Genomic DNA, 42,209 nt, shown 5'->3' with positions numbered 1-42,209 from the left:
CAGCTTCACCAACTGGGGGACACTGTTCGGTGACCAGGTGCTGGCCTCTGCCTTGCTCGACCGGCTCCTACACCACGCCACCACCATCAACATCCGCGGCAACAGCTACCGGATGAAGGACAAGCTGCGCGCCGGGGTGACACATGCACTGAAGGAGGAGGTGACCGCGTAGACCGAACATATGTCTGGGGAATGATGCGCGATGATTTTGGGGAAATGAATCCGCTGTTTGTGGGGAATCGAGCGCGATTTTTTTGGGGAGTTTTAATCCGCTATTGACAACTTCAATCCACTTACGATGAATCAACTGGCGTTAACTTGATGAGCCAACTCTACTCTGAAATGGGCACTTCTAGTTGGGGTACAACGATTTACAATTGGCACTCAGGGATGGAGATTCACGCCAGAAATTATGGAGGGTATCACTTCCAATCTAACGAAATCACTGGTGACTATTGGACGGGACTAACAAACGAAATTAATGCAGGCCGTCCCTTGGGAATGTATTTTGGTTTGAGTGGCTCTCCCTATACCTACCATTTTGTAGCGGTGCGTGGATGGTTAACGTGAATACATGGGGAACCGATTCTTGGATCGATTGGTCCAGTTCATCCGGATACACCTTATTATACGTACACCCAGGCTACTAAAAAAGCCTGGGTCGTCAGATGTTCCATGCCAAAGGGAGCGTGATCGTCTTGCAGTATTCGCGAATCGCGGCCGCCGTTTGTCTGTACCTGCTTTGCCTCGTGGATCTGGCCGGTGCGAACGGTCTTCCCGTCTCGCTGGAATCTTCCCCGTCCGCCATGCTGGTACCAGATGCCAATTCAAAAATAGAAGTTGTCGCAGAAGAGCTGACGTTCGATTTTCGCCCGCCCGCCGCTCCTTCCGATGCATCACCGTTGGTCACCGCCAAATATCGACTGAAAAATCCATCGCCGCAAGCGGCACCCCTCAAGGTAGCGTTTCTCTACCTGAAACCGGCAGCCGATATCAAGGCCACCTGGAACGGACAGGATGTCCCGATGCAACCGCCGGGACCGGATATGCCGCAGGGTTGGCAGCCCCCGCAGGGACTGGAATCAATTAACCGAATCGACACGCGCTGGCTTAATCCGTCAACCGGCGAGACCTATGCGAACAAAACGGTGTACGCAAACGGGCTGCACACCGCCTTGTTTCCCCTGACGGTTGCCGGCGGATCGGAAGGGGAGTTGGTCGTGACCTACCATCAGGAAGCCACCGCCTGCGATGCGTGCAACGATTCCCGGAAACGGATGTACCATTTCACATACCTGCTGTCACCCGCCGGCTATTGGAGTTCGTTTCAAAACCTGTCTATCCGAGTGATTGCACCGCCCAATTTGGCGATCGCCACCCAACCACAGCTTGATGTCAGGGAAACCGGGGAAGGCGGCCGGATCCTGAGCGGGTATTTTAGCAGTTTACCGGACAGTGAATTTTTTGTTTCCGTTCACAACCGTTCCATTGCGGGCACTCCGTTTCCCGTCGGATCAACGGTGACGCTCCTGCTTCTAGCGACCGGCACCTGGATGCTGCTGCGCCGGGCCAAAATGTCCAGTCGCCAGTGAAAGGAGAAAAGGGGCAACCTAGCAGGTTGGGCTGCTCGAATCGGATGAGATTTTATACTCCCAACGTCTGCGAGAGTACCGTTCGGAACTTCGTTCGTCACTTGCGTGAGCAGCATGGCATCCCGAAAAGCAAGCCCATGCGCCAGTACGAAGCGATCGAAGATCCACCCATGGGACAGCAGATGCAGGTCGATTTCGGCGAAACGAAAACGCACGATCTTCATCAGCATCCTGTGCGGTTATCGTGCATAACGTTCGTCCTGTCCCATTCCCGGTACAAATACGTGGAATGGCAGGATCGACCGTTCACCACAACGAACGTCATTCGTTGTCATGAAATGCCTTCGAATTTTTCGGCGGCATGACCCGTGAGATCGTCTATGATCAGGATCATTTGCTGCTCGTCAGCGAGAATCATGGTGACCTGATCCTGACAGCCAAATTCGCTGCCTACGTCCGGCAACGCGGATTTCAAGTGCGCATGTGCCGCAAGCAGGATCCGGAAAGCAAAGGGCGGGTGGAAAACGTCGTTGGGTTCGTCAAACGCAACTTTTCCCGTCATGGCGAGCGTGTCGTTATAATCCATGAACAGGCAACTGTGAACAATCCGTCCATCGTCTGGATCTTAATGCCCCGGCGCCAACATGCTCGCTAGGAACAAACAAATCCCTTTAGCTGAGCGTAGATCTTTAAAAATTGCTGGAAGCTACGCTTCTTTGTCATGCCTACTTTTCTGGAAAGCAGCATAAAAAGAGCGAAGAACTAGCAGTTTCCAGCTACAAACACCCTAAACCACTAAACATTCCCCAAACGGCCCAGATCATTTCCGAGCCTCTATTGTAATCAACCGGATCGATCAAATCTTTCGTTTCTGGTATAATTCCATAACACTTGGTCCAGTTTTTTCCACAGGACGTAGCGGATTTGTTCCGGTTTGTTGTATGATACACTTGCAAACATCAATCGGATCGGAGGATGTGCGTGAATCGGTCGGATCGCCCCCTGGCGGGGCAAGTGGCGATCGTGACAGGCGCCTCGCGCGGCATCGGCCGGGCAATCGCCCAGGAGTTGGCCCGGCTCGGCGCTGCCGTGGCGGTCAACTATCTCCATTTAAAAGAATACGCGGAGCAAGTGGCATCGCTGTGTGAGTCTTTCGGGGTACGGGCGATCCCTGTGCAGGCGGATGTGACAAAACCGGAGGATGTCGCCCGGCTGGTGGAAACCGCCTGTTTGTATCTGGGCAAGCCCGACATCCTGGTCAACAACGCCGGGATCGCTAGCCACAGTTTGCTGATCGACACCACCGAGTACGAATGGGACCGGGTGATGGCAGCCAACCTGAAAGCCCCATTTTTGTGCGCAAAATCGGTGTTGCCGCACATGATTCGGAAGCGGTACGGACGAATCATCAACATGTCGTCCATCTGGGGAATTGCGGGAGGTTCGGGGGAAGTGGCCTATTCGGCGGCAAAAGGCGGCCTCATCTCGTTCACGAAAGCGCTCGCGAAAGAGATGGGGGCGTCCGGGATCACCGTTAACGCCGTTGCGCCCGGCGTGGTGGAGACCGATATGCTAAGCATGTTAACCCAGAGCGATCGCGAAAACCTCTCCCAGCAGACGCCGGTCGGACGGCTGGGGACGCCGCAGGACATCGCATCGGTGGTGAGCTTTCTCGCCCTGCCCGCATCCGGCTTTATCACTGGCCAGGTGATTTCTCCCAACGGCGGGTTCCTCACTTAAAAAATGACCAGCTTTTCCCTCGAGTCGAAAAGCTGGTCGTTTGTTTGCAGGTCACTGTTACCATTGCTGATCCGCTTTGATCAGATAAAACGAGCTTCCGCGATGATCCCACGCTTGTTCGGCCATTTGAATCGTCAGGTAACCTCTCGCCGCCTGCCTGTACAGGTCGGCCAGACTGGTCAGCGGCAGCAATGTCCGATTCAGTTTGCCGAGCGTCCATTCACCCGTTTCGTCAACCTTCACCTTTCCCGCATACGCAAGGTTCAACCGCTCCGACAGGTCGTCGCCGATAAACGTTTCGACGACGGCGGCATACTTGTAGGCGGTGTCGACAAACAGCATGCGGCGCGTCTCCTGGCCATCCGCCTTCACCCGGCCCAGAATCTCCAACGCTGCACACATTTTTTCGGCCGCTTCTACCTGTTTGAACTGTTGGTACGCCTCCGTGATGTCGCGTCCTGTGGAATCGAACACCTTCCCGTTTTTCATCGTCAGCGGAAAGAGAAATGGTTTCTCCGACAAGTGAATCCCTCCTACCGGTGAGCCCACACGACCGGTTCCTGCAAGAGTTTTATTATCCATTATCCCTTTTTTAGCGCCCCATAAACTTCCGTATCATATTTTTCCGCCAATTTCGGATCGTACGTTTTCACGTACTTCGGTTCTGCCGACAGCTTCGCCCCATAGAACATCACGTCGCGAACCTCGTCCACTTCGATGTCCACCTTGATCATGTTGAGGGCGACACCTTCCAGACGCTTCGTATCTGCCTTGGCCACACCGCTGATCGAGTAGCAGGAATCGGGTCCCGGCACCGCCACGGAAACCCGTCCGTCTTTGTTGATATTCGCGACGACGCGGGAACGCGGGTCGATCGCGAAGCGGATCCGTTTCGGATTGATCGCAAGCAGCCAAGAAATCGCCGCGACGTTGGGGGCGCCTGTCTCATGATCGGTCGTGTGGAGAAACACCAATTTTTCCCCTTGCAAAAAATCCACCAGTTCCTGCGACAATTCGGTTGCCACTTTTTCTGCCATAGAGATCCCCTTTCCAATTGGCAAGCAAATTTTTCCCTATTATACCATAACGCATGCGCGTTCTCCGTTCTGTCTTCATCTCATGCATACGCCCGGCCGGGCAGGACATCCTATTGGCAGAACGATCCGGTTGCGGCTTGAGCCGTCGTGGAAGGGAGGTTATCCGATGTCCATTGCAGAACGTCCTACACTACATGACACGTTCGCTGATGATCCGATGCTTGCCAGCATGCGGGAAGCGGACGACCAGATGGAAGCGGAACAGGAGACGGCAAAGCAAGAGATTCCGTTCGATTCACCGTTGAATCCTTATATGGACTGACAAAACAAATGGAGTGTCAACGTTTGCCGTTTGCACTCCATTTTTTGAGCAAGCATCACGCGATCGCTTACCTCAAGCGCGGAAACGAAATCCAGCCGAGCAAGTTGATCCGGTGCTGCTTGCCTTTTTCCCGCACATACCCAAAAAAGTCTCCGAGAAACATCTCCCATTTCTTTCCGATCTCCTTTTTCAGCGCCTGGTCGTTCATAACCGCCGCCACGCTTTGATTCAGAGCGGTTTCCAGATGGGCTAGCGCCTGCCGCAGATGGTGATCGATCGTTTGTTCTTCCGTCATACGCCTCACTCCTCGCTTGCAACCTTATTCGAGAGCAATCTCTCGGTCCAACTGTTTTTTCATTCGTTCAAACTGGGCTTCCGCGATGATATCTTCCATTTCTTCGCGCGTGATCTGAACCGCGTATTTTGCCCGGTTGACCAGCTCTTCCGCTCCCCGGATACCGATAACGGCCAGGGGACGCAGGACATTCTTGGCAATCGGCAGCACCACCGGAGCAGCTAGTGCAAGCGCGATGCCGGTGACGATTTTTTCAAGGTTACCTTGCATTCTCCCATTTCCTCCTTCGGAATCGTTTTAGACCGCCGAATCAACCGTTTCCACGGCGGCGGCCACCTCTACCCGGGGCAAATTATGACGCTCTCCGATAGCCCGTTCAACCGGTACTTCGAGCTGGCTGACGCGCGTCGCCCGGACCAGGAGGAGCAAGAATACGGCGTCCGCCAGCACATTGATGGAAAATGAACTGAACCCGAACGGGATCGCCAGCAGGCAACCGACCACATTCCAAAGCTTCGCGACCACCAGATGCTGCCGGACCATCTGATCGATCCGGCGGGCGTACTCTACGGCCGGGACGACATCCTGCAATTGTTCCAGTGAGACAGACGGAATGTTCATCGTGTTGGCCAACTCTTTCGCACCGAAAGCATCCCCACTTACAAGCAGCACATGTTCCCCCTGACGCAGCATCGCGTGGAGATCGTGCGCCGCTCGCCTGCCTTCACAGGCTAACCAGGTAGGTTCGATTCCCTTTCGAAGCAGCGTCTCCCGATCGATCTGCAGGCTGTTGTGCAAAGCGCCGATCTGCCATTTCGAATTGGCAGCCCGGTTGACAAAATCGGCAAATTCGGGCGTAACGCCACCCATTTTGCCGGCCAGCAGCCCGCGGCACAACCGTTGGTTGTGTTCCTGTTTTGCCAAAAATTGGAACAGATAGCCTGCTTTTTTCAACCGTTTCGCTTCCAGATCGTACTCGCTGCAATCCACGCCGTTTTGCCGCATGAATTCCCGGTCGCCGAGCAACACTTCCAACCCGTTGACTTTCCCTTTGATACCATGCTCTGTCACTGACACGTCAAAAGCGGTACGAACGGTGCGACCGCTTGCTTCCGCCTGCCTGAACACCGCCTGTCGCCACGGGTGATCGCTTTTCTTCAGGAGGGATGCCGCGAGACACCAGATTTTTTCTGCCTGATCCCGCTTCGAAACGCAGCGGATGTCCGAATCGTCATCCTGCCTGAAAATCAATGAGGTGTCTTCGAACAAAACGGTTTTCGTGCGGGCCAGTTGCAGCAAGGAACCGCGGTCCGGCACTTGATATCCTCGTTCGCGAGCGATTACCTCCGCCTGCCGCCAGGCATAATCGGACGGCAAGGTGGCCGGCCGCGGGTTGGCCGCCAGCAGCACGGCCAGCCCGGTCAGCGGATTGCGGGTGGCCGCCCATGCGGCGGCAGCGAGAGCGATTCCCCAGATGCCCGCCTGTTCGCTGTACCGCCTGATTTCCGGACAGGACCAGGCGGGCGACGCTTTGCTGTCCTGCTCAAAAGCCGCCTGCTGCCGCTGCCAGTTCAGATACTGGATCAAGCTCAGTCCGCACAGCACGACCAAATTTTCCCGCACCAGCGCCAGCACCAACGCACTCAGAAAAATCGGATCGATCGTCGGTTTGCTGCCGCTCCGCTTGCCGTTGCGCACCGCCTGCTGAACGACCTGGGCGAAAACCGGATAACCCATCACCACCGAGACCAATCCGGACAGGTAAAAAGCGGCCGGATTTCGCGCCAGGGCGGACGGTCCGCCAATCCACAACTGTTTGACGGCAAGCGCCCCCAAACCGCCGACCGACAACGCCAAGCCCAGGGGAACCCGTTCGCCCACATATTCGTTTTTTGCGACTGCGGAAGCGGTCGGAAGCGAAGTCACACCGGCCGGCTGGGCGGCAGGCGCCACTTCCCGCTCCGCCGTCTGCATCTGCACCATTTGCGCTTCAAAAGAGCGGATGTGCTGCAGGATGGCCTGCAAAGTGATCCGCTGTTCGTCGTACACGAACAAGACTCGGCCTGTCAGCGCGCAGGGGGAAACTTTACAAATCCCTTCCAGCCGCCGAAATCGCTGCAAAATCCAGCTTTCCGCCTGTCGATTGTGTCGGAGTCCGTGCACCTCGACGCGGACTCTGCCAGGGAGCGCTCGCACGAGTCTCCCTTTCTCGTGGATTCCGGGCATAACGATTCTCCTTAAAAATCAGGTTGAACTAGGCATATTGTGAACGGTTTGCCAAATTTTATTACTGAACGGGCGCAGAATATTTTTGGCCGGTTCGGGTATGCTTAGCAGCAGTTGGCTGACTTTGGCATTGAATGGAGGGTTCTGGATGGTTCGATTTTTCCGATCGCCGCTTGGTCTGACCCTGACCGCCGCCACCGTCATTCTGGCGCTGTCTCCGGAAGCCAGGCAAGCGGCCCGCAAACTGGCGGTGAAAGGCACGGTCGCCCTGTTGGATTTGATGGACCAGGTTCGCAGCACCGCGACCGGTGCCCGGGAGCAGTTGAGTTCTCTGGTGGAAGAGATGCGTCTCGTGGAGTCCATGGGCGAAGAGTCGCAAAAGCAAACGGAGCCGGTCCAATCTTAACCGTTATTCCCCGCCAGCTACCGGGGATTTTTGAACCGCCTGACAGGCGAACGGGCACAGAAGCGGCCGCGTCCGCTCCCGCTAGTACCGCTCGGCAGCAAAAAGGGGCAGGAACAACCGAAGTTGTTTTCGCCCCTTGTTTCGCGTTACGCAGCTGCCCCCTGATTTGCGGAACGGGATCGCTGGAGCAGCTTGCCGATTCGCTCCAACAGCGGCCAAATGATCTGTTCGCTTGTGGAAGCGACCGGTCCGACCCCACCGGCAATGGCTGCGGCAACCAGCCAATCCTGCAATGCGAGCGGTGTCGTCTGCAACAATTGCGACAGTCCCGGCAGATGGATGCTGAGAGCGAGAATCGCAAGCGAGGCGAACAAAGCGATCGCCAACACCCGGTCTTCCCACAGGTCGCTGAGCTTGGCGAGACGCGACTGTCGGCGCCAGTGAAACGCCTGCCACAATTGCGACAATATCAACGTGGCAAACGCAAACGTAGCGGCAAACAGTGGATCGTCGCTGATCAGCAGCCCGCCCGCATACGCCAGTAACGATATGCTGCCCGATACGATCCCATGCGTCACGATCGGTTTGTGCAAGTGTCCCAGATCGCTGTTTTGGTGTGGCTGTGAAGGATCCATCCCGCGCCGTCCTGCAGCCAACCCGATCGATGCGACGGTGCCGGTCAGCAGGTTGACGATCACCGGTGAAAGCGCATGATGGGCCCCGGCCAAACCGGAAACGATCGAATACACCGCTTCTCCGATGTTGCCGCTGAGGATGAATCCATTGGCATGGCCGATGCGGGAGCGGGCGTGCCGGGTTTCCTCCAGCGTCTCCACGATGTCCTGCAATCCCCGCCGAATTCCCTGTTCGATCGCCATCCAGACCGCTCCGTAATATGCCCGTTCCTGGTCGCAGCACCCGATAAAACACACATCGGAGAATTGCTCACGCAGTTTTCGCAGCACCTGCAGGCGCTCCCGTTCATCGGCGGCGACGATCCACATGTCGGACTGCTGCAATTGCGCTTGTCCATGCTCGAGACCGGCCAGAAATTCGCTCGCCGGAAGGATGCGGACGTTCGCATTCTCAAACACAACCGCTTTCCGGAAGGTCGGATCCTGCAGTACGCATTCATGCACGGTCAGCACAACGGGCAGGCCGAGTTTTGCAAACCGTTGCAACAATTGGGACGAAGCTTGGTACGTTCGCCGAAAAGCCAGAGCGCCAATCCAGATCAGGCCATCAGTCTCCTGTTTCGCAGCCGCCTGTTGCCCGTCCGGTTGCGGAAGCGTGCCAGCTCCGCGAAGGCGGTAAGCAAATCCAACGGTGCACTCGTGGTGCCGCCGGGCGGTTTCCAGCCAATCCTCCAACGACCGGCGAATCCCGTCAGTTTTGGCAACGGTGTTGTCCGGGTTCAGAAGAGCCAGATTTTGCTCCGGTCCCATCACCCGCCGGCAGCTTTCAAACAGCAGTTCCGCCGGCCCGCGAACCACTTCCACAATCGGTCCGCCGGGGACCTGGAAGGCTCGCATTTCAAACAGACCGTGCTCCGGCAAGTCAGTGTGATCGATCCATGGCCAGCCGCTCACATCGAACGCTGTCGGCACCTGAAAATGGCTGTACAGCCGGTTCACCGCCCGGTCATAAGGCCCCCATTCCCCGTCCACGCGGGCAAACAGCCTCGCCGCTTGCACGACGGACAGACATTCGGATGAACCGCTTGGTTGTGTCCGAATGCCGCTTTTGTAAAAAAGCAGCTTCCCCGCATGTTCGTGGTCCTGTACATCAGCTGCCACCGTCCAGTGCGACTGCGGACACCACAACTTGCTGGGATGCATGTCCTGCGTGAGAGCTTGTTCGGAGAGGACCACCAGCTTGGTGTCCTCCAGCCGGTCCACATGGTGCAGACTCGGCAGGTCCTGCCCTCTCCAGCCGGTTCTCTGGACCGCGGTCCAAAACGCCAAGCAAATCGGCAACGAGAAACCGCCTGGAATCACCGACGTAGCAACAGCGCTGGCCGTTTCCACAGCCACCGCCGCAGGCCAGCCGACCGCCAGGACCAAGCCGGCTGCGAGCAGCAGGACCACCCAGCCGATTTTGGTCAGTTGCTTGGAAAACTGATTGTAGCGTGTTTCTGTAAACAAATGTTGATGTTTTGGTTTGCGAAAAATGGACGCATGCCGCGTGGAATTCCCGGTGGCGGTGACGAGGGCTTGCGCCGCGCCGCCGATTACAACCGATCCGGCGACCAGCCTGTTCGCATCCGTTGCGGCATGTAGCCGTACAGGTTGCCCGAATTCAGAATTCGCCGCGCATTTCAACATGACACGAAACGAAGAATCGGCATCCATTTCGCGGACCTGCAGATTCGTGCAGCGCAAGATGACGCAATCGGCCGGCACCACATCGCCTTGCCGCAGGAAAACGATGTCCCCCGGAACCACGCGGGCCGGAGCGACTTGACACAGTTTGCCGTCCCGCAGGACGGTCGCAGTCTTTTGCTGTTCCAACTGGTGTCGGTAGCTTTGCTCGGACCGCAGTTTTAACCGGGTTGCATAAGCGGCCGAGACGGCAAAGACCAGAAACACAATGGCGGCGTCCGCGTATTTGCCGATCGCCAATGCCAACGCGCCGAAGCCCAACAGGCTGAGTGCGGCCACATTTTTAAAATGTTCGCCGAATAGTTGCGCACGGCCGACCTGCGGCCGGTAGTGGTTATACCCGTGTTGCTGCAGGCGGGCGGTTGCCTGCTCCGAGGTCAACCCTTTCTCCCAACCGTCCATCAAATCGCTTTGCTGCAGCTGTCCTTGCACAAGATTCGGCTGCTGGCCGCCCGTCACCAAATTTTGCAGGAAAATCGCAGGAATCCGCGTCAACTGAAGCGCTACCCTGCCCACTCTGTTGATCATCTGGATCATACCGGTTCACCTCGCTGTTCCGGATCTCAAATCCTCCTGCCCCTAGATTCCCCAATCCAGATTCGATTAACCGACTGACAGTTGCGGGCGCAGCTGGTAATTTGCGGACTTCCGTCCGGAAAACCGGTGCAACGAGCCAAGGATGGTTTCGGTCAAGCGCGGGGTCAACCGTACCGCTGCAAAAACGGTCGCCAGAATCAACGCCCAATGATGGAGACCGAGCGGCACGCTGTTGAACGCAAACCGCAATTGCGGCAAGTAGATGGCAGCCCCGAGCCCGGCCAGCGAGACGCCCAAGGTGGCGATCATGATCGAATCGCTCCGCCAATCTCCCGGTTCGCCGCTGCCTTTCCGCCAGTAGGACACTTGCGCCAATTTTCCAATGCACAGAGCGGCCAACGCCATCGTTCCGGCCAACGCAGGATTGCCGGTGAAAGTAGTGGCTCCCAGAAACAGAACGCTGGTCGCCAGCCCGACCAGCGCTCCGCCGGCGATTACCCGGGCGATCTGTCCTTTGTCGAACACTTCGCTGGCTGCGGGCAGCGGTCGTTCGGCAGCCGCCAGCCGGCCACCGGGCCGGCCGAGGATCATCATCATGGTCGGCAGTGAATCGGTCAACAGGTTCATGAACATCATTTGCAGCGGCATCAGAGGCAGCGGCAAACCGACTGCAACAGTCAGCCCCGCGTACAGCACTTCCGCAAAATTGCCGGTAAAAATATACCCGATCGTGCTCCGGATATTGCGCAATACTGACCGCCCTTGGCGAATCGCCTGGACGATAGTGGAAAAACGGTCGTCCATCAAAACCAGCGAAGCGGATTCTTTCGCTACATCGGTGCCCGATCCGAGCGCAATGCCGACGTCCGCCTGCTTCAGTGCCGGTCCGTCGTTCACTCCGTCACCTGTCATGGCGACGATCCGTCCCCGCTTTTGCAGGGCGGACACGATCCGCTGCTTGTCAGTAGGTGACACCCGGCTGTAGATTCGCACAGAGTCGCTGGCGGCCGCCAACTGTTCATCGCTCACGTTTGCCAAATCGGCCCCCGTCAGCACCTGGCCGGGTTCCCACACCAGCCCCAGTTCCCGGCCGATGGCTTCCGCGGTTTGCGGATGGTCGCCGGTGATCATCACAACTTGGATGCCCGCCTTTCGGCACGCCGCGATGCTGTTTCGCACATCCTCGCGCGGCGGGTCAACCATCGCAAACATTCCGCCAAACACCAGATCGGCTTCCAGTTCCTCCGCTGGCAACGAGACCGGTTCCTCCTGCAGCTTTTTGTAGGCAACCGCCAGCACACGCATTGCTTGACCGGCCGCTTCCCGCTCCTGGTCGATGATTTTGGTGCGCAGGCGGGGATCCAGTTCGCAGACGGCACCGCCGATTTTTGTAAACTGGCATCGTTCCAGAACCACATCGACCGACCCTTTCATGAAGACGAACGTATCGCCGCCGCGATTTTGGCAGACAACTGTCATGCGCCGCCGGTTCGAATCGAACGGAATCTCGAACAGCCTGTGCCACCGGTTGCGGCAATCTTCCGGCGAAACGCCCGTTTGCACCGCTGCCGCAAGCAACGCCGCCTCCGTCGGGTCTCCCTCGACCGCCCGCCGGCTGCCCGCCCCGGCGATGTTCCCTCTCCTTGTTGCCGAATCGACCCGCTCATGAAAGAATGAGGCATCGTTGCAGACAGCAGCAATCGTTGCCAACCACGCCAGATCCTCATCGGGTGCACCCTGGCCACGATCCCCGTCACCCGACACGGTCCACGTTCGATCGGGAGAAATGACGGACCGCACGGTCATCTGATTTTTCGTCAGTGTGCCTGTCTTGTCGCAACAGATGACATCGACTTTCGCCAGCGTTTCAAGCGCGGACAGCCGCCGGATTACCGCCTTGTGGCGAACCATCCGGCGCATCCCCGCAACCAGCGACAGCGTGATCATGATCGGCAGCCCTTCCGAAATTGCGGTGGTCGCCACCGAAACTCCGGTCATCAGCGTTTCGGTCAGCGAGAATCCTTGCATAAATCGCGCCGCTACAACCAACCCGGCAATCAACAGTGCCGAGATGACCAATGTTCGCGCCACCACATTCAGCCTTCGCTGCAGCGGTGTTGGCCGATTTTCCACCGTCTGCAGGCCGCTGGCCAGCTTGCCCATCTCCGTTTTTTCACCGGTTGCGACCACCACCGCTTTGGCCCGGCCGCGAGTGATAAATGTACCCATGTGCAGCATGTTTTTGCGCTCGGCCACAGGCAGGTCCGGTCGGCTGACGGCGGCCGCTTTTGCCACCGGCAACGATTCGCCCGTCAGAGCCGACTCGTCGACTTCCAGATCCCAACTGTCCAGCACAACCGCATCGGCCGGAATCCGATCGCCCGCTTCCAGCAGCAAAATGTCACCGGGCACCAATTCGTTCGCCAGAATCTCCGTTTGCTCGCCCGACCGGATGACTTTCGCCTGATGCACCGCCAGTTTCTGCAACGACCGGATGTCATTTTGCGCTTTCTGTTCCTGGTAGGTGCCGATCACCGCATTGACCGCCAGGATCAACAGAACGCCCGCGGTATCGCGGATTCGCCCGAAAAAAATCGGCAGTGCCGAAATGCTGACCATCGCGAGCGTGGTAAAGTTAAACAGTTGTCGGAAGAGCGTCCTGTACCAGGCGGCCGCTTCCGCCTCCGGCAGTTCGTTTGCGCCGAAATACAGACGTCTGCTGGCCGCCTCCGCGGCAGTCAGCCCATTTTGGCTGTCACTTTGCAGATGCTGCAAAATTTCGGACGGCCGCAAGCAGTGCCAGTCGAGTTTCACAGCGAGCGCGCCTTCTGTGGCAAACTGCTCTTTCGCAGCAGCAGCCAATCGGACCGGTTGCGGCAGCAGCCGTTCAAGTTCAAGCAGCCGCTGTTCCAGCTCCGCATGTGTCAGTTTGCTTTCATCAAACAGAACCAGCACACGGCCGGTGACCATCCCGGCTGACGCCATCCTCACGCCGGGGACCTGCAAGCAAAATTCTTCAAATAAACGGCAGCTGCGGGCGTCGTTTTGCAACCCGTATATGTACATTCGCAAGCGCCCCGGCATACGCCGGACAAACCGCACTTCCAACTCCATTCGCCTCTCTCCTGGCAAAAATCGTTTGCAGACGCCGGTCGGCAGGCCGAAAGGGCCTTCCGCACGCTCGACCGGGAAGGCCTTTCTGCCCGCCGTTATTTTACTGGTGCTGGTCAGGGGAATACATGGTTTGCGTTTTGTTCGCGGCTGTGGCAGTGCTGCCGCCGATCCCCTGCATCGTTTGATTGGCTGTTGACACAATGCTCGACCACGTGTTTGACACTGCCTGGCGCACCCGCGGGAATACCGCGTACGCCAACATGCCGGCTACCACCCATTCAAAAGGCTCCATCAGCTATCCCTCCTCTGACCTGTATTGTCACCATCCGGTTCGGAATCATACAGTCGCGTTCAGCTTGTCAGAAACTGTCGCATGTGCCGCGTAACCGGCAAGCGGCTGCAAATGAACGGTGCGCCCGAAGTTCGCGCGCAGCAGATTGCCAATCCTGTCGACCAAGCGAGCCGTCGGCTTGCTGAGCAGCGAAATCGAATAGCCGATTCCCAGCACGATCACCCAATGCGGCAATGCCAACGGCACAGTTTGGAACAGGCGTTGCAACGGCGGCAGATACACGATCGACAACAGTCCGGACCACGAGACGACCAATGTACCGACCATAAACCGGTCCCGCCACAGGCCGCCCGGTTCCGGTTGCGTATCGCCGCTCCGCCACCAATCGACCGCCTGGATCAGTTCGCTGGCGCAAACGGTCATAAAGGCGAGTGTCCGGGCCAGCATCACATTTCCGGTGAACGCCAGCGCTCCGCTGAACACCGCCATCGTGGTCAGGCCGATGATCACGCCGCGGGAGATGATTTCGGAAATCAGGCTGCGGTCGGTCACATCGCACTCGCTGCGCATCGCCAACCGCTGCGGATCCTGCTGCGGATGCCCCATCGCCAGCGCGATCGACGGCAGCGCGTCAGTAAACAGGTTGATCAGCAGGATTTGGATCGGCACCAGTGGCAGCGGCATCCCGGCAAGCACCGCCAGCATCGCATAGATCACTTCCCCCAGGTTGCCGCTTAGCAGATAGCCGAGCGCCTTCCGGATATTGCCGAGCACCGTGCGGCCTTCCTGCACTCCTTTGCAGATGGTGACAAAATTGTCGTCGGTGATGATCATCGAAGACGCCTGTTTGGTCACTTCCACCCCGCTTTTCCCCATCGCGATTCCGACATCCGCCTGCTTCACCGCCGGCGCATCGTTCACCCCGTCGCCCGTCATGACGACAATTTCGCCCCGATTTTTGAAGGCGGATACGATCCGTAGCTTGTGATGGGGGGACACGCGGGCGTACACGTCGATATGCGGAACCAACTCGGTCAGTTGCGATTCGTTCATTTGCTCCAATTCGCTGCCGGTGATCACCCGCCCCTCGTCCTCAAGCAGATTCAGTTCCCGCGCGATCGCGGCCGCGGTTTGCGGATGGTCGCCGGTGATCATCACCACTTTGATGCCCGCTTTTTTACAGCTGGCGATGCTTTCTTTCACCTGTTCCCGCGGCGGGTCAATCATGCCGATCAGTCCGGCAAAAATCAGGTTGCTCTCCGCGACTTGCTCAGTCCGCAGTTCCTGGTCGGCCAGCGGCCGGCAAGCGACCGCCAGAACGCGCAGCGCCCGTGAGGCAAACTGTTCATTTTGCCGCAAAATCGACGTTTGGTGCGAAGGCGAAAGCGGCACAGCCTGGCCATCAATCTGCACTCGGTTGCACAGTTGCAGGACCTCTTCGATCGCGCCTTTGACGATCAGTTGATGCTGGCCGTCCCGATCGCGGCAGACGACCGACATTCGCCGGCGCTCCGATTCGAACGGCGTCTCCTTGATCCGCTGCCACGGTTTTCGGCAATCGTCCGGCCAGATATTCGCTTTTGCCGCCGCGACCAGGATCGCCCCTTCCGTCGGGTCCCCCTGGATCGTCCAGCCGGATTCCGGAACGGCTGCCGGGCACTGCCGCCATTCCGTCACCCAGTCGGCCGTCCCGTTATGCAGCAGTTGGGCATTACTGCACAAGGTGGCGGCTGTCAGGATCCACCGCAAGTCAGTTGCTTGCTGCGGGTCAATCTCCACCCCATTTTCGGTAAAAAAACCGATCGGCGCGTAGCCGTTTCCCGCCACTTCCCAGGTTGTTGTGGCGCTGGCTATGGCCCGCACGGTCATTTCGTTTTTCGTGAGGGTTCCCGTTTTGTCGGAACAGATCACGGTGGCCCGTCCGAGCGTCTCCAATGCGGACAGTTTGCGCACCAGCGCATTTTTGCCAACCATCCGGCGCATGCCCACCGCCAGCGCGATCGTAATCATGATCGGCAGCCCCTCCGGGATGGCGGAAGTGGCCAGGCTGACGCCGGTCATCAACATATCGACGGTCGGAATGCCGCGGAGCAGTCCGACCAGTATCACGAACAAGCCGGCAGCGAGTGAACCGAACACGAGATATTGGCCGAGCGTGTTCAATTTGCGCTGCAAAGGAGTCGATTCATCCGACTGGCTCTGCATCAGCGCAAACAGGCGGCCCAGTTCCGTGTTCATGCCTGTGGCGACAACAACAGCCCGCGCGCGGCCGCGGGTAACATGGGTGCCCATAAACAGCATGTTGGTGCGATCGGCGAGCGGCGCGTCGGATTCGCACAATCCCGCTTTTTTCGCCACCGGCACCGATTCGCCCGTCAACGACGATTCATCCACTTCCAGATTCCAACAATCGATGATGCGAGCATCAGCCGGGATTTGATCACCCGGGTCGAGAATGATCACATCACCCGGCACCAGCGCATCGGCCGGCACTTTCATTTCCTTCCCGCCGCGCAGCACGCGGGCGCTGGGAGCGGTCAGTTTGCGCAGTGCCCGCGCCTCATTGTCCGCCTTCTGTTCCTGAAACGTGCCGATCGCCGCATTGAGCACCAGGACCCCGAGGATGCTAAGCGCATCGAGTGTCCGGCCCAGAAACAGCGCAACGGCAGCCGACGCGATCAAGGTGATCGTCATAAAATTGGCGAACTGCCGGAAAAACAAACGGCCCCAGCCGGCAGGCGGCACTTCTGCCAGCCGGTTTGGCCCGTGCCTGGCCAATCTCTCATTGATCTCCCTCAATAACAGACCGGACGTGTCGGTTCGCAAGCATTCGATCGTCCATTCGATCGATTGTGCGTGCCAGTGCGTGTCAGACGGGACTTGATGCACGATTTCCGCCGCGGAAGCAGCCACTTCCCGACTGGCTCCGCCCCACGCGACGTCTTCGCAGCCACCACCCGTAACCTCCCCGACAATCTGCAGCATTTCACAAAGTTGCTGCGGCTGCACCACCGATTGATCAAACAAAATCAGTACTCTGCCGGTGACGGGACTGGCTTCCACCAGCCGAACGCCGTGCAGCTGGCCGAGGGCCTGTTCGATCTCGCACTTTCGTTTCGGATTCTGACGCAAACCGTTTACTTTGATCCGCAGCCGCCCCGGTACGTCGGTACGGCTTGTCCAATTCCGCAGAAATTCGAACAATCGGATCCCCTCTTCCATCCAAAGCTGTGTTTATTGTTCGGGGGACCATTCGTTTTTATTCCTTACATCGATTGAACCGATGGGCGCTTGTTCCATGAAAAGAGCCGCCCGCACGGGCGGCCTGCAAGCGGCTCCCCGTGACAAGGCGGCTTATGCCTGATTCGCATATTCTTTTTGCTTCTGATAGCGATCCCGCTCATTTTTCTTCAGAAACTTCTTGCGCAGCCGGATCGATTGCGGAGTGATTTCGCAATACTCGTCTTCGTTCAGATACTCGAGCGCCTGTTCCAGCGAGAGGATGCGCGGCGCCTTCAGTTTGGTGGTTTCTTCTTTCGTCGCGGAGCGGATGTTGGTCATCGCTTTCGCTTTCGTAACGTTGACAGTGAGGTCATTGTCACGGTTATGCTCGCCGACGATCATCCCTTCGTACACTTCCGTCCCCGGTGTTATAAACATCACTCCCCGATCTTCCAGACCTTCCAGGCTGTAGGTGGTGGCGGTGCCCGATTCGCTGGCGATCAGCACCCCCTGCCTGCGGCCTTCCATCTCCCCACGGTAGGGCTGATATGAATGAAAACTGTGGTTCATCACGCCATAGCCGCGCGTTTCCGTCAAAAAATCGGTGCGGAAGCCGATCAGTCCGCGCGCCGGGATGAGAAACTCCAGCCGCACGTTGCCCGTCCCGTGGTTGACCATGTTGATCATATCCGCCTTGCGGGTGCCCAACCGCTCCATCACCGCCCCCATGTACTCTTCCGGGACGTCGATCACCAAATGCTCGAACGGCTCCATTTTCACGCCGTTTTCTTCGCGGATGATCACTTGCGGTTTCGACACCTGCAGTTCATAGCCTTCCCGCCGCATCGTTTCAATCAAAATCGACAGGTGCAGCTCTCCCCGCCCAGACACCAGGAACGCATCGGGCGAATCGGTTTCTTCTACCCGCAGCGAGACGTCCGTTTCCAGTTCCGCCAGCAGCCGTTCTTTCAGCTTGCGGGCGGTCACGTGTTTGCCGTCCCGGCCGGCAAACGGAGAATCGTTGACCAGGAACGTCATCTGCAGGGTCGGTTCGTCGATATGCAGGAGCGGCAACGCCTCCGGCTGCTCGGGATCCGCCACCGTCTCCCCGACGTTGATTTCGCCAAGCCCCGCAATTGCAATGATATCTCCCGCTTGGGCGGTCTCAATCTCGACTCGTTTCAATCCGATAAAACCGAACAATTTCGCAACGCGCGCCTTCTGGATTGTACCATCCCGTTTCACAACAGCCACCTGCGAGTTCAACCTGATCTCCCCGCGCTGCACGCGGCCGATGCCGATCCGTCCCAGATAGTCGTTATAATCGAGCAGCGTGACCTGAAACTGCAGCGGCGCCCCGGGATCGCCTTCCGGTGCCGGAATGTGCTGGACGATCGCGTCGAACAGCACCTGCATGTTCGTCGTTTGCTGATCGGGCTCCAGCGACGCGTAGCCATGCAGGGCGGACGCATACACAACCGGAAAATCGAGCTGTTCGTCGTTGGCGCCCAACTCAATAAACAGCTCCAGTACTTCGTCGACCACTTCCTGCGGCCGGGCATTCGGCCGGTCGATCTTGTTCACCACCACGATCGGCGTCAGGTTCTGTTCGAGCGCCTTGCGCAGCACGAATTTCGTCTGCGGCATGCAGCCTTCGAACGCATCCACCACCAGCAGCACCCCGTCCACCATCCGCATGATCCGTTCCACTTCACCGCCGAAGTCGGCGTGGCCGGGTGTGTCCACAATGTTGATCGTATAGCCGTTATATTGAATAGCCGTATTTTTCGCCAAAATCGTAATGCCCCGTTCCCGTTCCAAATCGTTTGAATCGAGAACCCGTTCCGCCACATGTTCGTTTTCCCGGAAAATCCCGGACTGCTGCAGCAATTTGTCGACCAGTGTCGTTTTCCCGTGGTCGACATGCGCGATAATCGCGATATTTCGCAGTTTTTCCTGGTGATTCATGCTGTACCTCCCGCCGCTTGTGTACGAGACAACCTCAAATGCCGAAAAAACGCTCTTCCGAATCCCCAATGCGGGGAGACATCTGATACGTAACCGTCGTGTGTGAGAAAGCTCATGCCTGACAGCCCCTTTTTCTGTCTAACTCCTCTATTATAGCAGAAAAGCCTCCGCCAGGTTGGCAGAGACTCAGATTTCCAAGATTCGCTTCAATCCCGCTGCAAACGCTGCATCGTCCGCCGAAGTCCGCTTGCGGGGTCCTTTCGTGCGGCCGCCAGCTCGCCGGAATTTGGCCGATTGCTCCCGCAGTTCCAGCAGCAGTGCAATCTCCTCCGGTCGGTACTCCTGTCCGCAGATCCCCAGCGCGCGGCACTGTTTGCCGAGCACCATCGCAGCCAAACCGATGTCTTGCGTAATCACTAGATCGCCTGCCTGGCAGCGGTTGAGAATCGCCAGATCGGCCGATTGCGAGGCATCATCCACCACAATGTGCGTGTCACCGGCCAATTCATGGTGAAAATTGGACACCGTCCAACACGGGATGTTCAGCTTTTCCGCGTACTCGCGCGTGATCCGGATGACTCCGCGCGGACACCCGTCTGCGTCGATCCAGATGTTCCTGACCGGTTCTCGCAACCGCCCCTCCCGGATCGACTGTTCAATTACGTCGGGCACCTCCTTGATCGACTTCAGCACATGAAAATGCCCTTTGGCGGGAATGTCCAGCTCGACGCGATCATATTCCCAACCGTACGCGTCCGGAATGTGAATCGCGTGCAGCCCCAATTCCAGAGCGGGACGAATGTCGTTGCGCGCGGAATTGCCCACCATCCACGTGCGGTTCGGGTCAAAACGGTGTTTTTGCATGATTTTTTTTAACATCAACGTATTTTTATGCTCAAAAATAAACCGCCGCTCCTCCGGAAAAATCGCCTCCAGTCCTGCATTGATCACCTTTTGCGTCTGAATCTGGCGATCGCCGCCGGTGTACAGGTACAGCTCGTGTCCCCGTTCGATCAATTTTTCCAGTGTGGACAGCGCGTGCGGATACAATTCCACAGCAAAATCATACACGGAATGCCCCAGCTCGAACAGTTCCTTCTCTTCCTGTTTGCTCGGCTGCTTTCCGTATTTGGCGCACATCAGCCGGTAGGTTTGGACAAGCGATTCAGGAAAGCGGTTTTTGCCCAGTCCCTTTTGTTCCACGCCAGCCACGTCGATTTGCTGCTGGGTGGCGTCGACCAGCTTGCGGTCAAGCGGATAGTCTTTGAACAGTTCCATCATCCGGTTCAGAAATTTTTCGCGCGTCCAGGTAAAATGCCGGTTGCAATGAATCAGGGTATCGTCCAGATCAAGCAAAATATGCTGGGTCGACAAACCGACTCCCCCTCCGCCCAGAGTGTCACGCACTCCCCATTATACGACACGCAGCCGAAAACCATGCTGGCGCAAAGCATGAAAAACCGCTGCCGGTTAGCAGCGGCCGAAGCTGTAAACTTTGGCGGTTCAGTAGAAAGCGATAGCGAATGCGATCCAGAAGCCGACGGCGATCGCCGCCCCGATCAACGCGGCCAGCAGGAATCCCTTGCCGTACCTCCCGAACAGACCGGTCAGAAAGCCCGCGGTCAGCGGGGCTTTCACATCCGGGTAAGCGGCGTGATACTCTTCCTCAATCGGCGTAAACTGCTTGTGCAAACGTTCCTCTTCTTTGCGTTCATTGCGTTCTTCCGAATGCAGATCGGTCATGGGTCGCTGTTACCCCCTGTCACGGTTTTCTGCTAGTGTTTCCCCGCGACAGGGGCATCATGCCGTTAAGCGCTAGCGGAACAGCTGGCAATTGTAAACAGCAGGCAAAATTCGAGACTGCGAATTTCCAACCCGTCGTCCAAAAGATTCACTTCCACATTTTCCGGATCCACGGGCAGAGCGACAGTCGGCGGTTCTTCCCCGTCACGTTGCGGATAAAACAAAAATTCGAGGGCCGTTTCCCGATCCGTCTCATCCGCCGCCACGTCACAGAAATCGATCTGCCCCGCGAACTGGCACAAAACGATCGGGCTCCGCCCGTCCGGCGGCTCCCATTCAAGACGGGCCCAGACGGCTCTATCCAGCAGGAAATCTTCCAGAAAAGAGGCGAGTTCCTCCAGCTCATGCAGCGAATCCATCCAACTGCCTCCTTCCTTCACCGTTTGTCCTTTTGATTGTATGTCAACACGATTAACCGATCCAGCTGCTGGCTCTTTTCAATCACGCCGGGATCGAGCAGGCTGCCATTCTGGCCAAGCAACCGATGAAGTTCCGACCGCAACTGATCAATCTGCTTGAGCAAAGCTTCTTTCTTCATCGAGAGCCTTCAACCCTTCATCGTTTGTAGAATCACACTTTTCCATTATACTGAACAGGGCCGCGAGTGAACAGTTAAGAAAAAACCTGTTTTTTTGACAAAAATCGGGCCGGTTCGCGCTGCATGGACACAAGGCGGGCGAATTGTTGGGCTGGCCTGCAACCATTTCTCTTTTGCCCGGTTCGGTGTATAATGAAAAGGAAAGCCCATCGGGGAGGGAGAGAAGCTCATGACGCAGGTGCAAAAGCTCCTGATCAACTATAAAACGCTCGAAGAATTCAAGAAGTTTCGCGAAAACGGCCTGGAAGAACTGGCCATGCACGAAGAACTGCAGTCCAAATTGATCGAGAACAATAGTGTATCCCCCTTTTACGGGATCTACGAGGACGGGAAGCTGGTCGCCCGCATGAGTTTGTACCGGATCGAAGCAAAATACGACCGCTATTTCACTCCCCCGCAGGATCATTACGAACTGTGGAAACTGGAAGTGCTGCCCGGCTACAAGGGGAAAGGGTACGGCTCCGCACTGGTTCGCTACGCGCAATCGCTGGGGCTGCCCATCAAAACCAACGTCCGGTTGGGCGCCCAGGAATTCTTTCTGAAACTCGGCTTCCGACCTGTCAAATATGACCCTGCCCGCGACCGCGGCGAAAATCCGTATGTCTGGCTGCCGGAACCGGCCAGCCGGGCTGCTGAAGGAGGATCCGCCGGTGCTGCCGAGCGACAAAATCCAACGCATCAATGAACTGGCACGCAAATCGAAAACAGTCGGCTTAACCAGTGAAGAACGGATGGAACAGCAACAGCTCCGCGAGGAATACCTGGAATCGTTCCGCACGGAGTTCCGCAAGCAGTTGGACAGTATCAAGTTTGTCGACGGATCGGACAACGCGAAAACAGTGCACTAGAAATCAGCCCATTTACCATTTACATCCTTTCCAGGTTGCCGTTGGCATCCATCCGGAAGCGGGTCGCGGTTTGCCGCAGGTCGTCCCCGTCGGGGCTGAACAGCGTCAATTTGCGCGCCCGCTCCATGATCTTCACCAACATCATGTAATCCTCTTTCATCCGCTCATGTTCTTGCCTGATTTTTTGCAACTGGTCGGCCAATTGCCGGTTGGCCAGAGTCAGATCCTGCAACTCTTTTTGTTTGCCGCCGAGATCCCGTTCCAGCAGCCGAATCCGGTTGACGAGCACCGCATCTTGCTGTTTCCGCTCTTTCAAAAATCGAAACACGTCGCTCCACGAAATGTCGACTGCTTTCGGCCGGTCGTCCGGCTGCCGGACGAATGTTCTTTTTTGTTCCGCTTTCGCCTGTTTCCGCTGCGCTTTCGCCAGTTCGATGCCCGCCTCGTACCTCTTGCGCACGCAAGCGTTCCATCTGTATCCGCAGGCGGCAGGCGTCCGGCCCAATTTACCCGCACACTCCTCAAACGCCGCCAGTTGCGTGCTGCCTTGCTGGATGTGGCGCAAAACAATCTCCGCCAAGACTCTGTCATCTTCTTCCGTCCAGGCGTCTTGACGCAATGCTCTCATCGAACAACAACCTCCCCGCACAAACACAATCATCGCTTCCATACGGTATTGCCATTTTCGCCGGAAAATAAACAGCCACCCCAGGTGGGTGGCCGCAGCTATGCCAGATTTTTAATCACTTTTCGCAGCAACTTGCGGGAACGGCGTCGTCTCAACACGCTGCCCCTCAGTGCCAGCACCACCGGCACCAGATTGATCAGAAACGCGGCCCATCGGCAATATCTCAACATTCTCACCAAAGTCCGATCACATCCTTTCCGTCAAGGATTTATGGATAGTGTGACCGGTTGCCACCGTTCTATACGGTTGTCTGATTTTCCAGTTCCCTGTAGTAGGTCACCGTCTCCGTTTTGTCCAGCGCTTCCTGTACGAGCTGCTCAATGTCGAGATGGGCCTCGGCCCGCTCCGCTTCTTCGACGCGCGGGCGGGTGCGGGGATTTTTCGGCATAAAAATGGTGCAGCAATCCTCGTACGGGAGAATTGAAATTCCATACGTTCCCAGGTCTTTCGCAATGCGGATGATGTCGACCTTGTCCATCGCAACGAGCGGCCGCAGGATCGGCATATGGGTCACGTGGTTGATCGTGTACATGCTCTCGAGCGTTTGGCTGGCCACCTGCCCCAAACTTTCGCCCGTCACCAACGCCAACAGTTTGTGCCGTTCGGCGAGCCGCTCCGCAATCCGCAACATAAAGCGACGCATCACCGTAATCGACAGTTCCTCCGGGCAATGCTGGCGAATCGCTTTTTGGACGTCCGTGAAGTGCACCACATGCAGCCGCACTCTTCCTCCAAAATGGGCCAGGCGACGGGCCAAATCCTCCACTTTCTTGCGCGCCCGCTCGCTCGTGAACGGAAACGAGTGAAAATGCACCGCTTCAATCTCCACTCCCCGCTTCATCGCCATCCACCCGGCGACCGGCGAATCGATGCCGCCGGACAAAAGCAGCAGCGCTTTGCCCGATGAGCCGACCGGCAAGCCGCCAGGGCCCGGGATGACTTCCACATACAGGTACGCTTCCGTCTCCCGGATCTCGCACGTGAACGTCAACTGCGGATTGTGCACATCCACCTTCAATTGCGGAAAATTGCGCAGGAGATGGCCGCCCAACTCTTTCGCAATTTCGAGCGAAGACAGCGGAAACGTTTTATTCGCCCGGCGGGCTTCTACCTTGAACGTGGTTGGCTGGTGCACCACCTGGCGGAGCAGTTGCACGGCTGCCCGTTTGATATGGCCGATATCCTGTTCCGCTGTAACGACAGGCGACAACGAGACGATTCCCGGTACCCAGCGCAATCGCTCCAACACCGGCTGGTAGTCGGCTCCGTTCAGATGGATCAGAATCCGCCCGCCGCCGCGGGAGATTTTGACGCCGCCGATGTCCTTGACGGCCCGCTGCATGTTTTCCGCCAGTTTTTTCTCAAAGTCGGAGCGGTTTTTCCCTTTGATTGAGATCTCCCCGTAGCGGGCGATCAGCATCGAATACATTCTGTCACCTCCGTGTCAGCAGCCGCAGATCCCCGACGATTCGGCTCAACGCCCCGACCGCAGCGGCAATCTCATCGCCCGTCGTTTCCGGCGATAACGACAACCGGATGGCGCCTTCCAGCTCCGCCTCCGCCAATCCCATCGCTTTCAGCACGTGGCTGTGCTTTTTCTCCTTCGACGAACAGGCAGAGCCGGTTGTGACAAAGATGCCTTCCGTTTCCAATGCGTGAACCAGTACTTCTCCCTTGACTCCCGGAAACGACACATTGACGATATGGGGAGCCGCCATTTCGGGGAGCGTGTTGATTTTCAGGTTGGGAATCGAATGGCGGAGCGACTCGATCAGTTGATCGCGCAGCGTTTGCATCCGCTTGCGGTCCGCTTCGAACGTGGAGAACAGCCGGCGGACAGCCGCCCCAAACCCTACGATCCCTGGCACATTCTCAGTCCCCGATCGTTTCCCGTTCTCCTGGCCGCCGCCGAACACCAGCGGGACCAACTCGACGCCTTCCCGTACGTAGAGAGCTCCGACTCCTTTTGGCCCGTGCACTTTGTGAGCCGAGACGGACAGCAGATCGACCTTGACCTCCTTTACGTTGATCGGAAGCTTCCCATACGCTTGCACCGCATCCACATGAAAAAGCGTCTTCGGCCTGCCCGACAGCAACTGCCCAATTTGCGAAATCGGCTGAATCGCGCCCGTTTCATTGTTCACATACATAATGGAGACCAGAATCGTCTGATCCGTCATTGATTTTTCCACATCTTCAACGCGTACGCGTCCATCCCGGCCAACCGGCAAATACGTCACCCGAAAGCCTTCTCCCTCCAGGTGCTTCATCACGTCCAGCACCGAAGAATGCTCAATCGCACTGGTGATAAGATGGTTACCCCGGTTTTTGTAACGGCGGACCGCCCCCTGTATCGCCAGGTTGTTTGCCTCGGTGCCGCCCGAGGTGAACAGGATTTCGGACGGTTTGGCGCCAAGCGTGCGGGCGATCTCCCGCCGCGCGTCATCCACCCGTTCTTCCGTTTCGATTCCTTTTCTATGTAAGGAGGAAGGGTTCCCGTAATAGCGGGTCATTACTTCCGTCATCGCGTCCAGCACTTCCGGAAAAGGACGTGTCGTCGCACTGTTGTCCAGATAAATTTCCCGACTCACGCCTGATCCCCCTTTCGTGGTGCTCGTTTTTTCGATGGATCATAGTATCCCCTTATCCGTTCCTCCATTATAGCCCTGCCGCCTGGCGGGCACAAGACCCCGAATGGCCGAGCCCCACGCAAAAAAGGCGTGCCGACAAACCGGCAGGAATCGTGATCCCTGCCCGTCTTGCCACACGCCCCCTCGAATATCGACTGATAGTTGTCTATTGGGTTCCGTGTTCGCCGTTCTGGCTGCCGATTCAGTTGCTGAGTACCGCCTGTTTTTCCTGCAGTTTGCTGCCGACCAGACGAGCCAGATCGACTACCCGGCAGGAATAGCCCCATTCGTTGTCATACCAGGCCAGCACCTTGACGGTGTGATCCCCTACCACCATCGTCGACAGCCCGTCGACGATCGAAGACGCCGAATGACCGACAAAATCGATCGACACCAACGGTTCTTCCGTATATTCGAGAATCCCCTTGAGCGGTCCTTGCGCCGCCTGTTTGAGCGCTTCGTTCACCTCTTCCGCCGTCACTTCTTTTTGCAATGTGGCGACAAAATCGACCACCGACACGTTCGGGGTCGGTACCCGCAGCGCGAGTCCGTTCAGTTTGCCTTGCAGTTCCGGCAACACGAGGGCCACCGCTTTCGCCGCCCCTGTGGACGTCGGGATGATCGACGTGGCGCACGCGCGGGCGCGGCGCAAATCTTTGTGCGGGTTATCGAGATTGCGCTGGTCATTCGTGTAGGAATGAACGGTTGTCATCAGTCCCTGCTCGACGCCAAACGCTTGATGCAGCACTTTCACCACCGGCGCCAGGCAGTTGGTGGTGCAGGATGCGTTCGAGATGACCGAGTGCTTTTCCGGATCGTACAGATGCTCGTTGACGCCCATCACGATCGTGATGTCCTCATCTTTTCCCGGTGCCGTGATAATCACCTTCTTCGCACCGTTTTGCAGGTGGATGCCGGCCGTTTCTTTCGAACGGAACTTGCCGGTCGACTCGATCACGACGTCAACTCCGTACTCGCCCCATTTCAGGTTGTTCGGGTCCCGGTCTGACATCATGTGTACTTTATGCCCGTTTACCAGAAGCGCGTTGTCCTGCGCCTCGATCGCCGCATCCCAACGCCCGTGCACCGAATCGTATTTCAGCAGATGAGCGGCCGAAGCAGGATCCGTCGTCGCGTTCACCGCTGCAATCTCGAACGCCGGATCTTGGATCGCCGCGCGAAACACCATCCGGCCGATCCTGCCAAATCCGTTAATCCCCAGTTTGATCGTCATCCGTCGACAAAACCTCCCAGCGTACAAAAAGATACACCCTTATTTTACATCGAACCGGGCAATTACACCATACTATTTATCGATTTCTACTAAAAAGTATGACACAATTGTTCTATTGGTGTCAAAATTCCGCTCTCTCCACTATTATTTCCACAAAAAAAACAGCGAGTCCTAAAAAGAACTCCCTGTTCTCAGCGGTTCGTCAGAAACCAGATGCCCAGCAGTAAAAACAGCAGGCCGCCGACAATCAGACCGGTCGCCAGTTTCTTTAGCATGCAGCCACCTCTCAAGCCATTTTCCGTTGCACCAGTACTTTAAAGCATTCTCCCATGCCTCCGGGCAGGACCAAGTGTTTCACCGCCAGATTCCGTTTCATCCGGTCATCCCGAAACGGATCGGCTGCCGGGTCGGGGGAAAGCAACTGAAAAATCCCCGCTTCCACCAGAAACCGGGCCTGGGTTCCGTAAAAGACGGTCTGCAGGCCCAACGCTTCTCCCGATTGCATCAACGCCGTAAAATTCACATCAGCCGTAATGTCCTGTTCTCCCACAGCCCGCAACAGGCTCGGGGAAAATTGGTGCTGGCGGTAGGCGCGGAGCGTGCCGTGCATTCGCCCCTCATACAACAATTCCGCCTGCTCCCCATAGTCGATTGTGATGATCCAGCCGGTAGCGAGCGCACGCGCCACCAGCGCGAGCCATTCCAATGCAGCCAGATTGACTTCGGCACGCTGCCGATTTTTCAGGGGTGGGGCAAATTGTTGCAGGTACGGAACGATCCTTTCGTCGGAAACCGGTCCCCACCATTCCGCAAGCTGGCCATTTTGTTCCGTTACATACAGTTCCTGCAAACACTTGTCCGATTTCGCCACAACGTGCACCGGCATCGCGTCGATCAGTTCGTTTGACAGGACGATGCCGGTGAACGGGGCGATTTCATTCACATCGGAGATCCAATCCACCGGTTGCCCTTGCAGGATCGTTTGCTGAACCACCCGCAGGGAAGTGGATCGTTCCCAAATGCGATACTCCACCGCCGCATACAACTCCGGTGTGCTGTCCCTGATGGCGTCCAAAATCTGTTTGGCAAGGGTTCCCCGCCCGGCCCCGCATTCCAGAACGGTGCACGGAACAGGACGGTCAAGCTGCTCCCAGCGGGACACCAGGTCGCGCGCGATCGTTTCGCCGAACACCGGATGCACGGTCGGCGCGGTGTAAAAATCGCCCGATTTTCCAAACGGATCCCGTTGCCGCTGATAGTACCCAAGTTCCGGAAAATAGAGGGCCCATTCCATAAAATCGCGAAAAGGGACAGGCCCCTTTTCGCGGATGCGCTGCCGGATGATGGCTTCCAGTTCGTTCATGCGGAAAACCCTAGATTTTTTCGATGACCTTGTCGATCAAGCCGTATTCTTTCGCTTCTTCCGCGGTCATAAAATAGTCGCGGTCGGTATCCCGTTCCACCTTCTCCAGCGGCTGCCCGGACCGTTCCGCAATGATCCGGTTCAGCGTGTCGCGCATGCGGAGAATCCGCTCAGCGGCGATTTTGATGTCGGCCGCCTGGCCGCGCGCCCCGCCCAGCGGCTGGTGAATCATCACTTCCGCGTTCGGCAGCGCGTACCGTTTGCCTTTAGCCCCGGCCGTCAGCAAGAATGCGCCCATCGAAGCGGCCAGCCCGATGCAGATGGTGGATACGTCCGGCTTGATGTACTGCATCGTGTCATAGATGGCCATGCCTGCGGTGATCGAACCGCCCGGGCTGTTGATATACAAGTGGATGTCCTTCTCCGGATCTTCCGCCGCCAGGAACAGCAATTGGGCGATCACCGAATTGGCGACCATGTCGTCGATTTCGCTTCCCAAGAACACAATCCGGTCTTTCAACAGACGGGAATAAATGTCGTACGAGCGTTCTCCGCGGCTCGTCTGTTCAACCACAATCGGCACCAGATTCATCTATGTACGCCTCCTTCAAGCGATGCTTCCCGTTTCGTATTCAGTATGCCACATCCGTCCCTTTCCTGAAAGTGCCCGCCGTTACAAATTCTCTTTCTCATGATATCCGCATATCCGGCGTCACCCGTGTCTGCCCGATGATGCATGCGATCGGGATTTCGACAACCGAGCAGCCGGCCGTTCCGCAAGCAGCCGCGCCCGCCGCCCGGCCGAACCCTGCCTCCGCTACGGCACGGTAAGGACTTGCCAAAAGCAGAGCCACCTGTCGCGGTGGCTCCTGTTTTTTCATCGGGTTCTGTCGGAACGAAACCGAACGCCATATTTGCCTTTTCGTGTCCGATACAATTCCACTTCACGCGGCGGATGGTTCCCATAGATCCGCTTGTCGCCTTCCACCCACATGACGGCGCAGTAGGCTTCAAACTTGCTGTCGTACAAACCTGCCCAGTATACCCATGACACGTGGATCCCCCCAAGCGCCAGCATCGTATCACTAGTTTGACCCTGGCAGCAGGGAATCACACCCGACAAAAAGTGTCTCGGCTGTCACTTACACCCACACGCGGTCGCCACCGACGCGCAACACATTTTCTTCGCCGAGCACGTGCTTCATAATCGTCGTCGCTTCCCAGTTCCGCGCATGGTAGGAAGCGAGCAGCGGTTCCAGAATCTGCACCTTGTACCCGTTATCCAGCAGGCTGTACATGGTCGCCATGACGGCCATTTCGGCGTCCATGCCGCCCAGATGGACAAGTTCGATCTGATGCTCTTCCAGCAGTTTTTTCACTTCCTCATTGAATGCGGAGTAGGTTCTCTTTTCCACCCGCTTCGCTTTCGGATGGGAGATCAGCAATGTGTCCTTGCCTTCGTTGTCTTCATATTTCCAGGTCGTGGTGATAATCAGGTCATATTCGTTCGCGTTTTGATCCAGATACTGTTGGCTCAGCCGGACAATGTAGTCCAAATTGCCCAGATTGCCGAGAAAATCTTCTTGCACATCAATCAGCAGCAGCGCCTTTTTCATTGACTGTCGCACCTTTCCGTCGCCAAATTTCCTATCTCATGGTAACACAAGCATTCGCCCGGTTTCAACAATTGTCAATGCTTCTTATGTATCTGCGGAGGCCATTGCTAGTGGATATGCAGAAAACTGCCGTACCGTTGTTCGATCTCGTTGACGACCAAGTTCTGTTCCGCTTCGTCTTCGACCACCTGCAGGCCGTATCCGTCCGCTTCTTCCGCCACCCGGAAGAAAACCAGTTGCGAATGGGACGTTTTTTCCCGCTCGTAATAGACCGCGTAGCCTTGGTCGCGCAAGCTGAAGAACGCGCCTAACGCGTACGCTTTCTCCTGTGTTTCCTCCTGCACGGTGATGAAAAAAATCCGGCTGATCAGTTCCATCACGCGTTCCGTATACAGTTCGCCTGGGTAATCGAGCTGCAGCGTTTCCCCCTGCTGTCCGGCGATGCGGTACAGCTCTTTTTTGTCATCCCGCTGCCAGCTCACAAGCATCAGGTGCGCTTCTTCATAAAAAAAAGCGTAATGATCGGCCTTGGGGAACGTCAAGACAGGTTTCATGCCACACACTCCCAACATCGGCTTAGAAAAAAAGCAGGGGACGCTCCGCCTGCCTGCATCTACTGCTCCCATTGCTCATGCTGCTTTTTGATCGCTTCATTAAATTTTTCCGACGTGATGTTCGCGCACATAAACAACAGCAAGAAAACTCCGCCGATAAACGCCAAGAGACCCCACATCGCTGACGCCTCCTTCCACTCTTTCTATTCCCATTTAGCATAAAAATAATTCCGGGCTCCGTCAAGTAAATGCAGCAGCTTGTTTCTAACAAAAATTCGAACACGAATTCCGGGTCAGCTTACCATTTGGGGGAAAAATTTGTCTTCGGAATTTCGAATCTGCAGCAAGCCGACCGACTGGTCGAAGCCCGTTTCTTTTGCTATACTTGCAGACAAAGGAGGGATCGCAGTGACACGGGGGAACCGGTATTTCTTCTTCGTCTTGGTGTTCGCGTCGGTCGTGATCGGCCTCGTTTCAAAATCGTACGCAGTGCTGGGAATCACCCTGCTGGCCTCGCTGGCGATCGGTCTGTGGATCGAAAAGATCGACAACAAGCGAGATGAAAAATTCAAACACCACAATGCGGTGCACAATTACCACCACTAATCATTTGTGAAGCCGTGAAAAGCCCGTGACTTCCCGCGGGCTTTTCTTTATACTGTCTGGTATAAGGGAGGATGAGTACACCATGGTGGACCACAACGAACTCTGGGGACAAGCCTATGAACTGGGCTGTTTGATCGCCGATTCCCCCGAAGTGGAAGTATATAAACAGGCAAAAGAGAAGATGGAAGCCCACCCGCAGATCAAACCGCTCTTGCGAAAATTGCGGGACATGCAGGCAGAGCACGAAAAGTTGCAGGGGTACAGTCAGGGGCCTCACCTGCAGGAGCTGGAACATTCGATCAACGCTCTGATCGAACAGCTCGATCAGTTTCCTGAGGTAACGGCGTTTAAGCAAGCATGCAGCAAGGTGGACGAACTGCTGCAATCGGTCACCACATTGCTGGCCAACTGCATCACCGGCAAGGTGAACGGCGTGCCGTATCCGCGGCCATCCGCAGGCGGTTGCGGCAGCGGCTGACAATAGGGACGCAAATCGGGAGAACGGTTCGTTCTCCTTTTTTTATTTGACGGGGCAAGTTTTACCATGGTATCATGAATCGAAGCATTGATTCTGAAACAGAGAAGAGGGTTGCCACAATGACCGAACATAACCACGTGCATGGTCCTGACTGCGACCACGAGCACGATGTTGTCGTGTTGACCGACGATGAAGGGAACGATCACGAGTTCGTGATTATTGACGTGATGGAAGTGTCTGACAAAAATTACGCGATCCTGGTGCCGCGCGACCAGGAAGCGGCGGAAGCGGTCATCTTGCGGATCGAAGCGGATGAAAACGGAGAAGAATACTTGATTGATATTGAAGATGACGAAGAGTGGAACCGTGTGGTGCAGGCGTACGAAAGCTTCGCAACAGAATAACGGTCCACAAGCGGGCGGCCGCGGCGTGAAAAGCGCGGCCGTTCGTTATTGCCCACTCAGCCGCAAGGCCCGCTCCGCGGCGCTTTTTCCGGCGGTGTAACCCGTGCTGAACGCAGCCGTGATGTTGTACCCTCCCGTATACCCGTGAATATCCAGGATCTCCCCGCAGAAAAACAAGCCCTGCATCAGCTTCGATTGCATCGTCTTCGGATCGATTTCCTTCAGATTGACGCCGCCGCCGGTGACAAACGCTTCCTCGATCGTCAGCGTGCCGTTCGCTCTGAGGGGAAACGCTTTGAGCAAATGGGCCATTTTGGCCCACGGTGCTTTTGGCAGGTTGGCGAACGTAATGTCGTCCCGCAGCCCTGCCCGCTCCAGCACAAGCGGAATCATCCGCTCCTGCAAATAGCCTTTCAGCACATTTTTTACCGCTTTCCGCGGTTCCCGCTTCGCCAGTTCATACGTCTCGTGAAAAATCTGGTCCTCTGTTTTTTCCGGAAACAGGTCGATCGTCATCCGGATGTCCTGCCCGTTCGACTGTTTCAGCGCTTTCACCACAAACTGGCTGCAGCGGAGTGCCGCCGGCCCGGAAATGCCAAAATGGGTAAAGATCATATCGCCTTCGTGTTCGACCATTTTTTTGCCCTTTGCGTTGTACACCGCCAGATGAATGTTGCGCAGGGACAATCCCTGCAACCGCCGTTCCCGGATAAAATCTTCGTTCAGCGTGATCGGCACTTCCGTCGGGAACAGTTCCGTGATCGTATGACCCGCTTCTTCAGCCCACGCGTATCCGTCACCGGTCGAACCTGTATGCGGCACCGACTTCCCGCCCACCGCCACAATCACGTTGCAGGCGTCGATTTCTTCGCCTGAACGCAAGCGGACCCCGACTACCTGTCCATCCTGATAGAGTACCCGCTCGACGGGGGCATGCACGCGGATCTCCGTGCCCACTTCTTTCACTTTTCGGATCAGGGCTTCGACCACATCTTTCGACCGATTCGAGACCGGAAACATTCTGCCCCTGTCTTCCTCCTTCAGCCGAATCCCCAATTCCTCAAAAAATCGGATGATGTCGCGGTTGTTAAAAATGGAAAACGCACTGTACAGGAACCGCCCGTTTCCCGGTATATTTTTGACAATCTCGTCGATGTCCCGATTATTCGTCACATTGCAGCGGCCGCCGCCCGAAATCGCCAGCTTCCGGCCAAGCCTGTCCCCCTTGTCGACGAGCAGCACTTTCGCTCCTTGCATTCCGGCGGAAACGCATGCCATCAGGCCGGACGGTCCGCCGCCGACGACGATCACATCATAGTTCATCTGCCCATACTCCCTTAAAACCAGCCTTTTCGTTTGAACCAGAGCACCATGCCGAGCGCGATCGCGGCCATCAGCCCGAGCACCGCATAGTATCCGTATTTCCAGTGCAGTTCCGGCATATTGTCGAAATTCATGCCGTACACGCCGACAATAAAGGTCAGCAGCATAAAAATCGTCGTGATTTCCCCATCTTTAAGAACCAGCATGGTACGAATCATCCGCGTTCCTCCTAAGACGTGTCCTGACAGGAGCGAGCATGCGGGTGGTCTTGAATCTCCTGGGAATGTTGATTTTCCACCTGATTGGGTAAACCGCGAAGGGGCTGCCCACTCAAGGCAGCCCCTTCGGATCCTTTGCCCGAAAGCAAGCTTAACTGGCGGAGTGAGAGGGATTCGAACCCTCGATACGGGTTTATTCCCGTATACTCGCTTAGCAGGCGAGCGCCTTCGACCTACTCGGCCATCACTCCACTTGGCTTTGTTTGATTTGAATGGGCTGAAAATGGTGGCTCGAGAGGGAATTGAACCCCCGACCTACGGGTTATGAATCCGTCGCTCTCACCAACTGAGCTATCGAGCCAATGGTTGTCTGGCGGAGAGAGTGGGATTCGAACCCACGAGGCGGGGTGAACCGCCTACACGATTTCCAATCGTGCTCCTTCGACCAACTCGGACATCTCTCCGCGAACATCACTTGCCGCCAAGGCAAAACACATTGCCTGTTCGCGTTGCCTGTTCGCGGCGACAAATGATATGGTACCACGGCCTGGCCGGAATTTCAATCGGGCGCCGATCCGATTTTCGAACAAAATGGCGTAAAGCAACCTGTTACGTCCTGCTACCTGCGTCCAATCTGGGCATATTGCCGGACGACGCGCTCATGTGCCGCCAATTCCCAATCATCGTCGAGCGGCGGCAAGTACGGATTGTCCGTCCTCCGTCGCAGCGCCAACTGCAGCAAATGATCGGCCAGCCGCGGATTCTTCGACAAAATCGGCCCATGCAAATAAGTGCCGAACACAGTGCCCTCCACGACGCCCTCCAATCCGTCTTCCCCGTTATTGCCGAACCCGCTAACCACCGCCGCCAGCGGCGCCATTTCCGGGCCAAGATACGTCCTGCCCGAATGATTTTCATATCCGACAACCGTGCACTCCTCATCAAAAATCGTCAGCTTGCCGACCGCATTGCCAACGAGCCGCCGTCGGCCGCCGATCGTGTAGAGATCGAGCAGGCCAATCCCTTCAATCCGATTGCCGCCAATCGTTTCAAAATAATGGCCGAGCAGTTGGTAGCTGCCGCAGATCGCCAGCACCACTGTGCCAGAATCGACCGCCTTGAACAGCGAGTCCCGTTTTTTCAACAGATCTTCCGCCACCAGCAACTGCTCCCGGTCTTCACCGCCGCCCGCGAACAGCAAGTCATAGTCTGACAGATCAGGGTTGTCGCCGATCGTGATGTGGTCCACCTGCACGTCGATGCCCCGCCATTCCGCCCTTTTCTGCAAGACCGTGACATTCCCCCGGTCACTGTACACCTCGAGCAAATCCGGATACAGATAGCCGATCTTAAGCTTCAACTGCCACACGACCTTTCTCCAACAAGTGATCCCGTACTGCATACAGGGATGTATACGTAGACAAAATAAACAGTGTGTGACCTGCCGGCAACTCGCCAAGCGCAGCTTCGACCGCCGCCACATCCCCTTCCCCAATCGTCGTGATATCCCCCAAACCGGCGTACTTCAAACGAACGGCGATATCATGCGCCCTTGTCCCCGCCGCCACGATCCGGCGCAGACCCGGTTGCTCCCGCAGCCGTTCCAGATGCGTGTCCCAGATCCACGACACGTCGGTGCCGTCCGCGTACCGGTCATTGAGGATGAAAACCAGATCAATCGGCTGATTCATCTGGCCGATCACTTTCAGGACCTGGTTGCAGCCGGTCGGATTTTTCACCAATGCCAGCATCGCATCTTGCCAGCCATTCACCAGGATGCGCTCCATACGGCCGAGCCCGATGTTCAGGTTCTTCATCTCACGTCCGATCACCTGCGATGGAACGCCCAACACTTTCGCAGCCGAAATCGCCGCCAGCACGTTATAGACATTGTAAAAGGCGGGCGCATTCAAAAAACCGGTCTCTCCGTCCAGTTCAAACAGGATCCCCCCTTCATGCATTCGCACGTCGTGCGCTGCCTGATCCGGCGTCTGCCGCTTGAACCCGCATCCCGGACATTCATAAAAGCCGAGCTGCCCGTAGTGATACAAACTATATCGAAGGCTTGACCCGCAACGGCGGCAGAACTTGCCGTCGCGCACTTCCCCCTGCTCGTCCGTCTGAATCGCGCTCGACTCGATTCCGTAATAGACCGTCTTTTTTCCCGGTGGAGCGATCGAAGAAACCAGCGGGTCGTCCGCATTTAACACCAGCGTCGTATTCGCCGGAGAACGCTCCAGAGCGCGTCCCACCATCCCGACGACCGTATCCAGTTCCCCATATCGGTCCATCTGGTCCCGGAAAAAATTGGTCACCACAACCGCGGTCGGCTGCAGCGGTTCAATCAATTTGCCGATCGTCGCCTCATCGACCTCCAGCACAGCCGACTGGCTTCGACTTGACCCGGACACCCCTTCGACCAGAGCGGCCGCAATCCCCTGAATCAAATTGGCGCCGAGCGAATTGGAAATCACATCGCGCCCGTCTTTCCGCAAAAAATGGGCAAGCAGATTGCTCGTCGTCGTCTTCCCGTTGGTGCCGGTCACTAACACGACCCGGTCTTCCAGTTTGCGGCCGTAATAGTGCAACAAGTCCGGACAGATGCGAAGCGCGACCGCTCCCGGCAGAGTGGTTCCTTTCCGGCCCAAGACCGCCAACAGCCGCTTAGTCGCCTTTGCTGCCACGATTGCCAGCCATATTCTTAAAGCTTTCAAGCAAAAGCCCCCTTGAATCCTATGGTGTCTAGATCAATGATAGCTTGTACAACGCAATCCCGCAATGAAAAAGAGTCTCCGATCTGGAGACCCTCTATCAGCCACCCGCACGATCCCGTCTGCGTCTGATTCATCCCGTCTCATTCAGGAAGTGGAAGGAGATGATGGAGGAGTTGGCGGCTGAGGCGTGGGGACGGTTTGCGTACCTGTTCCGCCTCCGCTTCCCCCGGGCGAGCCGCCACCTGTGGGCCCGCCGTTACCTGAACCGGCCCCTCCCCCTGCCGGACTGCCGCCGTTTGTATTGCCCGTACCAGTGCCACTTCCGCCGGTTCCGCCCGGCTTCGTCCCGCCGGTTGAAGTGCCGGAGCCACCGCCGGTACCGGTACCGCCTGTGCTTCCCCCGGAGTTGGTGCCACCGGTACCATTCGAGCCAGTGCCCGATTTGCTGCCGGTTCCTCCCGTGTTGGCGGGCGGAGTTGGCAGTTTGGGCGCCGGAGGAGTCGCCGACATTGTATTCTTCGGCGGGGCATCCTCCGCCACCATCGGCGCCTGATCGTCATAGGTTCTGACCACAGTTTGGCCGTCATTCAGCGTCTTGTGAACCAGCAGTCTCGTTTCGTACAAATCGGGAATCACCACGGCAGCCCCGTTCCGGACGGCGTCGACCAGCGCCGGTTTCGATCCGGTGGAATCCTGGAACGGCGGCAGCTGCACCGATTGCAGCTGGCTGAGATCCAGGTTGTAAGCCAATTTGGCCAGTTTTACCATGTCGCTGAATGACATGTTGGTCTCCACATCGTTCTGGATCGCTTTCAAAATATCCGGCAATTTAATCAACGAACTGGTCGACTTCAACTCGGACGCCAATGTCGCCAGAAACTTTCGCTGCCGTTCCGTTCGGGTGAAGTCGGACATCGCATCATGGCGAAAACGCACGTACATCAGGGCATGTTTTCCATCCAGATGCTGGTAGCCTTTTTTCAGGTGAATATCATAGGTGCCGTCATCCTGCCAATCCATGTCCTTTTCCACATACATGTCGATGCCGCCGAGCACGTCGACTATATTGGCGAACCCGTTAAAATCTGTCTTCACATAGTAATGGATCGGCAGTTGCATAAATTTGGAAACCGTGTCCACAGTCAATCGCGGCCCGCCTAGCGCAAACGCCTCATTGATCTTACGGAATCCGTGACCGGGAATCTTATAATACGTATCCCGCAACACAGAAAACAAAGCGGCCTGTTTGGTCTGCGGGTCGATGCTCAGCACCATGATCGAATCGCTCCGCGGCGGACCGTCCCCCGGCCGCGAGTCGACACCGAGCAGCGCAATATTCACCCGTTCCGTACCGGTCCACTCTTCCATTGCAATCGGTTCGTCAGGATTCGTCGGTTTGGAAATTTTTTGCGTAAAGCTGTAAACAGAATATGCATAATAACCGGCTCCGCCAATTACCATCAAGAGCAGGAAACACAAACTATATAGAAACCCTTTCCGCCGGTAAAAAGGCCGTTTCTTTTTAAAGCGAGCGATCCGTTCCATCAACAATTCCCCTTACTCTACCAAAATCGACACTCAATCAATCGCCAAAATCCGACTCCGTTTTTAAGACAATCCTCATTATATCATACTTTTATATCACAAGAAGATGACAATTTTCAGGACTTGGGAACGATGCTCACCCACGTGCCCACTCGCACGTACTCGTATAACCAGTTGACGTCCTCATTTCGCATGCGGATACAGCCGGCCGATTGGTGAGCGCCGATCGAGTCCGGTTGGTTGGTGCCGTGGATGCCATATTGGGAACCGTCCGTCCCCGGCACTTCCAGCCCGATCCAGCGGGAGCCGAGCGGATTGTTCGGGTCGCCGCCCGGAATGTTCTGTTTCAGGTACCAGGGATTTTTCACCAGCATGACGACCGGAAACGTGCCGACCGGAGTGTCCTCCTCGCTGCGGCCGGTGGCCACGGAAAACGTACGGACGGGGATATTGTACGAATAAAACGTAAGGGTATTGTTCGACTTGTCGACCATGATATAAGAAGGGGTTGGGAATACGCCTGTCAAACAACCGGCCAACGCGGCAGAAAAAAGAGAAGCTCGCAGCTTCAGAAGAACCACCTCCTACGCTGTAGCTTCTCTCATTCCGTTCGCTGCCATTCTATGAAAACAGTGCCGTTTTCAACGCCCGCAGCTTGTGATCGCATTCGTTCCATTCGTTTTCCGGCACCGAATCGGCGACGATGCCGGCTCCCGCCTGCAAATAGGAAACCCCGTCCTGGTTGATTACCGTCCGAATCACAATCGCCGTGTTCATATTCCCGAGAAAATCGAAGAAGCCGATGACTCCCCCGTAGATCCCTCGCGACAGCGTCTCCAGCTCATCGATGATTTCCATCGCCCGCACTTTCGGCGCCCCGCTCAACGTTCCGGCCGGAAACGTCGACAAGAATACGTCAAACGGCGACACGTCCGGCTCGACCTCTCCTTCGACCGTGGACACGATATGGAACACATGCGAGTACTCCTCCACCGCCATAAAATCTTTCACCCGCACCGTTCCCGGCTTGCACACCCGACCCAGATCGTTCCGACACAGATCGACCAGCATCAGATGTTCCGCTTTCTCCTTCTCATCCGCCAGCAGATTCTCGATCAGCGCCCGGTTTTCTTCCTCCGTCCTGCCTTTTCCCTTGGTCGTGCCGGCAATCGGGCGCATCTGCGCGAGCCCATTTTCCAACCGGATCTGCATTTCCGGGCTCGCCCCGAAGACCCGATACCTGCCATAATCGACAAAGAACATATAAGGCGACGGGTTGACATCCTTTAACCGCTGGTACACCAACAGCGGGTCAATCCGCCCGATCACGCGGTCCCGCTTGGAAAGCACCACCTGAAAAATGTCTCCCTCGCGGATGTACTCCTTCGCCCGTTTTACGCGTTCGAGATATTCCTCTTTCTGCACATCTTCTTCCACGACCAGCCGCGACGGGTCAAACCCTGCAAACGGCGGCGCCCCGTCGGCCGTCAGCAACGATTCGATCGCGGAAAAATCGGGCGTCTCCACACCTGCCACCCGGTTGATGACCACCCGAATCCGATCCTGCTCAAAATGCAGGATTACCTGATGAATCTGCAGCAGCACGTCGTCCAAGCCGCGGTCGTCCAGCGCCGTATTGGGGATCGCTTCAAAGTAACGGATCGCGTCGTATGAGAAAAAGCCGATGAAACCAAACGAATACGGCTGCAGTGCCGGTTTGCCGACCAGTTCGAAACTGTTTCGGATGGTATCCAACACCGGCGGCAGCGGACCGGAAAATTTCGGCAGCGCATGCCCGTTGCCGCGCAAGTTTTCAGCGATCGTCGGGATCAGTGCCGGATCGCCTTCGACCAACAGAGTCCGTCCCTTGAAGCGGCAGGCCACCAATGGAAACAAGCCAATCAGGGACGAACAATAGCGGCTTTTCGGATCGCTTACGGAATCCAGCAAAAACGCGGACGTCGCACCATATTTTGCGTGCAGCTTGCGAAATACCTCAAATGCGTCAACGGTTCGCGGATATACCCGCTCCTGCGAGTGAACCCGAATCTTGCTGGCGACCGTCTTCATGCGAGCACCCTCTCCCGCTGCTCCAGAAAGTTGCGGATGATCGTTTTGCCGTGTTCGGTCATGATGCTTTCCGGGTGAAACTGGACGCCCGTGATCGCGTACTCGCGATGCTGAAGCGCCATGATTTCTCCATCGTCTGACTCGGCGATCACCTGCAGACAGGCCGGCAGGCTGTTTTTCTCCACCACCAACGAATGGTACCGGGTGGCCCGGAAAGGACTGGGCAGCGTCTGAAAAACGCTTTCCCCCGTATGAAAAACGGGCGATGTTTTGCCGTGCATCATCCTTTTGGCTTTGACAATTCGGCCGCCAAACGCCTGCCCGATCGACTGGTGTCCCAAGCAGACCCCCAGGATCGGCACTTTTCCGGCAAAAAACCGGATCGCTTCCAGCGAGATCCCCGCCTGATCGGGCGTGCATGGCCCCGGCGAAATCAGCAGATGAGTCAACGGCAATGCTGCCAGCTCGGCCACCGTCACCTTGTCGTTGCGAAACGTTTTCACTTCACATCCGAATTCCCGCAGATACTGCACCAGATTGTAAGTAAACGAATCGTAATTGTCGATCACAGCGATCATGCGCTCCACTCCTCTCCTCTCTGCTCATCTCGGCTCCGACAGCTCAACACAAAAAGACCAGCCTCAACGAAGCTGGTCTTGTCTCACAAGATCCCGCGTTCCTCGGCTTCACTCCCCTCATTCTACTCATCTCAACTCGGCTCTGCAAATTCAAAACTTTGTGGTGTTTCAATCATGGTAACAACGAACTTCCGGTTTGTCAATGAAAAAACGCCATCCTGCCGCGGATGGCGTTCGTTCTGGCGGAGGGAGAGGGATTCGAACCCCCGTGGGCTTGCGCCCTAACGGTTTTCAAGACCGCCCCGTTATGACCACTTCGGTATCCCTCCAGGTACGTATAAAAAGTCGATCTTGCAATTTTGCATTATAACAAGATCCGCAGGAAATGACAAGTAGTCGGTGACCACTACACCGGATCTTAACACATTGAGAAATCGGGATCAAAACCTCCGAACACAGGAGCCAGCCGATTGACCGTCGCCAATCCGCGTATTCACGTTCCGACAGCAACATGTTTAGAAAAAAAAAGGGTACCTGCATCAGGTACCGTGAGAAAGGAGTGGAGTTGGAGTTTCAGGATGCGAAGAGCCCGGACATCCCGCACCCTTAATGTACAGCAAATCAGGCGAAAGGGTCTTCATCCCTGTCAGTTATCCTGACATATCGCAAAAAATTTTTGGGGAGCCAACCGATTCGCGCATACATCCTCTCCTTCGGCATAGTGCCAATTGTCGATTTGACTGATGTCGCTTTGTCAACCCTACCTTACCAGAACCAAGGGGGCAAAAAGTTATTGGTTATCTGGGTGATCCAACATCTTCGACACCGGATTCAGGGCCCCCGAAGATTTTTCGTGCGGGAATGATGCCACGCTTGGTGTCCATAAATCAAAAAAACCTTGATTTCTCAAGGGTTTCAGTGTGGAGCGGGTGATGGGAATCGAACCCACGCCGCCAGCTTGGGAAGCTGGAGTTCTACCATTGAACTACACCCGCATAGGCTTTGCGCTTGTCACAACAAAAGTATAGCAGAAACAGACAGGATACGGCAACTCCGTTGCCGATTGCACAGCTTGAGCTGTCGAAGCGCAATTCCGGTATCCCGGTTGTAAATCAAGGATGGTTCCGCAGCGCGAGTTGTCACCTGCCGGCGGAATGATCGCTTTGAAACAGTGGCGGAGCTGACGGGATTCGAACCCGCGATCTCCCGCGTGACAGGCGGGCATGTTAGGCCACTACACCACAGCTCCACTCTGGTTGCGGGGGCAGGACTCGAACCTGCGACCTTCGGGTTATGAGCCCGACGAGCTGCCAACTGCTCCACCCCGCGACGATGATAAATTTTGCTGCTCCGCCAGAATCCCGGCACTGCACTTCAAAGCCACTCCGGTACGTTGGCGAACAAGAGTTTGATGGAAAATTGGTGGAGGCTGACGGGATCGAACCGCCGACCCTCTGCTTGTAAGGCAGATGCTCTCCCAGCTGAGCTAAGCCTCCGAAATACCCCACAAAGTGAAGCGAAGCTTTGCAGCAACACCAAATACTTTGTGGGGGCCCCATGTTGGTGACGCGTACGGGATTCGAACCCGTGAATGCCGCCTTGAAAGGGCGGTGAGTTAAGCCACTTCTCCAACGCGCCACTTGGATGAATAGAACTTGCTTTCAACCGCTACCGAAGCATTCAGCGTTGCCGCGAAACCGCGCTTTCCTTCGGTGGGTTTGTCTGGAGCTTCCTGCCGGGATCGAACCGGCGACCTCATCCTTACCATGGATGCGCTCTGCCGACTGAGCTAAGGAAGCGTTGACCG

General features: G+C 56.5%; 42 protein-coding genes, 10 tRNA genes and 2 pseudogenes. 11 read left to right on the top strand and 43 right to left on the bottom strand.

The features are described from left to right. The 4 genes and pseudogenes from C230_RS21895 to ymfI all read left to right on the top strand — a co-directional run. Positions 1 to 172, top strand: a 172-nt coding sequence (locus C230_RS21895) for an ATP-binding protein (RefSeq protein WP_018131189.1), incomplete at its 5' end; no start/stop codon positions are given. Positions 173 to 668: 496 nt separating this feature from the next. Next, complete coding sequence (locus tag C230_RS0106335) at positions 669 to 1,592, top strand: hypothetical protein (RefSeq protein WP_040393060.1); 924 nt, start codon at positions 669 to 671, stop codon at positions 1,590 to 1,592. A 62-nt stretch (positions 1,593 to 1,654) separates the two neighbouring features. Next, positions 1,655 to 2,154, top strand: a pseudogene (locus tag C230_RS23335) (DDE-type integrase/transposase/recombinase); the annotation flags it as partial. A gap of 419 nt (positions 2,155 to 2,573) precedes the next feature. Then, the gene (gene ymfI / locus C230_RS0106320) at positions 2,574 to 3,332 is read left to right on the top strand and encodes an elongation factor P 5-aminopentanone reductase (RefSeq protein ID WP_018131187.1); all 759 of its coding nucleotides are present in this window, start codon (positions 2,574 to 2,576) and stop codon (positions 3,330 to 3,332) included. A gap of 57 nt (positions 3,333 to 3,389) precedes the next feature. On the opposite strand, the gene C230_RS0106315 is transcribed toward ymfI, so the two are convergent. Both C230_RS0106315 and C230_RS0106310 read right to left on the bottom strand, forming a co-directional pair. Continuing rightward, positions 3,390 to 3,854, bottom strand: a complete 465-nt coding sequence (locus C230_RS0106315; protein WP_018131186.1) for a hypothetical protein — start codon at positions 3,852 to 3,854, stop codon at positions 3,390 to 3,392. 59 nt (positions 3,855 to 3,913) lie between these two features. Beyond that, a complete protein-coding gene (locus C230_RS0106310) occupies positions 3,914 to 4,369 on the bottom strand; it encodes a pyridoxamine 5'-phosphate oxidase family protein (RefSeq protein ID WP_018131185.1) in 456 nt (151 codons plus the stop codon). A gap of 166 nt (positions 4,370 to 4,535) precedes the next feature. Between C230_RS0106310 and C230_RS22425 the strand changes: the two genes are divergently transcribed. Beyond that, the gene (locus C230_RS22425; protein WP_018131184.1) at positions 4,536 to 4,691 is read left to right on the top strand and encodes a hypothetical protein; all 156 of its coding nucleotides are present in this window, start codon (positions 4,536 to 4,538) and stop codon (positions 4,689 to 4,691) included. Positions 4,692 to 4,758: 67 nt separating this feature from the next. On the opposite strand, the gene C230_RS0106300 is transcribed toward C230_RS22425, so the two are convergent. Genes C230_RS0106300 through C230_RS0106290 form a run of 3 tightly spaced genes read right to left on the bottom strand, consistent with a single transcriptional unit; the run spans position 4,759 to position 7,212 of the window. Continuing rightward, positions 4,759 to 4,986, bottom strand: a complete 228-nt coding sequence (locus tag C230_RS0106300) for a hypothetical protein (protein WP_018131183.1) — start codon at positions 4,984 to 4,986, stop codon at positions 4,759 to 4,761. A gap of 24 nt (positions 4,987 to 5,010) precedes the next feature. After that, on the bottom strand, positions 5,011 to 5,256 hold the full coding sequence (locus tag C230_RS0106295; protein WP_018131182.1) for a DUF5132 domain-containing protein: 246 nt from the start codon (positions 5,254 to 5,256) through the stop codon (positions 5,011 to 5,013). 27 nt (positions 5,257 to 5,283) lie between these two features. Then, positions 5,284 to 7,212 (bottom strand): HMA2 domain-containing protein, encoded by a 1,929-nt coding sequence (locus C230_RS0106290; RefSeq protein ID WP_018131181.1) that lies wholly within the window; start codon positions 7,210 to 7,212, stop codon positions 5,284 to 5,286. 148 nt (positions 7,213 to 7,360) lie between these two features. Between C230_RS0106290 and C230_RS0106285 the strand changes: the two genes are divergently transcribed. Further along, entirely contained in the window at positions 7,361 to 7,618 is a 258-nt protein-coding gene (locus C230_RS0106285) for a hypothetical protein (RefSeq protein WP_018131180.1), read from the top strand. A gap of 146 nt (positions 7,619 to 7,764) precedes the next feature. Here C230_RS0106285 and C230_RS0106280 read toward each other — a convergent pair whose 3' ends face one another. The 9 genes from C230_RS0106280 to C230_RS21885 all read right to left on the bottom strand — a co-directional run bounded on the left by C230_RS0106280 (position 7,765) and on the right by C230_RS21885 (position 21,473). Further along, on the bottom strand, positions 7,765 to 10,536 hold the full coding sequence (locus C230_RS0106280) for a P-type ATPase (protein ID WP_018131179.1): 2,772 nt from the start codon (positions 10,534 to 10,536) through the stop codon (positions 7,765 to 7,767). Positions 10,537 to 10,602: 66 nt separating this feature from the next. Continuing rightward, positions 10,603 to 13,650, bottom strand: coding sequence for a cation-translocating P-type ATPase (locus tag C230_RS19645; protein WP_018131178.1), 3,048 nt, complete (start codon positions 13,648 to 13,650; stop codon positions 10,603 to 10,605). Positions 13,651 to 13,750: 100 nt separating this feature from the next. Beyond that, positions 13,751 to 13,942: a hypothetical protein gene (locus C230_RS0106270; protein WP_018131177.1), complete on the bottom strand. Its 192-nt coding sequence runs from the start codon at positions 13,940 to 13,942 to the stop codon at positions 13,751 to 13,753. A 45-nt stretch (positions 13,943 to 13,987) separates the two neighbouring features. After that, a complete protein-coding gene (locus tag C230_RS19640; protein WP_018131176.1) occupies positions 13,988 to 17,146 on the bottom strand; it encodes a cation-translocating P-type ATPase in 3,159 nt (1,052 codons plus the stop codon). A 150-nt stretch (positions 17,147 to 17,296) separates the two neighbouring features. Continuing rightward, positions 17,297 to 19,132 (bottom strand): translational GTPase TypA, encoded by a 1,836-nt coding sequence (typA, locus tag C230_RS0106260; protein WP_018131175.1) that lies wholly within the window; start codon positions 19,130 to 19,132, stop codon positions 17,297 to 17,299. Positions 19,133 to 19,318: 186 nt separating this feature from the next. Continuing rightward, positions 19,319 to 20,506, bottom strand: coding sequence for a DUF188 domain-containing protein (locus C230_RS23125; RefSeq protein ID WP_018131174.1), 1,188 nt, complete (start codon positions 20,504 to 20,506; stop codon positions 19,319 to 19,321). A gap of 129 nt (positions 20,507 to 20,635) precedes the next feature. Next, positions 20,636 to 20,875 carry a hypothetical protein gene (locus C230_RS0106250; protein WP_018131173.1) on the bottom strand — a complete coding sequence of 80 codons (240 nt, stop codon included), beginning with the start codon at positions 20,873 to 20,875 and terminating at the stop codon, positions 20,636 to 20,638. A gap of 65 nt (positions 20,876 to 20,940) precedes the next feature. Next, entirely contained in the window at positions 20,941 to 21,294 is a 354-nt protein-coding gene (locus C230_RS0106245; protein WP_018131172.1) for a hypothetical protein, read from the bottom strand. A 17-nt stretch (positions 21,295 to 21,311) separates the two neighbouring features. After that, positions 21,312 to 21,473 carry an aspartyl-phosphate phosphatase Spo0E family protein gene (locus tag C230_RS21885; protein ID WP_018131171.1) on the bottom strand — a complete coding sequence of 54 codons (162 nt, stop codon included), beginning with the start codon at positions 21,471 to 21,473 and terminating at the stop codon, positions 21,312 to 21,314. Between the two features lie 229 nt (positions 21,474 to 21,702). On the opposite strand from C230_RS21885, the gene C230_RS0106235 reads away from it, so the two are divergent. Then, the gene (locus C230_RS0106235; RefSeq protein WP_018131170.1) at positions 21,703 to 22,218 is read left to right on the top strand and encodes an N-acetyltransferase; all 516 of its coding nucleotides are present in this window, start codon (positions 21,703 to 21,705) and stop codon (positions 22,216 to 22,218) included. Further along, positions 22,184 to 22,381: a DUF896 domain-containing protein gene (locus C230_RS0106230; protein WP_018131169.1), complete on the top strand. Its 198-nt coding sequence runs from the start codon at positions 22,184 to 22,186 to the stop codon at positions 22,379 to 22,381. The genes C230_RS0106235 and C230_RS0106230 overlap by 35 nt, the downstream gene beginning before the upstream one ends. A 19-nt stretch (positions 22,382 to 22,400) precedes the next feature. Here the strand turns inward: C230_RS0106230 and C230_RS0106225 are convergent, their stop codons facing one another. The 11 genes from C230_RS0106225 to C230_RS0106170 all read right to left on the bottom strand — a co-directional run bounded on the left by C230_RS0106225 (position 22,401) and on the right by C230_RS0106170 (position 30,466). Further along, the gene (locus C230_RS0106225; RefSeq protein ID WP_018131168.1) at positions 22,401 to 23,009 is read right to left on the bottom strand and encodes an RsfA family transcriptional regulator; all 609 of its coding nucleotides are present in this window, start codon (positions 23,007 to 23,009) and stop codon (positions 22,401 to 22,403) included. 98 nt (positions 23,010 to 23,107) lie between these two features. After that, positions 23,108 to 23,245 (bottom strand): hypothetical protein, encoded by a 138-nt coding sequence (locus C230_RS22420; protein WP_156807372.1) that lies wholly within the window; start codon positions 23,243 to 23,245, stop codon positions 23,108 to 23,110. A gap of 62 nt (positions 23,246 to 23,307) precedes the next feature. Then, positions 23,308 to 24,498, bottom strand: coding sequence for a tRNA uracil 4-sulfurtransferase ThiI (thiI, locus tag C230_RS0106215; RefSeq protein WP_018131166.1), 1,191 nt, complete (start codon positions 24,496 to 24,498; stop codon positions 23,308 to 23,310). A 4-nt stretch (positions 24,499 to 24,502) separates the two neighbouring features. Next, on the bottom strand, positions 24,503 to 25,660 hold the full coding sequence (locus C230_RS0106210; RefSeq protein WP_018131165.1) for a cysteine desulfurase family protein: 1,158 nt from the start codon (positions 25,658 to 25,660) through the stop codon (positions 24,503 to 24,505). A 241-nt stretch (positions 25,661 to 25,901) separates the two neighbouring features. Then, complete coding sequence (locus C230_RS0106205) at positions 25,902 to 26,933, bottom strand: ArsJ-associated glyceraldehyde-3-phosphate dehydrogenase (protein WP_018131164.1); 1,032 nt, start codon at positions 26,931 to 26,933, stop codon at positions 25,902 to 25,904. A 286-nt stretch (positions 26,934 to 27,219) separates the two neighbouring features. Next, positions 27,220 to 28,296 carry a class I SAM-dependent methyltransferase gene (locus C230_RS19630; RefSeq protein WP_018131163.1) on the bottom strand — a complete coding sequence of 359 codons (1,077 nt, stop codon included), beginning with the start codon at positions 28,294 to 28,296 and terminating at the stop codon, positions 27,220 to 27,222. A gap of 10 nt (positions 28,297 to 28,306) precedes the next feature. Beyond that, positions 28,307 to 28,888, bottom strand: coding sequence for an ATP-dependent Clp endopeptidase proteolytic subunit ClpP (gene clpP, locus C230_RS0106190; RefSeq protein WP_018131162.1), 582 nt, complete (start codon positions 28,886 to 28,888; stop codon positions 28,307 to 28,309). Positions 28,889 to 28,985: 97 nt separating this feature from the next. Further along, positions 28,986 to 29,150 (bottom strand): hypothetical protein, encoded by a 165-nt coding sequence (locus tag C230_RS22415; protein ID WP_156807371.1) that lies wholly within the window; start codon positions 29,148 to 29,150, stop codon positions 28,986 to 28,988. A 23-nt stretch (positions 29,151 to 29,173) separates the two neighbouring features. After that, positions 29,174 to 29,350 carry a hypothetical protein gene (locus tag C230_RS19625; RefSeq protein ID WP_018131160.1) on the bottom strand — a complete coding sequence of 59 codons (177 nt, stop codon included), beginning with the start codon at positions 29,348 to 29,350 and terminating at the stop codon, positions 29,174 to 29,176. Between the two features lie 88 nt (positions 29,351 to 29,438). Then, positions 29,439 to 29,912, bottom strand: a complete 474-nt coding sequence (locus C230_RS0106175) for a cysteine hydrolase family protein (protein WP_018131159.1) — start codon at positions 29,910 to 29,912, stop codon at positions 29,439 to 29,441. 107 nt (positions 29,913 to 30,019) lie between these two features. After that, positions 30,020 to 30,466, bottom strand: a complete 447-nt coding sequence (locus C230_RS0106170; RefSeq protein ID WP_018131158.1) for a hypothetical protein — start codon at positions 30,464 to 30,466, stop codon at positions 30,020 to 30,022. Positions 30,467 to 30,874: 408 nt separating this feature from the next. On the opposite strand from C230_RS0106170, the gene C230_RS0106160 reads away from it, so the two are divergent. The 3 genes from C230_RS0106160 (at position 30,875) to C230_RS0106150 (ending at position 31,954) form a co-directional block, all read left to right on the top strand. After that, a complete protein-coding gene (locus C230_RS0106160; RefSeq protein WP_018131156.1) occupies positions 30,875 to 31,072 on the top strand; it encodes a hypothetical protein in 198 nt (65 codons plus the stop codon). Between the two features lie 82 nt (positions 31,073 to 31,154). Beyond that, entirely contained in the window at positions 31,155 to 31,550 is a 396-nt protein-coding gene (locus C230_RS0106155) for a YlbF family regulator (RefSeq protein WP_018131155.1), read from the top strand. A gap of 119 nt (positions 31,551 to 31,669) precedes the next feature. Further along, complete coding sequence (locus C230_RS0106150; RefSeq protein ID WP_018131154.1) at positions 31,670 to 31,954, top strand: DUF1292 domain-containing protein; 285 nt, start codon at positions 31,670 to 31,672, stop codon at positions 31,952 to 31,954. A 45-nt stretch (positions 31,955 to 31,999) separates the two neighbouring features. Here C230_RS0106150 and C230_RS0106145 read toward each other — a convergent pair whose 3' ends face one another. The 18 genes and pseudogenes from C230_RS0106145 to C230_RS0106060 all read right to left on the bottom strand — a co-directional run bounded on the left by C230_RS0106145 (position 32,000) and on the right by C230_RS0106060 (position 42,201). Then, a complete protein-coding gene (locus C230_RS0106145; protein WP_018131153.1) occupies positions 32,000 to 33,277 on the bottom strand; it encodes a BaiN/RdsA family NAD(P)/FAD-dependent oxidoreductase in 1,278 nt (425 codons plus the stop codon). A gap of 14 nt (positions 33,278 to 33,291) precedes the next feature. Then, positions 33,292 to 33,456 (bottom strand): annotated as a pseudogene (locus tag C230_RS0106140) (CorA family divalent cation transporter); the annotation flags it as partial. A 195-nt stretch (positions 33,457 to 33,651) separates the two neighbouring features. After that, a tRNA-Ser gene (locus C230_RS0106135) sits at positions 33,652 to 33,746 on the bottom strand. A 33-nt stretch (positions 33,747 to 33,779) separates the two neighbouring features. Next, positions 33,780 to 33,856, bottom strand: a tRNA-Met gene (locus tag C230_RS0106130). A 10-nt stretch (positions 33,857 to 33,866) separates the two neighbouring features. After that, positions 33,867 to 33,959: transfer RNA gene (locus tag C230_RS0106125), tRNA-Ser, on the bottom strand. Positions 33,960 to 34,114: 155 nt separating this feature from the next. After that, positions 34,115 to 34,864, bottom strand: coding sequence for a type 1 glutamine amidotransferase (locus tag C230_RS0106120; RefSeq protein WP_018131151.1), 750 nt, complete (start codon positions 34,862 to 34,864; stop codon positions 34,115 to 34,117). Then, positions 34,845 to 36,209, bottom strand: coding sequence for a MurT ligase domain-containing protein (locus C230_RS0106115; RefSeq protein WP_018131150.1), 1,365 nt, complete (start codon positions 36,207 to 36,209; stop codon positions 34,845 to 34,847). The genes C230_RS0106120 and C230_RS0106115 overlap by 20 nt, the downstream gene beginning before the upstream one ends. A gap of 144 nt (positions 36,210 to 36,353) precedes the next feature. Then, the gene (locus C230_RS21255) at positions 36,354 to 37,754 is read right to left on the bottom strand and encodes an LCP family protein (RefSeq protein WP_018131149.1); all 1,401 of its coding nucleotides are present in this window, start codon (positions 37,752 to 37,754) and stop codon (positions 36,354 to 36,356) included. A 116-nt stretch (positions 37,755 to 37,870) separates the two neighbouring features. Continuing rightward, positions 37,871 to 38,335 carry a L,D-transpeptidase gene (locus C230_RS19615; RefSeq protein ID WP_245533973.1) on the bottom strand — a complete coding sequence of 155 codons (465 nt, stop codon included), beginning with the start codon at positions 38,333 to 38,335 and terminating at the stop codon, positions 37,871 to 37,873. Positions 38,336 to 38,375: 40 nt separating this feature from the next. Beyond that, complete coding sequence (locus tag C230_RS0106100) at positions 38,376 to 39,824, bottom strand: anthranilate synthase component I family protein (protein WP_018131147.1); 1,449 nt, start codon at positions 39,822 to 39,824, stop codon at positions 38,376 to 38,378. Then, on the bottom strand, positions 39,821 to 40,402 hold the full coding sequence (locus C230_RS0106095; RefSeq protein WP_018131146.1) for an anthranilate synthase component II: 582 nt from the start codon (positions 40,400 to 40,402) through the stop codon (positions 39,821 to 39,823). The genes C230_RS0106100 and C230_RS0106095 overlap by 4 nt, the downstream gene beginning before the upstream one ends. Before the next feature lie 240 nt (positions 40,403 to 40,642). Further along, a tRNA-Ser gene (locus tag C230_RS0106090) sits at positions 40,643 to 40,731 on the bottom strand. 592 nt (positions 40,732 to 41,323) lie between these two features. After that, a tRNA-Gly gene (locus C230_RS0106085) sits at positions 41,324 to 41,397 on the bottom strand. 177 nt (positions 41,398 to 41,574) lie between these two features. Further along, positions 41,575 to 41,651 (bottom strand) — tRNA-Asp (locus C230_RS0106080). A gap of 4 nt (positions 41,652 to 41,655) precedes the next feature. Beyond that, a tRNA-Met gene (locus tag C230_RS0106075) sits at positions 41,656 to 41,731 on the bottom strand. Positions 41,732 to 41,822: 91 nt separating this feature from the next. Beyond that, a tRNA-Val gene (locus C230_RS0106070) sits at positions 41,823 to 41,898 on the bottom strand. A gap of 65 nt (positions 41,899 to 41,963) precedes the next feature. Then, positions 41,964 to 42,040 (bottom strand) — tRNA-Glu (locus tag C230_RS0106065). An 85-nt stretch (positions 42,041 to 42,125) separates the two neighbouring features. Further along, positions 42,126 to 42,201, bottom strand: a tRNA-Thr gene (locus C230_RS0106060). Between the last annotated feature and the right edge of the window lie 8 nt (positions 42,202 to 42,209).

Origin of the sequence: Effusibacillus pohliae DSM 22757 (genome assembly GCF_000376225.1) — a bacterium.
GTDB lineage: Bacteria > Bacillota > Bacilli > Tumebacillales > Effusibacillaceae > Effusibacillus > Effusibacillus pohliae.
This window is presented reverse-complemented; position numbering and strand designations above follow the sequence as displayed.

Coding starts and splice junctions, on each gene's coding strand:
- C230_RS0106335 (WP_040393060.1), top strand. CDS start 669: ATGTTCCATGCCAAAGGGAGCGTGATCGTCTTGCAGTATTCGCGAATC.
- C230_RS0106310 (WP_018131185.1), bottom strand. CDS start 4,369: ATGGCAGAAAAAGTGGCAACCGAATTGTCGCAGGAACTGGTGGATTTT.
- C230_RS22425 (WP_018131184.1), top strand. CDS start 4,536: ATGTCCATTGCAGAACGTCCTACACTACATGACACGTTCGCTGATGAT.
- C230_RS0106300 (WP_018131183.1), bottom strand. CDS start 4,986: ATGACGGAAGAACAAACGATCGATCACCATCTGCGGCAGGCGCTAGCC.
- C230_RS0106295 (WP_018131182.1), bottom strand. CDS start 5,256: ATGCAAGGTAACCTTGAAAAAATCGTCACCGGCATCGCGCTTGCACTA.
- C230_RS0106290 (WP_018131181.1), bottom strand. CDS start 7,212: ATGCCCGGAATCCACGAGAAAGGGAGACTCGTGCGAGCGCTCCCTGGC.
- C230_RS0106285 (WP_018131180.1), top strand. CDS start 7,361: ATGGTTCGATTTTTCCGATCGCCGCTTGGTCTGACCCTGACCGCCGCC.
- C230_RS0106280 (WP_018131179.1), bottom strand. CDS start 10,536: ATGATCCAGATGATCAACAGAGTGGGCAGGGTAGCGCTTCAGTTGACG.
- C230_RS19645 (WP_018131178.1), bottom strand. CDS start 13,650: ATGGAGTTGGAAGTGCGGTTTGTCCGGCGTATGCCGGGGCGCTTGCGA.
- C230_RS0106270 (WP_018131177.1), bottom strand. CDS start 13,942: ATGGAGCCTTTTGAATGGGTGGTAGCCGGCATGTTGGCGTACGCGGTA.
- typA (WP_018131175.1), bottom strand. CDS start 19,132: ATGAATCACCAGGAAAAACTGCGAAATATCGCGATTATCGCGCATGTC.
- C230_RS0106250 (WP_018131173.1), bottom strand. CDS start 20,875: ATGACCGATCTGCATTCGGAAGAACGCAATGAACGCAAAGAAGAGGAA.
- C230_RS0106245 (WP_018131172.1), bottom strand. CDS start 21,294: ATGGATTCGCTGCATGAGCTGGAGGAACTCGCCTCTTTTCTGGAAGAT.
- C230_RS21885 (WP_018131171.1), bottom strand. CDS start 21,473: ATGAAGAAAGAAGCTTTGCTCAAGCAGATTGATCAGTTGCGGTCGGAA.
- C230_RS0106235 (WP_018131170.1), top strand. CDS start 21,703: ATGACGCAGGTGCAAAAGCTCCTGATCAACTATAAAACGCTCGAAGAA.
- C230_RS0106225 (WP_018131168.1), bottom strand. CDS start 23,009: ATGAGAGCATTGCGTCAAGACGCCTGGACGGAAGAAGATGACAGAGTC.
- thiI (WP_018131166.1), bottom strand. CDS start 24,498: ATGTATTCGATGCTGATCGCCCGCTACGGGGAGATCTCAATCAAAGGG.
- C230_RS0106205 (WP_018131164.1), bottom strand. CDS start 26,933: ATGACGATCAAACTGGGGATTAACGGATTTGGCAGGATCGGCCGGATG.
- C230_RS19630 (WP_018131163.1), bottom strand. CDS start 28,296: ATGAACGAACTGGAAGCCATCATCCGGCAGCGCATCCGCGAAAAGGGG.
- clpP (WP_018131162.1), bottom strand. CDS start 28,888: ATGAATCTGGTGCCGATTGTGGTTGAACAGACGAGCCGCGGAGAACGC.
- C230_RS0106175 (WP_018131159.1), bottom strand. CDS start 29,912: ATGAAAAAGGCGCTGCTGCTGATTGATGTGCAAGAAGATTTTCTCGGC.
- C230_RS0106170 (WP_018131158.1), bottom strand. CDS start 30,466: ATGAAACCTGTCTTGACGTTCCCCAAGGCCGATCATTACGCTTTTTTT.
- C230_RS0106155 (WP_018131155.1), top strand. CDS start 31,155: ATGGTGGACCACAACGAACTCTGGGGACAAGCCTATGAACTGGGCTGT.
- C230_RS0106150 (WP_018131154.1), top strand. CDS start 31,670: ATGACCGAACATAACCACGTGCATGGTCCTGACTGCGACCACGAGCAC.
- C230_RS0106145 (WP_018131153.1), bottom strand. CDS start 33,277: ATGAACTATGATGTGATCGTCGTCGGCGGCGGACCGTCCGGCCTGATG.
- C230_RS21255 (WP_018131149.1), bottom strand. CDS start 37,754: ATGGAACGGATCGCTCGCTTTAAAAAGAAACGGCCTTTTTACCGGCGG.
- C230_RS0106100 (WP_018131147.1), bottom strand. CDS start 39,824: ATGAAGACGGTCGCCAGCAAGATTCGGGTTCACTCGCAGGAGCGGGTA.
- C230_RS0106095 (WP_018131146.1), bottom strand. CDS start 40,402: ATGATCGCTGTGATCGACAATTACGATTCGTTTACTTACAATCTGGTG.